The 53042-nt window shown below is 30.5% G+C and carries 47 protein-coding genes and 1 pseudogene; 28 read left to right on the forward strand and 20 right to left on the reverse strand.

Annotation, left to right across the window (positions count from 1 at the left end):
* Both H527_RS24210 and H527_RS0114900 read left to right on the forward strand, forming a co-directional pair.
* Window positions 1-269: pseudogene (locus H527_RS24210) on the forward strand (IS4 family transposase); the annotation flags it as partial.
* 154 nt (window positions 270-423) lie between these two features.
* On the forward strand, window positions 424-1611 hold the full coding sequence (locus tag H527_RS0114900) for an LETM1-related biofilm-associated protein (RefSeq protein WP_027413442.1): 1188 nt from the start codon (window positions 424-426) through the stop codon (window positions 1609-1611).
* Window positions 1612-1620: 9 nt separating this feature from the next.
* Here H527_RS0114900 and H527_RS0114905 read toward each other — a convergent pair whose 3' ends face one another.
* Together H527_RS0114905 and H527_RS0114910 are read right to left on the reverse strand one after the other, a co-directional pair.
* A complete protein-coding gene (locus H527_RS0114905; protein WP_027413443.1) occupies window positions 1621-2244 on the reverse strand; it encodes a hypothetical protein in 624 nt (207 codons plus the stop codon).
* Between the two features lie 4 nt (window positions 2245-2248).
* Window positions 2249-2743 carry an RNA polymerase sigma factor gene (locus H527_RS0114910; protein WP_027413444.1) on the reverse strand — a complete coding sequence of 165 codons (495 nt, stop codon included), beginning with the start codon at window positions 2741-2743 and terminating at the stop codon, window positions 2249-2251.
* 143 nt (window positions 2744-2886) lie between these two features.
* On the opposite strand from H527_RS0114910, the gene H527_RS0114915 reads away from it, so the two are divergent.
* The 9 genes from H527_RS0114915 to H527_RS0114955 all read left to right on the forward strand — a co-directional run bounded on the left by H527_RS0114915 (window position 2887) and on the right by H527_RS0114955 (window position 12441).
* Window positions 2887-4182, forward strand: a complete 1296-nt coding sequence (locus tag H527_RS0114915) for an NAD(P)/FAD-dependent oxidoreductase (protein WP_027413445.1) — start codon at window positions 2887-2889, stop codon at window positions 4180-4182.
* 248 nt (window positions 4183-4430) lie between these two features.
* Entirely contained in the window at window positions 4431-6587 is a 2157-nt protein-coding gene (locus H527_RS0114920; protein ID WP_027413446.1) for a TonB-dependent receptor, read from the forward strand.
* Window positions 6588-6616: 29 nt separating this feature from the next.
* Window positions 6617-7042 carry a DUF2141 domain-containing protein gene (locus tag H527_RS0114925; RefSeq protein WP_027413447.1) on the forward strand — a complete coding sequence of 142 codons (426 nt, stop codon included), beginning with the start codon at window positions 6617-6619 and terminating at the stop codon, window positions 7040-7042.
* 144 nt (window positions 7043-7186) lie between these two features.
* The gene (locus H527_RS0114930) at window positions 7187-7810 is read left to right on the forward strand and encodes a hypothetical protein (protein ID WP_027413448.1); all 624 of its coding nucleotides are present in this window, start codon (window positions 7187-7189) and stop codon (window positions 7808-7810) included.
* 166 nt (window positions 7811-7976) lie between these two features.
* Complete coding sequence (locus H527_RS0114935; protein ID WP_027413449.1) at window positions 7977-9317, forward strand: 2TM domain-containing protein; 1341 nt, start codon at window positions 7977-7979, stop codon at window positions 9315-9317.
* Between the two features lie 2 nt (window positions 9318-9319).
* Window positions 9320-9676 carry a 2TM domain-containing protein gene (locus H527_RS0114940; RefSeq protein ID WP_035088300.1) on the forward strand — a complete coding sequence of 119 codons (357 nt, stop codon included), beginning with the start codon at window positions 9320-9322 and terminating at the stop codon, window positions 9674-9676.
* Between the two features lie 26 nt (window positions 9677-9702).
* Window positions 9703-10011, forward strand: a complete 309-nt coding sequence (locus tag H527_RS0114945) for a 2TM domain-containing protein (RefSeq protein ID WP_027413451.1) — start codon at window positions 9703-9705, stop codon at window positions 10009-10011.
* A 94-nt stretch (window positions 10012-10105) separates the two neighbouring features.
* Window positions 10106-10861 (forward strand): LytR/AlgR family response regulator transcription factor, encoded by a 756-nt coding sequence (locus tag H527_RS0114950; protein WP_027413452.1) that lies wholly within the window; start codon window positions 10106-10108, stop codon window positions 10859-10861.
* 347 nt (window positions 10862-11208) lie between these two features.
* A complete protein-coding gene (locus H527_RS0114955; protein ID WP_035088302.1) occupies window positions 11209-12441 on the forward strand; it encodes a porin family protein in 1233 nt (410 codons plus the stop codon).
* A 207-nt stretch (window positions 12442-12648) separates the two neighbouring features.
* Here H527_RS0114955 and H527_RS0114960 read toward each other — a convergent pair whose 3' ends face one another.
* Window positions 12649-13452: a lysophospholipid acyltransferase family protein gene (locus H527_RS0114960; RefSeq protein ID WP_027413454.1), complete on the reverse strand. Its 804-nt coding sequence runs from the start codon at window positions 13450-13452 to the stop codon at window positions 12649-12651.
* A 43-nt stretch (window positions 13453-13495) separates the two neighbouring features.
* A complete protein-coding gene (locus H527_RS0114965; RefSeq protein ID WP_027413455.1) occupies window positions 13496-14140 on the reverse strand; it encodes an NUDIX hydrolase in 645 nt (214 codons plus the stop codon).
* Between H527_RS0114965 and H527_RS0114970 the strand changes: the two genes are divergently transcribed.
* Window positions 14134-14868 carry a peptidylprolyl isomerase gene (locus H527_RS0114970; RefSeq protein ID WP_035088304.1) on the forward strand — a complete coding sequence of 245 codons (735 nt, stop codon included), beginning with the start codon at window positions 14134-14136 and terminating at the stop codon, window positions 14866-14868. The two genes, H527_RS0114965 and H527_RS0114970, sit on opposite strands and share 7 nt — an antisense overlap.
* A 130-nt stretch (window positions 14869-14998) precedes the next feature.
* On the opposite strand, the gene H527_RS0114975 is transcribed toward H527_RS0114970, so the two are convergent.
* A complete protein-coding gene (locus tag H527_RS0114975; protein ID WP_027413457.1) occupies window positions 14999-15724 on the reverse strand; it encodes an RDD family protein in 726 nt (241 codons plus the stop codon).
* A 39-nt stretch (window positions 15725-15763) separates the two neighbouring features.
* Between H527_RS0114975 and H527_RS0114980 the strand changes: the two genes are divergently transcribed.
* The 6 genes from H527_RS0114980 to H527_RS0115005 all read left to right on the forward strand — a co-directional run bounded on the left by H527_RS0114980 (window position 15764) and on the right by H527_RS0115005 (window position 21885).
* The gene (locus tag H527_RS0114980; RefSeq protein WP_027413458.1) at window positions 15764-16732 is read left to right on the forward strand and encodes a stage II sporulation protein M; all 969 of its coding nucleotides are present in this window, start codon (window positions 15764-15766) and stop codon (window positions 16730-16732) included.
* The gene (locus H527_RS0114985; RefSeq protein WP_027413459.1) at window positions 16713-17636 is read left to right on the forward strand and encodes a hypothetical protein; all 924 of its coding nucleotides are present in this window, start codon (window positions 16713-16715) and stop codon (window positions 17634-17636) included. Before H527_RS0114980 ends, H527_RS0114985 begins: the two co-directional genes overlap by 20 nt.
* A gap of 52 nt (window positions 17637-17688) precedes the next feature.
* Window positions 17689-18369: a DUF4129 domain-containing protein gene (locus tag H527_RS23205; RefSeq protein WP_051316793.1), complete on the forward strand. Its 681-nt coding sequence runs from the start codon at window positions 17689-17691 to the stop codon at window positions 18367-18369.
* On the forward strand, window positions 18362-19549 hold the full coding sequence (locus H527_RS0114995) for a DUF4350 domain-containing protein (RefSeq protein ID WP_035088306.1): 1188 nt from the start codon (window positions 18362-18364) through the stop codon (window positions 19547-19549). The genes H527_RS23205 and H527_RS0114995 overlap by 8 nt, the downstream gene beginning before the upstream one ends.
* Before the next feature lie 9 nt (window positions 19550-19558).
* Window positions 19559-20551 carry an AAA family ATPase gene (locus H527_RS0115000; protein WP_027413461.1) on the forward strand — a complete coding sequence of 331 codons (993 nt, stop codon included), beginning with the start codon at window positions 19559-19561 and terminating at the stop codon, window positions 20549-20551.
* 128 nt (window positions 20552-20679) lie between these two features.
* Entirely contained in the window at window positions 20680-21885 is a 1206-nt protein-coding gene (locus H527_RS0115005; RefSeq protein WP_229809298.1) for a DUF58 domain-containing protein, read from the forward strand.
* A gap of 29 nt (window positions 21886-21914) precedes the next feature.
* Here the strand turns inward: H527_RS0115005 and epsC are convergent, their stop codons facing one another.
* Together epsC and H527_RS0115020 are read right to left on the reverse strand one after the other, a co-directional pair.
* On the reverse strand, window positions 21915-22655 hold the full coding sequence (gene epsC / locus H527_RS22285) for a serine O-acetyltransferase EpsC (RefSeq protein ID WP_051316794.1): 741 nt from the start codon (window positions 22653-22655) through the stop codon (window positions 21915-21917).
* 152 nt (window positions 22656-22807) lie between these two features.
* The gene (locus tag H527_RS0115020) at window positions 22808-23356 is read right to left on the reverse strand and encodes an HD domain-containing protein (protein ID WP_035088309.1); all 549 of its coding nucleotides are present in this window, start codon (window positions 23354-23356) and stop codon (window positions 22808-22810) included.
* A 456-nt stretch (window positions 23357-23812) separates the two neighbouring features.
* Between H527_RS0115020 and H527_RS0115025 the strand changes: the two genes are divergently transcribed.
* Complete coding sequence (locus H527_RS0115025; protein ID WP_027413464.1) at window positions 23813-24763, forward strand: LysR family transcriptional regulator; 951 nt, start codon at window positions 23813-23815, stop codon at window positions 24761-24763.
* A 15-nt stretch (window positions 24764-24778) separates the two neighbouring features.
* Here H527_RS0115025 and H527_RS0115030 read toward each other — a convergent pair whose 3' ends face one another.
* The 3 genes from H527_RS0115030 to H527_RS0115040 all read right to left on the reverse strand — a co-directional run bounded on the left by H527_RS0115030 (window position 24779) and on the right by H527_RS0115040 (window position 26584).
* Window positions 24779-24976: a hypothetical protein gene (locus tag H527_RS0115030; protein WP_027413465.1), complete on the reverse strand. Its 198-nt coding sequence runs from the start codon at window positions 24974-24976 to the stop codon at window positions 24779-24781.
* Between the two features lie 133 nt (window positions 24977-25109).
* Complete coding sequence (locus H527_RS0115035; protein ID WP_027413466.1) at window positions 25110-25901, reverse strand: TIGR00266 family protein; 792 nt, start codon at window positions 25899-25901, stop codon at window positions 25110-25112.
* Window positions 25902-26122: 221 nt separating this feature from the next.
* Entirely contained in the window at window positions 26123-26584 is a 462-nt protein-coding gene (locus H527_RS0115040) for a DUF4442 domain-containing protein (protein WP_027413467.1), read from the reverse strand.
* Window positions 26585-26738: 154 nt separating this feature from the next.
* On the opposite strand from H527_RS0115040, the gene H527_RS0115045 reads away from it, so the two are divergent.
* The 7 genes from H527_RS0115045 (at window position 26739) to H527_RS0115075 (ending at window position 34072) form a co-directional block, all read left to right on the forward strand.
* On the forward strand, window positions 26739-27191 hold the full coding sequence (locus tag H527_RS0115045; protein ID WP_027413468.1) for a DUF4870 domain-containing protein: 453 nt from the start codon (window positions 26739-26741) through the stop codon (window positions 27189-27191).
* 162 nt (window positions 27192-27353) lie between these two features.
* Window positions 27354-27689: a PadR family transcriptional regulator gene (locus H527_RS0115050; RefSeq protein WP_027413469.1), complete on the forward strand. Its 336-nt coding sequence runs from the start codon at window positions 27354-27356 to the stop codon at window positions 27687-27689.
* Window position 27690: 1 nt separating this feature from the next.
* Window positions 27691-29445 (forward strand): PspC domain-containing protein, encoded by a 1755-nt coding sequence (locus tag H527_RS0115055; protein ID WP_027413470.1) that lies wholly within the window; start codon window positions 27691-27693, stop codon window positions 29443-29445.
* Between the two features lie 87 nt (window positions 29446-29532).
* A complete protein-coding gene (locus H527_RS0115060) occupies window positions 29533-30252 on the forward strand; it encodes a head GIN domain-containing protein (protein WP_027413471.1) in 720 nt (239 codons plus the stop codon).
* A 103-nt stretch (window positions 30253-30355) separates the two neighbouring features.
* The gene (locus tag H527_RS0115065; protein WP_027413472.1) at window positions 30356-31183 is read left to right on the forward strand and encodes a helix-turn-helix domain-containing protein; all 828 of its coding nucleotides are present in this window, start codon (window positions 30356-30358) and stop codon (window positions 31181-31183) included.
* Between the two features lie 39 nt (window positions 31184-31222).
* Window positions 31223-32854 carry a serine hydrolase domain-containing protein gene (locus tag H527_RS0115070; RefSeq protein ID WP_027413473.1) on the forward strand — a complete coding sequence of 544 codons (1632 nt, stop codon included), beginning with the start codon at window positions 31223-31225 and terminating at the stop codon, window positions 32852-32854.
* A 357-nt stretch (window positions 32855-33211) separates the two neighbouring features.
* Window positions 33212-34072 (forward strand): GIN domain-containing protein, encoded by an 861-nt coding sequence (locus tag H527_RS0115075; RefSeq protein WP_027413474.1) that lies wholly within the window; start codon window positions 33212-33214, stop codon window positions 34070-34072.
* A gap of 52 nt (window positions 34073-34124) precedes the next feature.
* Here the strand turns inward: H527_RS0115075 and trxB are convergent, their stop codons facing one another.
* The 8 genes from trxB to H527_RS0115120 all read right to left on the reverse strand — a co-directional run bounded on the left by trxB (window position 34125) and on the right by H527_RS0115120 (window position 43204).
* Window positions 34125-35093, reverse strand: a complete 969-nt coding sequence (gene trxB, locus H527_RS0115080) for a thioredoxin-disulfide reductase (protein WP_027413475.1) — start codon at window positions 35091-35093, stop codon at window positions 34125-34127.
* 366 nt (window positions 35094-35459) lie between these two features.
* Window positions 35460-35993 carry a hypothetical protein gene (locus tag H527_RS0115085; protein WP_027413476.1) on the reverse strand — a complete coding sequence of 178 codons (534 nt, stop codon included), beginning with the start codon at window positions 35991-35993 and terminating at the stop codon, window positions 35460-35462.
* Between the two features lie 329 nt (window positions 35994-36322).
* A complete protein-coding gene (locus tag H527_RS0115090; RefSeq protein WP_027413477.1) occupies window positions 36323-37147 on the reverse strand; it encodes an OmpA family protein in 825 nt (274 codons plus the stop codon).
* A 69-nt stretch (window positions 37148-37216) separates the two neighbouring features.
* Window positions 37217-37645 carry a hypothetical protein gene (locus tag H527_RS0115095; RefSeq protein WP_035088312.1) on the reverse strand — a complete coding sequence of 143 codons (429 nt, stop codon included), beginning with the start codon at window positions 37643-37645 and terminating at the stop codon, window positions 37217-37219.
* Window positions 37646-37841: 196 nt separating this feature from the next.
* Window positions 37842-39089, reverse strand: a complete 1248-nt coding sequence (locus H527_RS0115105) for a PepSY-associated TM helix domain-containing protein (protein ID WP_027413479.1) — start codon at window positions 39087-39089, stop codon at window positions 37842-37844.
* A 57-nt stretch (window positions 39090-39146) separates the two neighbouring features.
* A complete protein-coding gene (locus tag H527_RS0115110; RefSeq protein ID WP_027413480.1) occupies window positions 39147-41480 on the reverse strand; it encodes a TonB-dependent receptor in 2334 nt (777 codons plus the stop codon).
* A gap of 326 nt (window positions 41481-41806) precedes the next feature.
* Window positions 41807-42193: a hypothetical protein gene (locus tag H527_RS23210; RefSeq protein ID WP_051316795.1), complete on the reverse strand. Its 387-nt coding sequence runs from the start codon at window positions 42191-42193 to the stop codon at window positions 41807-41809.
* A 75-nt stretch (window positions 42194-42268) separates the two neighbouring features.
* Complete coding sequence (locus H527_RS0115120; protein WP_027413481.1) at window positions 42269-43204, reverse strand: TolB family protein; 936 nt, start codon at window positions 43202-43204, stop codon at window positions 42269-42271.
* 552 nt (window positions 43205-43756) lie between these two features.
* Between H527_RS0115120 and H527_RS0115125 the strand changes: the two genes are divergently transcribed.
* Complete coding sequence (locus H527_RS0115125; protein WP_027413482.1) at window positions 43757-48166, forward strand: collagenase; 4410 nt, start codon at window positions 43757-43759, stop codon at window positions 48164-48166.
* Window positions 48167-48236: 70 nt separating this feature from the next.
* Here the strand turns inward: H527_RS0115125 and H527_RS0115130 are convergent, their stop codons facing one another.
* A complete protein-coding gene (locus H527_RS0115130; protein WP_051316796.1) occupies window positions 48237-48848 on the reverse strand; it encodes a trimeric intracellular cation channel family protein in 612 nt (203 codons plus the stop codon).
* Between the two features lie 498 nt (window positions 48849-49346).
* On the reverse strand, window positions 49347-52487 hold the full coding sequence (locus tag H527_RS22295) for a glycosyl hydrolase family 18 protein (protein WP_081414620.1): 3141 nt from the start codon (window positions 52485-52487) through the stop codon (window positions 49347-49349).
* Between the two features lie 303 nt (window positions 52488-52790).
* Here H527_RS22295 and H527_RS23580 point away from each other — a divergent pair.
* Window positions 52791-53042, forward strand: a 252-nt coding sequence (locus H527_RS23580; RefSeq protein WP_027413692.1) for a DUF4372 domain-containing protein, incomplete at its 3' end; no start/stop codon positions are given.

Raw genomic sequence — 53042 nt, forward strand, 5'->3', positions numbered from 1 at the left:
TTAGAGATATAAAGCAACAACTACATATTAAATCTTTTATCGGAACTACCCAAAATGCCGTGATGATACAAATTTGGACTGCTCTGATCACAATTCTTATCTTAAAAGCGTTAAAAACACAAGCAAAACATCCTTGGTACTTGTCTAATTTAGTAGCCTTCATAAGACTTAACCTTTTTGTAAAGGTTAACCTCCATAAATGGCTCGACAATCCGTTTCAGAAAAAGCAACCTCCGCCAAATCAATATATACAAGGGGTTCTTTTTTGAATATTTACTTAAATATAGCGATAGGTATGTAAAATGGCTAAAATTTTTATGATACAAATTTATTTAGGACAGGATTGGTAAGTAATCTATTTAATAACTTTCTAAAATAGAATTTTAGCAAAATAAAATTAACTTTGCATCAAACTTTAACCAAATGAATCCTTCAACTTCTGGTTGGATAGAAAAATTTTTACGAGAGCTAGATAGCCACACTCAAATGGCTAAATGGTCGCTCGATGAGTTATATCTAAATCTTAGGAGAGTTGGTTTTATTTATGGCACTTCTGTAGATATCATATTAGATAAAAGCTCAGATATTATCTATTCTGAAGAAGAAAAAACTAAAATCAACTTATTTGCTGCATTGGTTGTTACCTATTATGATACGATAGAAAACACCAATCAAAAGGACTGCATGGAAGCAATGCTTCAGTTTTATAACTTTTTAGATACCAAAAAATCTTTTTTTTCTTTTAGTAATATTCTTCCTACTCAAATTAATGAGAAATTAGAAAAAATAATACATACCCGCATACAAACAAACGAAACAATTCTAAAGAAAAACTTTAGTCATTTATTGACTAATGCTTTGCTTTTTATTGATGTATTAGCTTTTGAATATTTTTTAATACATGACAAAAATCCTTTTGATTATGCCGCAAAATTGGAAGAAACTTTAACTAATACTGTTTTTCTTGCTCTAAATTCTAAAAAAAAGAAAGATAAATACGATGAACTTTTAGTTAAACTATTCTCTTCCTCTGTTAGATATACCAGTATTTCGACTGAAGAAAATGCTAGTTTTGATTATATAGAATTGGATTCTTATACTGATGAAATCGAAAAAAAATATATACTAGATCTTACTAGTTTAGCTGTTTGGAATGATAAAGAGTTAGATAAAGGTGAATTAAGTTTCATGTCTGCCTTAGGGGCAGAATTACAGTTATCTAATACTACTGTTGAAGAGTCTATTGACTTGGTTAAAAAATTTATAGATAATCATAAAAATAAGATCTCATTCTTTAACTATTCACATCCAGCATTACACTTTTATCAACAAACCTCAAAAACTGTTAGTTTTTTGGTTTTAAGAAACAAAAAACGTTTAATTAAAGAAATATCTGAGAGTAAGGATTTAATGATTTTGCTTGGACAATCTACCGTACGTGATTTATCTATAGAAGAAAAACAACAAGTAAAAAAACAATTATTAGATATTTGTAAAACTATCCCTTCTTTGGCTATATTTATTCTTCCAGGAGGAAGTCTTTTACTTCCTTTATTAGTTAAGTTTATCCCTCAGTTATTACCCTCTGCTTTTAATGAAAACAAAGGATAGCCTATATAACTATATCTCTAATCTTTCGAGTTCTTTATAATTCTTTTTAAGCCTACGGGTTAAAATACCATATATCAACCTATAAAACAGCGCTATACCTGCTACAAAAACAGCGATTAAAATTAATGTTCCAACCAAAACAATCCAAATAGGAGGGTGATTTCCTACTGGTTGGTTTTTAAATTCTTCCGTAAAAAACAGAATATACCCCATGGTTACAATCATTGCTATGGTAAAAAAACCAATATTTACCCATATATATTGTTTTACAGTTCTTCTTGTCTTAATAATATTTTCCATTAGTACTTTTGCAGAATCTGTAGCTTCAATTTTTTTATAATTTAAATAAAAACGGGTAATAAAATATATCAAAATACTATAAGATATAACAGATGCTATTAAGGAAAATGTATCCATCCCTGGTTGTTCTACTTTTGCATACATTCCATTTAGCCTAACTAGGATATCTAAAGATGCCCATAATAGAAATTCAATAATACTGATGATAAAAATCCATCGTACAATCGATGATGATTTTTTTAATATCATCGAATAAATTTCTTTATAGGATAGTTTAGGAAATCCACCTTCTTGCTTCTTCCAGTCCTTTTTTAACAATTCTAATTCATCCATATAGTTACGGATTTAATATTTTTTGCAATTTTGTTTTTATTCTATTCATTTTTACTCGGGCGTTTACTTCACTAATCCCCATAGTATCTGCTATTTCTTTATAAGACTTATCTTCTAGGTACAAAAAAATTAATGCTTTTTCTATATCATTAAGTTGTTTTACTGCAGCATACATTAATTTTAATTGTTGCTCTATTTCATCGTCATATTCTTCTACCTTTAACCTAAAATTTATAGTATCCAGATCAGTAGTCTTAATACTCCTTTTAGATTTTCTGTACAAAGTAATTGCTGTATTTAAAGCAACTCTATACATCCAGGTACTAAACTTTGCATCTCCTCTAAACTTAGGATATGCTTTCCAAAGTTGTATCGTTATTTCTTGAAACAAATCATTATGTGAATCTTGATCATTGGTATATATCCTACATACCTTATGCACAATATTCTGATTCTGCTCGAGATTGGTTACAAAACTATGTTCTAATTCTTTATCCACTTTGGTGTGTTACATCTTATATGTAGCTAAGAAAACATTTATGTTACATAAAAATATAAATCTATATTAATTAAACATATAAACCTGCTATTATTAGGGTATTTACTCCTATCATTTTATCTTTGTAAAACAATATATAGTATATGAATATTCCTTCTACTAGTTTACCTAGATTAGTTATTATTGGCGGTGGTTTTGCTGGAGTTGCACTAGCTAGACAAATGATTAAAGAAGACGTGCAACTAGTATTATTAGACAGGCATAATTACCATACTTTTCAACCTTTACTTTATCAAGTATCCACTTCCTCTTTAGAACCAGACTCTATTGCATATCCACTTCGAAAAATTATAAAGAGGGGCAAAAATTCTTATTTTAGAATGGCAGAGGTTGATTCTATAGATCCTAAAAAACAAATTATAGATACCAATATTGGTAGTATATCTTATGACTATCTTGTTATTGCGACAGGAGCTAAAACTAATTTTTTTGGCAACACCACGATAGAGAGCAATGCTATGCGAATGAAAAATCTACCACAGGCTTTAAATTTGCGTAGTTTATTATTAGAAAACCTAGAGCAAGCAGTAATTACTACAGATCCCGAAGAAAGAAAAGAACTCTTGCGCTTTGTACTTGCAGGGGCTGGTCCTACTGGAGTTGAATTAGCAGGAGGAATTGCAGAATTAAAACTAAATGTCCTGCCTAAGGATTATCCAGATATGGATTTTGATGTTATGGAAATCCACTTAATAGAAGGAGCTTCTCGAGTGTTACCCCCTATGAGTGAATTTGCTTCTAAAAAAGCTACAAAGTTTTTAAAAAAAATGGGAGTGCATATACATACCAGTACCCAAGTAACTAATTATGAAAACAATCTGGTAAGTACTAACACCAATTTATCTCTTAAAACGGCTACTTTTATTTGGTCTGCGGGAGTTACAGGAGCACCCGTATCAGGTATAAATGCAGAATCTTTAATCCCAAGAGCTAATCGATATAAAGTAAATGAGTACAACCAAATCGAAGGTTATGATACTATTTTTGCTATTGGAGATATTTCTGTTATGGAAACGGCGAACTATCCAAAAGGGCATCCTATGGTAGCACAACCTGCAATACAGCAAGGATCTCATTTAGCTAAAAACTTAAAACGCCTTTTAAAAGGTAAAAAGATGACTCCTTTTATATATTTTGATAAAGGTTCCATGGCTACTATTGGCCGTAATAAGGCTGTAGTTGATATAGGTAAATTTCAATTTGGCGGTTTTTTTGCATGGTTTATTTGGATGTTTATTCACTTATGGTTTTTGGTTGGATTCAGAAATCGATTCGTCACTTTTTTTAACTGGTCCTATAACTATATAAATTATGACAAAGCTGCCCGTTTAATTGTAAGACCTTTTAAAAATAAAGAAGACATTATAGATCGAGTATAAATACTAATCGTATTTTTTCACATTCAAGCTTGAGTAAAAAAACTCAAGCTTGAATGTTTTTTAATATAACATTCTCTTTATTTTCTTCTTAATCGTGTATTCTTATATTCATACCAATTATCACTCGAATTTATAGTAAAAGGTAATCCTATTTCAATTTATCTTCGTTTTTCTACAGTTCGGTAAGATTCAATTCTATTTCATGTGTATATGTCAGACTTTTGATCTGTAAACAAAAAAATGTACACATGAAACTACTATTATATCTTATTTTATTAGTATTCCTATTTTGCACTTCGAATGCGCAAACCACTATCTCCGGAAAAGTAACAGATCCTGCGGGAACTGCAATCCAAGGAGCTAATGTGTACTTAGATGGCACATACGATGGCGGATCTACTAATGATAATGGTATTTTTTCTTTTACTACAACTGAGAAAAGTATACAGACCTTACTAGTTTCTTTTTTATCCTTTGAAACCTTTTCTATAACTACTACTATTTTAGAAATGAAAGATTTAAAAATTAGATTAAAAGAAGACGTAAATTCATTAGATAGTGTACTACTAAATGCAGGAACATTTTCTGCGGGAGACAACAGTAAAGCATCTGTACTTACTCCTATGGATATAGTCACTACAGCAGGGGCAGCGGGTGATTTTATCGGTGCATTACAAACCTTGCCAGGCACCTCTAACGTGTCTGAAGATGGCAGACTTTTTGTTCGCGGAGGAGACGCTAAAGAAACTAATATATATATAGATGGACTTCGGGTTTTTCAACCATTTAATCCTACTGCCAATAATATCCCTACCAGAGGTCGATTCTCTTCTTTTCTTTTTAATGGTACTAATTTTTCTACAGGAGGATACTCTGCAGAATTTGGAGATGCATTATCCAGTGTTTTATTATTAAATACTATAGATGAACCCGATCAAAAAAAAACAGAGCTTCAGTTAATAAATGTAGGGTTAGGTGCAGAAAATACACAAAAATGGAATAAAAATTCTTTAAGTATTAATTCTTTTTATTTGAATTTGAAACCATATCAGGAAATCATATCTCAACGTATAGATTGGATAAAACCTTATGAGTCTTTATCTGGTGAAACGGTATACCGACATGTTTTTGACAAAGGACTTTTAAAAATTTATGGAGGATTAAGTTATAGTAATTTTGATCTTATACAAGAAGATATTAATAGGATTAATGGAATTAACTTTGCCCTTAAAAACCGAAATACCTATATCAACACCTCTTATAATGGAGATTTAGCCCCCGATTGGAAAATTAGTGCCGGAACAAGTTTTGCAAATGATCACAACGACATTAAAATCGACAATACTACTGTGGATAACGAAGATAATAGTTTTCACTTTAAAGTAAAACTTAGAAAAAGGTTTAGTAATCGATTTAAACTTAATTTTGGAGCAGAACAATTTATAAGTTCCTTTTCTGAAAAAGCAACAACTACTGATTTTGGAACTTTTAGATCTGCTTTTAACAACAATAGTACTGCTGCCTTTGCCGAAGGAAACATATTTTTTAGTAAAAAGCTAGCTATGCAAATAGGAGTTAGAGGAGTACATAATACTTTAATAGATGTTACCAAAATTTCTCCCAGAGCGTCTTTAGCATACAAAACCTCTTCTAAATCACAAATATCCTTAGCGTACGGTGATTTTTATCAAACAGCACAACAAGAAATCTTAAAATATACTGCAGACCTAGAACCTGAAAAATCATCCCACTATATATTTAATTATCTATACCAAAACAACAATAGAACTTTTAGAGCTGAAGGATATTATAAATCGTATGATGTCCTAATTAAATACAATACCAATACTCCAGAGTTTAATAGCATGTATACCAATAATGGTAGTGGTTACGCTAGTGGTGTTGATGTTTTTTGGAGAGACAATAAATCTATCAAAAATTTAGAATACTGGCTAAGCTATTCTTATTTAGACACCAAACGAGATTATAAAAATTTCCCAACCAAAGCAACACCCAATTTTGCTGCAAAGCACAATGTCTCGTTAGTTACTAAATACTGGGTCCAAGATTGGAAATCTTTACTAAGTACTACCTATAATTTTGCCTCTGGCAGACCATACAATAACCCTAATCAATCTGTTTTTCAAAATAGTAAAACCAAAACTTTTAACTCTGTAGATGTAAGTTGGGCATATTTAATAAGTCAACAAAAAATATTGTATGTATCTGTATCTAATGTTTTAGGATTTGATAATGTTTTTAACTATCAATATGCAAATACTCCTAATACAAACGGAAATTTTTCTAGACGAACCATACGTCCTAATGCAGATCGGTTTTTTATTGTCGGTTTTTTCTGGACCATAAGTGATAACAAAACCGATAATCAATTAGATAACTTATAAAAGTTACTTAAACTAAAACACAAACTATTATGAGAACTTTAAAATTCACTACTCTCCTATTACTCCTGTTATTTGCAAAAACAACTATTCTTGCTCAAGAACAAGAACATTCTCTAACCGTTACTATATCTAATATAGAATCAAACGAAGGAACCATACAGGTTGGTCTGTACAATAGTAAAAGTAGTTTTTTAAACATCCCCTATACATCTACCAGCATACAGGCTAAAAAAGGAAGTCTGCAAATTGCTTTTAAAAATGTTCCAAAGGGAACATATGCTATTTCATTATATCATGATAAAGATAATAACAAGAAGCTTAACACTTTTTTTAAAATCCCTACAGAGCCTTATGGGGTAAGCAATAATGCTAAAGGTAAGTTTGGTCCACCAAATTGGGAAGAAGCTAAGTTCTCTATTTTGGATAAGAACACCTCGCAATCTATCCAATTATAGATGTATTTACATTTCATCCATTAAAAAATACACTTTGGTCATAAATTTTTTAAAAAGATCTGCATCCTAATGATCTTTACAGTAATAAAATCAATAACCTCGGAGCAAGCCCAAGAGGTATGCTTCAAAAAAAATTACACCATCATGAAAACAATTTTAATACTACTCACTTTTTTAACCTTAACTGCCATTAATGCACAATCTTCTTATGAAAAAGGGATGAATAAAGCTTTTGAACTTTGGAAAAACAATACTCCAGAAGAAGCAATTAATATGTTTGAGCGCATTGCCAAAGCAGAAAAAGAAAACTGGCTACCATATTATTATGCTGCCCAAATACATATTACTTCAACTTTTGGTAGTAAAGATGCCGAAGCTATAGAATCCAGATTAAAAAAAGCACAAGAATATCTAAATGAGTCTAAAACTATTGCTAAAGAAAATGCCGAAATATATATTATGGAAGCCCTTTTAAACACCGCATACGTAGCTTATAACCCTTCTGTATATGGCATGACGCATTCTGCCAAAGTAGAACAGTTATATCAAAAAGCAAAAGCATTAGAACCAAAAAACCCAAGAGCTGTATTATACCATGCCGAATGGAAAATGGGAAGTGCTAAATTTTTTGGAAGTGACCCAAAAGCCTTTTGTCCTGAGGTAGAAAAAGCTATATTGTATTTTGAAAACGAAACACAGGATATTCCATTTTACCCAAAATGGGGTAAAAATGAAGTGAAACGTGTTCAGAAAAACTGTAAAGGATAATTTTGCAAATCAATAACCTCGGAGCAAGCTCACGAGGTATGCTTCCGAAAATATATTTTGTTTTCGAGACAAGCCTCGAGAGAATTAAACTCCACAATGTGGATTAAAACCAGCTTTTGATTAAAATCAAACCTTTAATGGGACTCTAAAATAAAAAGAAATATAAATGAATGATTTAAAAAAAATAGCTCTTGTTTCTCTTATTATTTCTGTAGTAGTGGCATTAGTTACTTTATCTGTAAACGGGTTTAATCTTGAGCAAATTCTTACTATAAAGTGGTGGGCCATTGCATATTTATATTGTTTCTTTTTAACATATCTTAATTCTCTTTATTTTAATATTATCAATCATAAATTCGAATGGAAAAATAAAGGATTACAAAGAGTTTTAATTGGTGCAGGAGGTTCTATAATTATAACAATGGTCGGGTATACAATATGCCAATTTATTGTTGCTGTAATTATACTTAAAACCCAAAAAAGTTCAGAATTCATTACTAATCAATCTTTTAAAGACTATATTTTTCCTTTACTTTTAACTATCATAGCTTCTCTATTTTTTCACTTAATATACTTTTACAGAGCTTTACAAGAAAAGAAAGTTACCGAACAAAAAATAATTGCAAGTACTGCTTCAGCTAAATTTACAGCTTTAAAAAATCAATTAGACCCTCATTTTTTGTTTAACAGCCTTAATGTATTAACCTCTTTAATTGAAGAGAACCCTAAATTAGCCCAAAAATTCACTACCTCTTTATCTAAAGTGTATCGATATGTTTTAGAACAAAAAGATAAAGAACTGGTTACTGTAGACGAAGAGCTAAACTTTGCAAGAACTTATATGACTTTAATAAAATTACGTTTTGAGGATAGTATTCTATTTGAGATTCCACAAAAAGCATCTAACCCAACTGCCCGAGTAGTTCCCTTGTCCTTACAAATATTATTAGAGAATACGGTTAAACATAATATAGTCATGCCCCAAAAACCTTTACATATCAAAATCTATGAAAAAGATAATTTTTTGATTGTAGAAAATAATTTGCAACCAAAAAAAATTATAAAGCACAGCAGTGGTGTAGGGCTAGTTAATGTACAACAACGGTATGCTTTACTAACAAAAAGGAAATTTTCGGTATATAAAACAAATCATTCATTTATTGCAGAATTACCAATGTTAACAAAAAAAATACAAATAGAGGACTCTACAATCCCGCTAAATATTGAGGAAATTAAAAACTTAAAATATCAAAGAGCAAAAGAAAGAGTTAAAAAAATAAAAGAATTTTATGGTAGTTTAACCGCATATTGCATTGTAATACCTTTTCTGATATTTATAAATTATAAAACAAATGGGTTTAACTTTCCTTGGTTTTTCTTTCCGTTAGCTGGCTGGGGAATTGGACTTATTTTTCATGCCTCAGATGCTTTTGGTTTTCACATCTTAGGCAAAGATTGGGAAAAAAAGAAACTACAAAAATATATGGAAGAATCTAAACCTAAGTAATTATGAATACTTCAGAAAAAGAACAAAACCGATATAAAAGAGCAAAAAAACGGGTAGAAGATGAAAAAGGATTCTACAATCATCTTGTTGTTTATATTGTAATAAATATTATAATTATATGTATAAATCGGTTTATTTACACAGACAACAATAATGCATTTACTGATAAAGGCTTTATAGAATGGCTAAACTGGAATTTACTCGCTACTCCCATTTTATGGGGAATTGGCTTATTAATTCATGGTCTCCGCGTATTTAAAAAAAATAATTTCTTAAGTAAAATATTTAAAAGATTTGTTTTTGGATCTGAATGGGAAAAACGAAAGATCAAAGAATTAATGGACAAAGAAGATTTTTAAGTTTATAACCCTTAAAAAAAATAGAAATGAAGGATTTTAACGAACAAAAAAGATATGAACGTGCTAAAAATCGCGTAGAAGATCTAAAAAAATTTTATAATAATCTTATCTCCTACACAGTAATCATAAGCTTTTTGGCTGGTATAAATTATTACCAAAACGAGTGGCGATCCGCTTGGTTTTTATGGGCTGCATTTGGTTGGGGGATTGGTATTATTTTTCATGCTATCAAAGCATATAGAGTTAATCCTATGTTCAATAAAGACTGGGAAGAACAAAAAATTAGAAAATACATGGAAGAAGAACAAGACAATAACAAACAACTATGGGAGTGATTCAGTTAGTACGAGAATCTTTGAGTAAGTTAATATATGAACTTAAAAGTACAAATACTTAAAAACTAAATCACTCAAAAACTAAAGAACCAAAATGAATATTATAATCATCGAAGACGAAAAACCAGCAGCAAGGCGTCTTGGCAGAATGCTTAATGAGTTAAACATAGAAGCACATACCATGTTACACTCTGTGCAAGAGTCTATCGATTGGTTTCGTAACAATAAACATCCCGATCTAATATTTTTGGATATCCAGTTAAGTGATGGATTATCTTTTGAAATATTTGATGTAGTTACTATAAAAAGCTCTATTATATTTACCACTGCTTATGATGAATATGCTCTTAAAGCTTTTAAGTTAAATAGCATTGATTATCTTCTTAAACCTATAGATGATGAGGAATTGAGGGCTGCAGTAGCCAAATACAAAGAACAAATACCAAGCAAAAAACATCTACAAATAGATTTTGAAGATATTAAAAAACTATTAATAAATCCAATAGACAGAACTTATAAAAAAAGATTTACAGCTAAAGTTGGTCAACATTTAAAAATATTTTCTGTAGAAGAAATCGAATGCTTCTATTCTGAAAACAAAGGTACCTATTTACATACTACAGATAATAGAAATTATCTAATAGATACCACATTAGAGTCTTTGGAAGAAGAGTTAAATCCTCAACAATTTTTTAGAACCAGCAGAAAATTTTACATTAATATAAATGCCATAAGTGATATTATCTCTTATACCAACTCCCGATTACAAGTAAAACTTAATCATTTTAATGAGCAAGAAATTATTGTAGCAAGAGAACGAGTAAAAGATTTTAAAATGTGGTTAGAGTAATTATTTTTTTCATCCTTAATTTCGATATAATAGATTGATTAAAAAAGCTACCCTAATAAATATTTTTTTCATAGCAAACTCTCTCTCTCTCTCTCTCTCCGTTAGGATCGAAGAACTATTTCCTGTAGAAATCATTGAATGTAAATTTTCTTACATCAAATACTAGCGTGCATTATAAAAGGGGGATTATACCCTATTTACTATATTGCCTAAATTTAATTTTAATAGTAGTTTAGCTTAAAATAAATATTAAAAATGAAAGTGGCAAAAAATGAAACTTTTGTTTCTTAATATTGTGCTAATAAAAAAATCACAAAATAAAATTCAATAATTTATAACTCAAAAAAATGAAATACCAATTATTATTTATATTATTATCATTAATCATTATAAATTCAAAAGCTTTTTCACAAACTAAATACGAAAAAGGATATTTTATTGATAATGCTGGAGTAAAAACAGAATGTTTTATTAAAAATAAAGACTGGTTATACAACCCCTCAGAAATTAATTATAAAATATCTAAAGACTCTACGAATAAAACGTTATTAATTAGTCAAATTAAAGAATTTTCTATTGCTGAGAATAGTAAATACCGAAGATTCGAAGTAAATGTTAATCAATATAAAAAAAACATCAAAAAGTTAGACTATAATAAAGAGCCTAAATTCTTAAAAAAAACTGTGTTACTTAAATACCTAATAGATGGTAAAGCTTCTTTATATATGTATCAGGAAAATAATCAAAAGCAATATTTTTATTCTATCGATAATGATAGTATAATGCCTTTGGTTTATAAGGAATATAAAATGAGTAACACACAAATTGCAAAAAACAAAAAGTATCACCAACAATTATGGAATGATGTAAAACATAATAATAGTAAAATAAGTGATGTTCAAAAAAACGAATACACAAAAAAAGATTTAGCAAAGCACTTTAATATCTATAACTCTGAGAATAAAGAAGAAAGTTTTATAGATTACACAAAAAAATCAAATAAAAACTTGTTCAATCTAAGTATAAGACCTGGAATAGAAATCACATCATTTTCAGTTACAAATATTTCTACAGGAAAACAAACCGATTTTGATAATAATTTAGGAGTACGATTAGGCCTAGAAGCAGAATTTATTTTACCTTTTAATAATAATAAGTGGTCTTTTTTTATAGAACCAACATATCATCACTCTAAAACAGAAGCAAAAGATATCCAATATTTTCAAATACTAGCTCTTGGAATAACCAAAGTTACTAATGCAAAATTTAGTTATCAATCCTTACAAATACCTATCGGATTACGATATGGCTTTTTCATAAAAAATAATTCTAAAATTTTTATCAATGCTGCCTATAGTCGAAATATAAATTTCAACTCTAAAATTGAATCTAGTGATGAAAATAGTCTAGATATAAAAGGAAAAAGCTCTGATACTTTTGTTTTAGGAGTTGGGTATAAATACAAAGATAAATATAGTATTGAAGCACGACTACCTAGTAAATCAAATTTTTTTGAGAGCTCGTCCTGGAATAGTAATTACCAATCTCCTTCTATAATATTTGGATATAGAATATTTTAAAAAAAATATTTACTAAAAAACCATCCTCTGCACTCGCTAGTACAGAGGATGGTTTTTTTTTAGAGAATTAAACTCCACAATGTGGATTAAAATAAAAATTTTTCGTCTTTTCTAATAGCAACATTGTAGATTATCCATTCTATTAGATTATACCATAAGTGATATTATCACATACCTATATTCATAAAAACTGTAAAGAGAAAATCTTTAATACTCCCACTTTCTTTTTTTGTTTAATTCTTCTTCGGCATCTAATTCTTCTTGAGGTATAACTTTTAAGAAAGAAGGATGTTGTTCTATAGCGAACTCTAATTTACTCACAATATCATCAATAGAGTCATTGTCATAATCAATATCCAAGGGTTCTTTAATCACCATGGATTGTAATATTCCTCGTTTTTTTATTCGAATACCTTTTTTATCAAAAGATCTTCTAAAACCATCTATTACGATAGGTATAACGATCGGTTTATATTTTCGTATAATATGAGCAGTTCCTTTTCTAATAGGATTAAATGGTTTTGTTGTTCCTTGTGGAAATGTAATTACCCATCCATCTTCTAAAGCTCTGGATATGTTTGTTATATCACTCATTTTTACTTGGCGATTAATATTTTTACCTTTATCTCTCCAAGTACGTTCTACTGTTATTGCACCAGCATAAGCCAAAATTCTTGCTAATAATCCGGCTCTCATTGTTTCTTTTGCCGCTACATAATATAAATTAAGCTTCGGTTGCCACAAATACCCTACATTTTTTATAGAGTCTGTACGTCCACTTAAACTAGCATTAAATACATGGAACATGGCAACAACATCGGCAAAATAAGTTTGATGATTGGATACAAACAACACTCCATTATCTGGAAGATTTTTAAAGATTTCGCTTCCTTCTATTTGTAATTCATTAAACCCCCTATAGCGACTATGTGTTAAGCCTCCCATAATACGGATAAGCCATTTTTTTAAAAATAATATATGTCCAAATGGATTTCTTTTAAATAATCCCATATGTGAAAAAACAGTTGTATTTAGTAACGCCAAATATACAAAATCATAACTCTATAGAGGTCTTTAAAAGCATTTTAAGCTCACTAAGCATCATTGCTGTAGCACCCCAAACAATATAACCATTTAATTCAAAGGAAGGTACCTCTATATTTTTAGCATAAGAAGTAGTCATTTTTTTAGTAATCACATTATCTTCATTAAGTAATTCAAACAAAGGAACCTCGATTACTTTAGCAACCTCTTCTTCTTGAAGAATAAAATTAGGTCTTTGCTCTGCAAATCCTAAAAATGGATGCACCCAGAAATTAGAAGGAGGTATATATACTTTGGTTAGCGATTTAAGAACCGTAACGGTATCTGTAGGAACCCCTACCTCTTCTTGGGTTTCGCGCAATGCGGTCTCCATGTAATTTAAATCAAATGTCTCTACTTTTCCTCCTGGTAGTGCAACTTGTCCAGAATGCACTCCTTCATATTCTGGACGTAAAATTAATGCAAAGTGAGAAATTGTCTTTTTGGGATAAAAGAGCATCATTACTGCTGCATTACGAGGATTTTTTTCCTCTATCTTTAAACGATTTAATTCCTTTAAACGAATCTCTGGAGCCATAATAAAATGAGAGGACTCTCCTGGTACTGACATTTTTTCTATTTTTGGTATTAAATCTTTAAACGTTTCAAATGTCATTGACCAAATCTATTTTATGTTTTTGTATAGCTATTATCCTATTCTCTAATTGTGAAGATACGCATTCTAAAAAAAATAAACAGAATGTAAAAGCAAATATAGACTCTGTTTCTGTAAATAAAAAAGAAACAAAAAAAGGTAATACCACTACAAAAGATAAAATTTTGGAAGAAGAGCCTTTTAAATTAACCAATGATAATTTAAGAGAATTTATGACACAATACGGAAAAGATAATCCAGAGACTTTGGTTAAAATAAATACCCGCTATGGGGATATCCATATTCAACTATACACAGAAACACCTATACACAGAGCTAATTTTATTTATTTGGTAAAACAAAAATATTTTGATGAAACGTTTTTTTACCGCGTTGCAAAAGGATTTGTTATACAAGGTGGCAACAGTGATCGCCAACAAATGGCAAATAAACGTTTTGAAATAGGAGATTATACCATACCCCAAGAACCCGTTGATGGGCTGAAACATGTAAGAGGTGCTGTTGCTTTATCCAAACAATGGGTGGATAATCCATCTAATCGTTCTACCCCATTTGAGTTTTTTATTGTAATTTCCAAAAACGGAGCTGCTCATCTGGATGGAGAACATACTATTTTTGGAAAAGTTGTAAAAGGAATGGATATAGCAGATAAAATCTCTAATGTGCCTGTAGATACAAGCGAATGGCCTAAAGAAAATATTTTTATAAAAGCCGAAGTAGTAGAATAATCTGTAAGCCCTTGATTTTGTAAACCTAGAATATATACCCCTTAAGATTAAAATCTTAACTATGGGGCTGAAGTTATTGAAACTCTATCTACATTAAACAATTTTATACCTACATACCCAAAACCTATTTTTACAATTTCTGCGTATAATAATTATAATCCTTTAAAATAATGTCCAAAAACTGCCTATCATACAAATCAGACTTAATTTCTAAAACCTCCTCTACCCGATTACGCAACTCTTTCATTGTTTTAAAATCGTTAGATCTTAAGGCAATATGGTATGTTTCTTTAATTAATCGAACATCTTTATCCGACAGTTTGGTAACGTTCAAAAATTTAGGCTGATAGGCTTCTTCTACTTCTTCTAGAATCGTATGCGAGATTTTTACTTTCTGTTTTGTAGTAATAACCACTGTACCAGCAGCAGCATCCCCTATTCGTTGGTGTTTACTAGAAAACAAAATACTTAAAATACCTATAGAACCTAAAAACATCCATATATCTACTAATCGCAATAACCAACGTATCATATAATTACTCCAATTAGCAGGTAATCCATCTACTCGTACTACTTTAGTTTTTAAAACCATTTTACCTACAGTTCTTCCATTAAAAACAATATGCATGAATAAAGAATAAAAAGATATTGGCAAAAACAAAAGGGATTGTATACCAAAAACAGTCCAATTATCTACAAAGGCAGTTCCTATTAAAGCTGTGATAAAATTTACTATAAATAAATATAGCCATAATATAAAAGCATCTATTAAAAAAGCTAGTATTCGTTCTCCAATGCCTACAGTCTTATACGCTAGATTTACGTTTTGTGTGGTATTAATTGTTAAATTTGCCATTTATAAGTAAGTAATTATCTTTATCTCAAAAATTGATAGATGCGGGAAGCAGCTTTTGTGAAGCAAAATAAGGAAAAATGGATAGCTTTTGAAAAAGCTATCACAGAAAATTTTAAGATCAGTCCAGATCAGCTTGCAGATTATTACATCCAATTAACCAATGATCTGTCTTATGCTCAAACGTATTATCCTGACAGTAAAACACTTTTGTATCTAAACTCACTTGCCTCTCAGGCACATCAAAAAATATACAGAAATAAAAAAGAAAGTAAAAACAGAATTATATCTTTCTGGAAAACAGAGTTTCCCTTATTTTTTTATGCTCATCAAAAAACTTTATTATATACGTTTATCTTATTTGGTGTGGCTTGCTGTATCGGGATATTGTCTGCACTTAATGATGCCTCTTTTTTACGATTAATACTTGGGGATGCCTATGTAAATGAAACCTTAAACAACATCGAAAAAGGAGAACCGACTGCTATTTACAAAAGTGGTAGCATGGTAGGCTCTTTTTTAGGGATTACCATAAATAATATTAGAGTAGCCTTTATCGCTTATGCTTTTGGTGTGATTACTTCGGTAGGAACAGCATATATTTTATTTAGCAATGGGGTTATGTTAGGAGCCTTTATGACATTTTTTTATACCGAAGGATTATTATTTGAAGCTTCTAAATCTGTTTGGCTGCACGGTACTATAGAAATCTCTGTAATTGTTATTGCCGGGTGCGCAGGATTAGTGATGGGGAATAGTATTTTATTTCCCAAAACATTTTCAAGACGAGTATCTTTTATGAAAGGTGCAAAAAATGGATTAAAAATTGTGATCAGTACTATTCCTTTCTTTATCATTGCTGGTTTTATTGAAGGTTTTATTACCAGATATTCTAATATGCCCGTATGGTTGGCAATGACTATAATTTTTAGCTCTTTGGCTCTAATTGTATTTTATTATATAGTATATCCTATTATTTTAAATAAAAACTATGAACGAAAATTACATTGAACTCAAACAACGTAGAGATGTAGGAGAAATAGTTTCTACTTATTTTGATTTTTTAAAACAAAATATAAAAAGTTTTACCAACGTTTTTATATCCTACAATGGTATTTTTATATTCTTATTACTAGGAGCAAGTTATTTGTTAGTTACTGGTTTTATAGGGATGTTTAATGTAGAATCTGGTCTTGGCAACTCTAGCAAGGTTGAATCTACTATGTATATTGGGTTTGGAGTAATTCTATTTTTAGTTGTTTTTATGGTTATCGCTGCGTTAAACTACAGCTTGGCATCCGCATATATAATACAATATGATAAAAAACAACAGATTATAGAAAACAGAACAGATGTATGGTCTATAGTAAAATACAATTCTAGTAATATAATAGTATTTATCCTTTTATTAGTGGTTATATATATAGTATATAGTATTATAAATTTTATAGTTAGCATTATACCTATACTAGGGTTCTTTGCCAGTCTAATAATGAGTTTTGGTATTTCATCATGGCTTGGAGTTTCGTTTATGGCTATGTTTTATGAAAATAAAAGCCCTACAGAGGCATTAGGCGAAGGCTGGGATTTAGTAAAAAATAATTTCTGGAAATGTGTAGGCACTAATTTTATTTTAGGAATGCTTATTGGCATACTACTATTACTTCTTTTAATGATCCCAGGCGTTATCGTTGGGTTTTATACATTTCATGTAGTGGATAGTGGTTTTAATGTTGGAGACTCTATCGTAGCAAAAATTGTTTATACGTTTGGGCTTTGTATCTTGCTAATAGTTTCTGCCTATTCACAATCCTTATCTCAGTTTGTTAATGGTATTTTATATTTCTCTCTTCATGAAGAAAAATATAACATTCATACCCGCGAAAAAATAAATCAAATTGGAGAAAGTGAATAAAAATATTTTCTACATATTTTGCTATTTGTTTGTTACTTTTTTAAGTCTGCCTATGGCTGCACAAAAAGACTCGTTAAACATAACTATCCAAATAGACAGTAGTAAGGTTATATTGCAAGATTTTTCAGAAAACCTTAGCCAAAAATATAATGGTAAAGAATTTGAATACAATACCCTTGAGGGAGAAACTCAAAATCTTTTAGCTCGCGCAATTGATTGGCTTTTCAATGGTTTAAAAGATATTTTTGGGATTGACATATCTCCAGAATTTGCAAAACTAATAGAAAATATTATATATATATTATTAATAATTGTTGCTATTTATTTTGTAATTCGTGTGCTTACAGGCAAAGATGCTGTGTCTTTTTTTAAGAATAAAAATAATCTGGTAGCTCCTATACATATTACAGAAGAACATATAGAGAATATAGATCTAAACGAACTAATTACCAATGCGCTTAGTGAAAAAAATTACCGCCTCGCCATACGATATATGTATTTAAAAGCGCTACAAGATTTATCTATAAAAAATATTATTCAGTATCATTTTGAAAAAACAAATACCGATTATTATAAAGAAATAACAGACTCTTCGCTAAAAACTAATTTTAACAGAATATCCTACTTATATGATTATATATGGTATGGCGAATTTGATTTAGACGAAGAAGGGTATCAAAATGCAAAAAAATCATTTGATCAGTTACATACAAAAATGAATAGCCTTGGATAAAAAATCTAGAAACATACTCATTCTGTTTGGAGCTGCATTACTTGCTATTATTGTAATTGAGGTAACCAGACCAAAACCTATTAATTGGAAACCTAGTTATACCTCTGTAGATAAAATCCCGTTTGGGAGTTACATTCTTTATAAAGAGCTTACCGAAACTTATAAAGACAAAAATGTAAATTTAGTTTCTAAAAATCCATATGAATTCTTAAGCGATTCTACGTACAATACCAATTCTGCATACCTTTTTATCAATACAAATCTGGATTTTGATAAACGTTCCTACGAAAAATTAATAGCATTTGTAAGACAAGGAAACTCTGTGTTCCTGGCAGGAAGATATTTTGGAGAAATACTAAAAGACTCATTACGTATCGAAACCGATATTGATTATCAAATAACCGAAGAAGAAATTACACCTACATTTTTTTCGTCCTATCTACAACAAGATTCCTTGCCTAAGTTTAAAAAAGGGGTTTATAAATCTGTTTTTAAGAGTTTTGATACTACAAAAACTAAAGTGCTTGGGTATCTAAAAAATGAAGAAGAAAAACTAAGTCAGATAAATTTTATAAAAATTACCGAAGGCAAAGGAGAGATATATTTAAACACCATACCCGAAGCTTTTTCTAATTATTATATGCTAAAAGATAACGGTGTATATGCTGCTAACACTCTATCCTTTTTACAAAAAAATCCTACTTTGTATTGGGATGATTATCTAAAATCTGGTCGTAAAATTATAAATTCGCCTATGCGATTTGTATTAAACCAAATCCCCTTGCGATGGGCATATTACCTTTTAATTATCGGGATATTGATTTTTATTATTTTTAAAGGAAAAAGACAGCAACGAATTATTCCTGTTGTAGAACCATTACAAAACACCTCTATCGAGTTTGCTAAAACCATAGGTGACCTTTACTTTCAGCATAAAGATTATAGCGATATTATTTCTAAAAAGATCACATACTTTCTAGAAAAACTAAGAAGCCAATACTATCTAAACACCAACGAATTAGATACAACGTTCATCAATAAATTAGCGGTAAAAAGCGGTCATTCTCTTACTGATACTAAAGAATTGGTAGATCATATTCATGCCCTAAAAGGAAGAATTGCGCATACCGAAGCTGATCTAATTGCACTAAACAAAAAAATAGAAAAATTTACACTATAGATATAGATTATGGAAGAAAAAAATGAAAACCCTATAGAATTTAATACCAGAATAGATCTAAAAAATTTACAAGAAGCAGTACAGCAAATTAAAAATGAGTTAGGTAAAATTATTGTTGGGCAGCAGGATATGATCGAGTTATTAATCTTATCGATACTAGCCGATGGCCATTCGCTTATTGAAGGTGTTCCAGGAGTAGCTAAGACAGTAACCGCAAAGCTACTTGCCAAAACAATGAATGTAGGTTTTAATAGAATCCAGTTTACTCCAGATTTAATGCCCAGTGATATTTTAGGAACCTCTATATTTAATATAAAAACCTCAGAATTTGAATTTAAAAAAGGTCCTATTTTTTCTAATATCATATTAATTGATGAAATTAACCGTGCGCCTGCAAAAACACAAGCCGCAATGTTTGAGGTTATGGCAGAACGCCAAATTACAATCGACGGTATTGAAAATAAAATGCAAGCACCATTTTTGGTATTTGCCACACAAAATCCAATCGAGCAAGAAGGTACGTATGCCTTACCAGAAGCGCAATTAGACCGTTTTTTGTTTAAAATAAATGTTGGATACCCATCTCTGGAAGAAGAAGTTAAAATTCTTGAAGGGCATCACCAAAGAAAAAATGCAGTTGCTACCGATGCAATTCAACCTGTTCTGGATGCAGCCCAAATCGCAGAATATCAAGAAACTATTAAAAATATTATTATCGAAGATAATCTGTTAAAATATATAGCATCAATTGTAAATAATACACGTAATAATGGTAATTTATACCTTGGTGCTTCTCCCAGAGCCTCTATAGCAATAATGAATGCTTCTAAAGCACTTGCTGCAATTAACGGGCGGGATTTTGTTACACCAGACGATATTAAAAAAGTAACTCCTGCTGTACTTAGACATCGTATTATATTAACTCCAGAACGAGAAATGGAAGGTTTTACTACAGAAAAAGCAGTATTACAAATTATAGAAACTATAGAAATCCCTAGATAGTGAGAACTTTTTTAAAAAGTATATATCTTAAAAAATTATTCTTTATCACATTCTTTAGCATTGTGATACTGTTTATTATTTCTTACTTTTTCGAGAATATATTTAGTATTGCCCGATTATTCTTTTTTATGCTTATTATAGCATTAGTATTTGATATATTACTTCTATATAAAAATAAATTAGGAACGCAAGCCAACAGGATTTTACCCGAAAAATTATCTAACGGAGATCCAAACGATATTGAAATTACCATAACCAATCGATATCAGTTTAAAAGTAACATTACTATTATTGATGAGTTACCCGTACAGTTTCAACATAGAAGTTTTCATATAACATCTACCTTAAAACCTTCTCAAGAAAGAAAATTTACATATACCGTTCGACCAACGCAGCGAGGAGAATATCATTTTGGAAATCTTAATATTTTCACCTCCTCTCCTATTGGTCTTATATCCAGAAAACAACAGTTTTCTACGGAAGCTATGGTACCTAACTACCCTTCGTTTCTACAGCTTAAAAAATATGAATTTGTAGCTTTTACCAATAGATTAAAATTATACGGACTTAAGAAAATAAGAAAGATAGGAAACACTCTGGAGTTTGAACAAATTAAAGAATATGTATCTGGCGATGATATTCGTAACATTAACTGGAAAGCTACAGCAAAGAGAAACCATTTAATGGTAAACCAATACCAGGACGAAAAATCACAACCTATTTACTCGGTTATCGATACGGGGCGTGTTATGAAAATGCCTTTTAATGAATTAAGTTTACTAGATTGTGCTATTAATGCTACTCTGGTGATTTCGAACATTGCAATCAAAAAACAAGATAAAGCAGGTATGTTTACTTTTTCTCGTAAAGTAGAAAATACTGTGGTAGCGCAACGACGAAAAAGCCAAATGAATTTGGTTCTGGAAACTTTATATAATATTACTACCGATTTTGCAGAATCTGACTTTGCACGACTGTATATCGATATAAAAAGGAGTATTACCCATCGTAGCTTATTATTATTATACACCAATTTTGAGACCTTAGATGCATTACACAGACAACTCCCCTATTTACAAGCAATTGCTAAAACACATTTATTAGTTGTAATTTTCTTTGAGAACACAGAATTAAAGTCTCTTTTAGATATTCCTGCAAGTACTACACAACAGATTTTTGAAAAAACAATCGCAGAAAAATTCGTGTATGAAAAGAAAATGATCGTTAATGAATTAAGCAAACATGGTATACATTCTATTCTTACCGCTCCAGAAAACCTAACAATAAATACCATAAACAAATACCTAGAGATTAAAGCCAGAGGACTTCTATAACCCTTATAAAAAAAGACTAAAAGACTTTATTATTGTAACTTTTTTGCTTTTCCAATTACTTTTGCAGGAATCCCTGCTACAGTAGTATTTGCATCTACATCTTTGGTTACTACACTACTGGCAGCAATATTAACATTGTCGTTAATTGTTATGTTGCCTAATATAGTTGCTCCCGCTCCTATAAATACATTATTCTTTATTTTTGGGTGCCTGTCTCCTCCTGCATGCCCTGTTCCTCCCAATGTTACATTATGAAAAATAAAAGCATTATCCCCTATTTCTGAAGTTTCTCCTATAACCAATCCTATACCGTGATCAATCACTATCCCTTTACCTAATTTAGCATTAGGATGAATATCCATTGCATATACCTCAAAAATTCTATTTTGAAAAAACTTAGAGGTCAGTTTTTGATCCTTCAAATAAAAACTTCTTGCTATTCGATACGCAGATACAGCTTGAAAACCCCTATAAAACAAAAGGACTTCTAAGTAGGAATTACAAGCAAAATCTCTATCATAATATCCTTGAAGATCTGTAATAATTTGTTTTTGGATCTCCTTATCCTCTTCTAGTATCTGAATAATTATTTTTTCCAATTCCTTTTTAGGTAAATACTCATTAGCTAGTTTTTTACTTAATATAGATGCAATTGAAGCCCAAAAATTCTCTTTCCCTGTTATATTATAGCGTATTACCTTTTCTATAACTGGTTCGTTATTAATAAATCTTTCGGATTCGATTTTTATTTTATCCCAGATGTTTTTCATTTAATTTAAGCTTCTATGATCCTAAAGTTTAGATCATTTTTTATTTTACTTCATCTTTTTTTACTTTGATAAAATACTTTACTTTAATTTCATTAAGCATTTTGATAATCTCAACACCTCCTTTATTCATCATAGAAAAATAGGTATTTCATCTACAATTGCAATGCTTCAATCCTTTGTTTGTATTCCGCTATTTTGGATTCTAGCCGTTTGTTTAAATATTCATTTTTATTAATAAGGGTAGATGAAATTAATTTAGATTCTTCGTAGTACTTCACTATTTTACTTTTAGACCAATGCCTTGGTGGAGTTTGCAAGTTTGTAATTCTATCTGCTATTTTAACTATTCCAACTTCTTTTTGCAGTGCATTTATACGAGTTAGGCTATCTTTCATTTTTTCTTCTTTAGACGGCAACTTTTCATCTTTGGTTAAAGCTTGTACCGCTTTGGCTATAGATTCTCCAAAAGTTTGTTTAATCTCTTCAAAATCTGTAGCTGTATCTTCTATCGTATCATGTAAAATTGCTACTTGTATCGCAAAATCTATATCAAAGGAGTTATCAAAATGATATGCAAGCAATACTTCCATAGCTACATTTGAAATATGTAAAAGATAATTAGCATTTGTTCCTGGAACTTTTTGTTCACTATGTTTTTCTCCAGCAAATTTGATTGCTTTTTGATATAGTTCTTGTGTCATATCTATTAGCTGTGTTTACCTTATATTATCTACAAATCTAATTGATTATTAGTTTGTCTCAAATTATTTATTGAAACTCTCTAACCTTTTACAATTCAACCTCAAAATAGCAACTGTTTTAAAAAATCGATTTTAAACAACAACTTGTTAGTTTTTATTCATGTACAAGATAACCTTATCTAAAGAAAAAAAACTGATTAACAATATCATCTATATAAATCTACCTTGTTTATTTGATCCCCCTATCGAGAGCTATTCATTTCGTTAAGTAAGTTTCGGCTACACTAAAAATGATATTTTTTAATACATCTATAAAAAGAAATTAGATAACTATCTAGATATTTCTGTTTTTAAGTATTCTCTACATAAAAAACAATAGATAAAATAAATTTTTAATAATTTATTAATAAATAATATCAATAGCTTTTATACTTTTGTTTTCCAAAATCATAAACTATGACCATTACACAGTTAAAATATGTTTTAGCAGTAGCAGAACATCAAAATTTTACTAAAGCTGCAGAAAAAACTTTTGTTACACAACCTACCCTAAGCATGCAAATTCAAAAACTAGAGGAAGAGTTGGATATTCTTATTTTTGATCGTAGTAAAAAACCAATTGAATTAACAGAAGTTGGCAACAAACTTGTGGAACAAGCAAGAAATATTGTAAATGAAAGTGAGCGTATACAAGATATTGTAGACCAACAAAAAGGGTTTATAGGTGGCGAGTTTAAATTAGGAGTAATTCCTACAATAATGCCAACATTATTACCTATGTTTTTGAATAACTTCATAAAAAAATATCCTAAAGTAAAATTAAAAATTGAAGAGTTACATACAGAAGCAATTATAGAACGCTTAAAGGATGGTCATTTAGATGCCGCAATTGCAGCCACTCCGTTAGAAAATGAATCTATAAAAGAAAGAGTTTTATATTATGAGCCATTTGTTGGATACATCCCTTCAAGCCATAGACTTAATCAAAAGAAAAAAATTGATATTATAGATCTAGATATTGATGATATGTTATTACTTGAAGATGGGCATTGTTTTAAGGACGGAATAATCAATTTATGCAAAACTAAAAAAAGTTATGAAGAAGATCACTTTCAATTAGAAAGTGGCAGTTTTGAAACACTTATAAAATTAGCAAATGAAGGATTAGGAATGACTCTCTTACCATATTTGCACACCTTGGATATAAAAGAAAGTGAAAAAAATAACTTACATTATTTTAATGATCCTTCTCCCGCGAGAGAAGTTAGCTTAATCTTTAATAAAAGTGAATTAAAAATGCAAATTATAGAAGCTTTACATTCTACTATAGCTGGTGTAGTAAAAGGAGCTATTACTTTTCAAAACGTACAAATTATAAGCCCTTTAACAAAAATAAAAAGCGACTAAATAGTCGCTTTTATTTTATGTTTTTAAATAGATTAAACAAGATTCTAATTCTGGTTGTTTTACTGTTAGAGATTGAATCCAAATTTTCAATTCTTCAATTTCGTGTGGAAGTAGCCTGTTTAGTGCTTTGAGAACTTCCTTTGTAAAAAGATTAACATCAAAACTTACTTTATTTAGTACAGTTTTAGTATAATCAAACATTGCTCTAGCCATAAATTAATAGGGGTTTATAAACATTATGTTTAAACAAAAAAATGTAGGAATAATCTTATAATTTTTAAAATTGCTATAGCTAATATATGCAAATAAAGCTATAAGATCGTATTTTAGCGATTATTTAACATTGTTAAAAATTGTTATCACCATCTAAAAGTCCTCCTAGAATACTCCCCTCTCCTTTGCTTTTACCTCCTGATCGTGGAGCTAAAGCTAAAACTCTATTTGCTAACCTGCTAAAAGGTAAGGATTGAATATATACTACTCCTGGGCCTGTTAAGGTTGCAAAGAACAAACCTTCTCCTCCAAAAATAGTGTTTTTTATACCTCCTACAAACTCAATATCATAATTTACATCTTTAGAAAAACCTATTATACAACCTGTATCTACTTTTAGTTTTTCACCTGGTCGTAGTTCTTTTCTACACGTAGTACCACCAGCATGAACAAAAGCCATACCATCGCCTTCTAGCTTTTGCATAATAAAGCCTTCTCCTCCAAATAATCCTCTACCGAGTTTTCTAGAAAACTCTATTCCTATAGATACTCCTTTTGCAGCACATAAAAATGCGTCTTTTTGACAAATAAATTTTTCACCATAATTAGTTAAATCTATCGGAATAATTTTACCTGGATAAGGAGACGCAAAACTTACTTTCTTTTTACCACTTACTTGATTATAAAAAGCCGTCATAAACAAACTTTCTCCAGTTAATAATCGTTTACCTGCTCCAAAGATTTTGCCCATGACCCCTTTATTTTTTTCAGAGCCATCTCCAAAAATTGTGTCCATTTTTATACCATCCTCCATCATCATAAAACTACCCGCCTCTGCAATCACTCCTTCTTGCGGATCCAGTTCTATTTCTACATATTGCATTTCTTCTCCTATTATCTCATAGTCTATTTCGTGTGCTGTCATTTTTTAATTTTTTAAATTATTGTTCTATAATCTATTAATATAGAGTAATGAATAGTCCATCTATAAGTAAGCACTTTTAAGAAAATGTTACATTCTATTCATTCCATTAAATCAATAATTTCGGAGCAAACTTACGAGGTATGCTTCCGAAAATATATTTTGTTCGAGGCTAGCCTCGAGGAATTCTATAGATTAAACTCCACAATGTGGATTAAAATCATTTATTTCTTTTTCTTTATTTTAACTGTCCATTCAAAATTAAAAGTAGAAACCTCAACACCTTCTTTATTAGTTCCTATGGCCTTCATCCATAATGTTTGCCCTTCTCCCGTTTCAATTGTTTTTTTAATTGCATCTTCTACCAAACCCCCATCATTACACACAAAAGTGATTCTACCAGTAGCTTTTTTGGTAAAAGTTGCATTATTATTAGCAACCAACATAGAAATATTTTTACCACTATTTTTAATATAACTAGTCACTAATGCACCTGTAGTTAATTCAGCCGCCATTCCTTGTACTGCCCAAAACATAGAATTAAAAGGGTTTTGATTTATCCATCGGTGTTTTACACTAACAATACACCTAGTGTTATCAATGTTTTTTACGCGTACCCCACATAACCACGCAGAAGGTAATTTAACTAGTAAAAATATATTCAGTTTTCTTGGAGTAATATTCATCAGTTTGATTTTTAGTTCTCACAATATAAGTAAAAGAAACCCCCTATAAAACAATTCGAAATCTTAAATATATGTTAAATTATGGTACTATGTTTTGCATAATACCTTTTTTTAACCATATATTTGCATAAGAAACTATTATATACTTTTAAAAATGTCAATCAAAAATCACAAAAACATCGCAACTTTTATGCACTTAGGTGCTTTTTCTAAATACTTTATTCCTTTTGGAAATTATATTGTTCCTGTACTACTATGGTCTTCTAATAAAGATAAATCCAACTTTATAGACGATCATGGTAAAGAAGCTATTAATTTTCAATTAAGTATTTTATTATACACCGTTATTTTAGGGATTTTCTCATTTCCGTTTTTTATTTTCAATGTATTTGGAGATGCTAGCGTTTCAGATTTATTTCATTTTAATGATATTTCTATTAATTTTTCTAATGCAGGAGGGTTTAGAACACTAATAGGGGCTTCATTTATTGGAGTTATAGCACTAATCGGTTTTTTTCTGGAAATAGTTTTTGTGATTTCGGCAGCTTTAAAAGCTAACAAAGGAGAAAATTATAAATACCCATTAACTATACGATTTATAAAGTAGCGTAACAATCAAAAAAAGAGGATAGTAAACTTAAAATATAACCTCATCAATTATATTTATTTTAAACATATAATCTGTACACATCCTCTAATGCCATTTTTTTTAAATAATCATCAAACATCAATCAAAAAATGAACAGTTTAACAATTAAAAATTAGTTTTATGAAGATAGAAAACACAAAAGCGCAAATGCGCAAAGGTGTTCTAGAATATTGCATACTTTCTATCCTAAAGGACGATGATGCTTATGTAGCTGAAATTTTGGAAACCCTTAAAGATGCAAAAATGCTTGTGGTAGAAGGTACTATATATCCTTTATTAACCAGATTAAAGAATGCTGGATTACTTAGTTATCGCTGGGAGGAATCTACATCTGGACCACCACGTAAATATTATGGACTTACAGAAACAGGAAAGCTGTTTCTTAAAGAATTAAACACCACTTGGGACGAATTACAGAATGCTGTAAACCTTGTAACCAAACAAAAAAAGAAGTAAAATGAACAAAACAGTTAATATAAATTTAGCAGGCATATTTTTTCACATTGACGAAAACGCTTATCTAAAACTGCAACGTTATCTTAGCGCTATAAAACGCTCCTTTACCGATTCACAAGGTAGAGATGAAATAATTGCGGATATCGAAGCACGTATTGCAGAGTTGTTTAGTGAAAAAATAAGAGACGAACGACAGGTTATCGGGACTAAAGAGGTAGATGAAATAATTGATGTAATGGGGCAGCCCGAAGATTACAGATTAGATGAAGAAATCTTTGAGGATCAACCTAAAGCTTCATATCATACTCCAAAAACATCTAGACAGTTATTTAGAGACACTACAAATTCTTATGTTGGTGGAGTAAGTTCTGGACTAGGACACTATTTAGGTATAGAAGTAATTTGGGTTAGATTAGCTTGGGTATTATTTACAATTTTTTCTAGTGGTGCTTTTATACTTATTTATATTGCTTTTTGGATTTTTGTTCAAGAGGCAAAAACGACAGCAGATTTTTTAGCAATGAAAGGCGAAGCTGTTAATATAAGTAATATAGAAAAAAAAATTAAAGAAGGTTTTGATGGCGTAGCAGATACTGTAAAAAATGTAGATTATCAAAAATATAGTAATAAAGTAAAAAGTAGTTCTACAACTTTTTTTGAAGCTCTGGGAGACGTGTTACTATTTTTATTAAAGATTTTTGTGAAATTTACAGGAGTACTTCTTATTATAATAGCGGGAGTTACTTTAATTAGTCTGTTTATTGGTTTGTTTACCTTGGGTACATTTGGTTTTATGGATATGCCATGGGTAGAATATTTTGAAGTAAGTAGTCACCCCGAAGTACCTTTATGGTTAATCTCGTTGCTATCCTTTTTTGCCGTTGGAATACCGTTTTTCTTTTTATTCATTGTAGGATTGAAAATTTTAATAAAGAATTTAAGATCCATAGGAACCCCTGCTAAATTAGGTTTATTAGGAGTTTGGATACTTTCAATAATAGGATTAGCAATTGTTGGTTTTAGACAAGCAACTCTAGAAGCTTATGATGCTGAAGTAATTACCGAGAAAAAAATGCTTTTAATTTCTGAAAAAGATACTCTAACTATAAAAATGGTAGGGAATAATAGGTATGTTAGACATATGCAGCACAAAAATGATTATAAAATTAAAAGAGATGCACAAGGAAATAAAATACTAGTATTTCAGGATATCGAAATATTCTTGAAATCCTCTAAAAGAGATTCATTAGTAGGAATTAGTATAGAAAAGAAAGCCGAAGGAAGATCGTATGAAGAAGCATCTAAAAGAGCCGAAAATCTTAAATACAGCTATGAAGTAGATAAAAATACTCTCTTATTAGATAGTTATGCAATAACTGATTTTGCTAATAAATATAGAGGTCAAGAAGTTAAAATCATATTAACATTACCTGAAGGCATAACTATATTTGCAGATAATAACACCTCTCGGTTTAATAACTCCTGGAAGTATGATGATTATATTACCATTGATGGTAAAGAAGGAGAATACACAAAATTAATACAAGGAAAATTAGAATGTGATACATGTCTTGATAATGAAAATGAATGGGAATATCACGAATCTGAGGATAATGAAGATGGAGTAAATATTAATATAAATTCTGATGGGGAAGATTTTAAGTTAAAAATTGATGAAAATGGTGTAGAACTAAATAACGAACCCGTAAAATTAAAAATAGACGAAAACGGAATAGAAATCAAAACCGAAAACTAAATCAATCAAAAACTCTTCTCTTTTTTTATCTCTTACTAATAAAAAAAGAGAAGAAAACAATAGTTTACAATTATAAAACAATCAATCATGACCACACTAGCCAAAATTATAGTAACTTTTTTTTTAACCTTATTATGTTGTTCTTGTAATCTTGCCTTTAATGGTATTAAAGGCAAGGGAGAAGTAGTCAAAAAAGAAAGAACAATTAGTCAAAAATTTGATGCTGTAAAAGCCAGCAAAGGCTTAGATGTTGTTCTTGTAAATAGCTCTGATAAAAAGATAATTGTAAATGCTAACAAAAATCTACACGATCACATACAAGTATATGTAGAAGGAGCAACCTTATACGTTACATCTGATGATAATATATTTTCTGCAGACGAAAAAAGTGTATTTGTATCCTATGACAAACTTCAAAAAATATCTGTAAACAGTGGTGCAAGTATATCTTCTAATGAAGTCATGGTACAAAAAGATCTAGATTTTAGTGCTACCAGTGGTGCTGATATTAAATTAAATATAAAAGCTGAAACAGTAACAACTTCTGTTACTAGTGGAGCAATGATAAAAATCACAGGAAAAGTAAATAAACATAATGCAAGTGCAACTAGTGGTGCCGATATTCGTGCAGAAGAATTGTTGAGTCTTGTTTCTGAAGCAAAAGCTACTAGTGGTGCCTCGATACGTATTTATGCAAAAAACGAGTTTGCAGGAACAGCTACCAGTGGTGCAGATATAGTATATTATGGCGATCCAAAAAAAGTATCTGAAGCTGATAACTCTGGCGGAAATGTTAAAAAGCATTAAAATTAAAAATTTCATCAATCAAGAATAGCTGCCTGATAAACAAAACTAACCTTTTGTTTTCAGGCAGTTTTTATTTAAAAGAAACCATATATCTCCTATACCTATGAAAAAATTAAACGATGGTGAATATTTTGGCAGTCATAAACAAAAAACACAATACAATGATTTTATAATCACAGATACAGAATATACTCATAAAAAAGTAGATTGGCATTACCACGAAAACTCATATTTCACTTACCTGCTAGAAGGTAAGTTGTATGAAGAAAATAAAAAAGAAAGTCAGTATTTATCTCCGGGTAGTTTATTATTTCATAACTGGCAAGATGCACATTATAATATTAAACCCCCAGAATATACGAGAGGATTTCATATAGAATTAAATAAAAAATGGTTTGATAAATACGATATAAGCCCTATACATTTTGAAGGAAGCATCAACTTACAAAGCCCGCTTATCAAAGAAATCATGAATAAAATTTTCTTCGAAACAAAAATAAATGACCCCGACAGTCAATTAAGTATGGATATGTTACTCCTAGATATTTTTAATAAAATTAACCAGTTAGAAAACACAAAACAATCCAAGAACCCAACATGGGTAAAAAAACTAACCGAGATTCTAAAAAAAGAACCAGAGCTATGCTCTTCTCTACCCAACATAAGTAAAATTCTGGATATTCATCCTGTGCATTTATCAAGAGAGTTTCCTAAATACTTTCATACCACTTTGGGAGATTATATAAGAAAAGTAAAAGTTAATACCGCTATTTTATTAATGACAGATAAAAATCTATCGATGACACAGATTGGTTACGCCAGTGGTTTTTATGATCAAAGTCATTTTATAGCCAGCTTTAAAAGAATGTATAATTGCACTCCTTCAAAATTTAAAAAACAAATCTCTAATGTTAATTTTATACAATTTTAAGAAAAAAAGAGAGTGCATCTTTACCTTAAAATAATATATATGAAACTACAAAAAACATACATCCTTCTATTATCTATTTGTTTTATTAATTCGTGTATAGCAGCGCACAAAAGTATACTTCAAGAAATTGAAAACCATACAATTGGCGAAATTACTTTTGTAAAAGATGTTATCCCACCAAAAGATTATTCAAAAAAAGATATTTTGTCCTCTTTTGATTTAAAAGATTGCAAAGACCTTAATATTCGTTTTTTTTTAGATAAACCTTTAGTACATTATCTTCAAAAACTAGACACTAATTTACCCGCAGAAGAGCTTTTAGCAAAAGGTAATTTTCAGTTTTCTTTTTATGTAGACAATACTCTTATCTATAAAGAAAATTTAAACCAAGGAGCAGGAACTATTGCCGAAAAAAGTACCGCTACTGTATTTAGAAAACCTTTTATAAGTTCTACTAACGAAGACTCATGGGGTAGATTTTTATGGATGCGATTTATGAAAAGAGGTGGTGGTGAAGAATCTTTAACCGAAGGTAGTCATTCCCTAAAAATTGAAATCCGTCCATATCTCGAAACACCAGGTATTATAACAGGAAATATAATCGCAAAAGGAGAAATAACGGTAAATGTGATAAAACCAAAAGTAATCGAAGAACAAATAAAAGTACAACCCATAGCCGCCAATAGTGGGTGGATTATTTCTGAAAACAAATACGATACACAAAAAATAAAAGAGCTGAATAAAAAAATATTGCAGGAAGATTTTAAAGATATTACCAGTATTGTCGTAATCAAAAATCAAAAATTATTGTTGGAAGAATATTTTAACGGAGCAGATAGAACAACGCTACATGATACCAGATCTGTTGGTAAATCTTTTGCTTCGACACTACTTGGGATCGCCATAGAAGACAAATATATTAAAGACGAAAATCAAACATTACATACCTTCTATACTCTTAAAAACTTCAAAAATTATAGCCCAGAAAAGGAAACCATAACTATAAAAAATTTGTTGATGATGCGTTCGGGAATAGATGGTGACGATAGTAATCCTGATTCTCCTGGGAATGAAGAAAATATGTACCCTACTCCCAATTGGTTACAATTTGCATTAGACCAGCCTATGAGCAAGGAAAGTACAAATGATAAAAAATGGTCCTATTATACCGCCGGCACAATAATCTTAGGAGATATTTTAAACAAAAAAGTTCCTGATGGACTCGAAAAATATGCGCATAAAAAATTGTTTGCACCTTTAGGGATTCAAAATTATCAATGGGAATACACTCCTCAAAAAATAGCTAATACTGCAGGTGGTTTACGAATGTCTTCCTTAGACTATGCTAAATATGGGCAGCTATATAAAAATAACGGGGTATGGAATAAAAATCAAATACTCCCTAAAAAATGGGTGCAAACCAGTCTTGCCCCACAAATAGGATTACCGCATACAAAAGATGAGTTTTACGGGTATTTATTTTGGAATAAAAAATATACCATAAATGATATCTCTTATGAGGTTTCGTATTGTAGCGGGAACGGCGGAAACAAAATTTTTATTTTCAAAGACCTTCCTTTAGTTATCGTTATTACTGCAGTAGCTTATAATAAACCAAATGAGGTAGATAAAATAATGAAAGAATATCTTTTGCCTGCTATCATTGATTAGATTAGACTAAGTTCTAAAAAGGATAAAGGATATATTTTTAAAGCTTCAAGGTTTTGAAAAACCTTGAAGCTTTATGTTGTTTTTTGAAACGGCTCATTATGCATGAAGGATTGAAGTGGAAATCCCACAGCCTGAGTTTTTTTTTTTACGAAGCGCGAGGAATTGCAAGGTAAATCCTGACCCTTGTGGTCACGCCCAAATAACCCTGAAAAAAGGAGATTTGTTGTACCCCAATTTAATATCTATCCTTGTCACGTAAACTTTATATATAAGTCTGTTTATATTTGCAGTAAGTTTTAACAAAACTATACTTAAACATAAAAAATTCTGTTTTATAATAATAAATGTTGAGCAAATATGAGAACATCACTAGGATTACTTTTTACACTTCTGATTTTAGGAAATGTATATGGGCAAAAAGAAAAGATTAAAGGCAATAAAATAGTAAGTACAGAACGTATAGACTTAGAAAGTTTTCATACTATCGAAATTCATGAAGGTTTTGAAGTTACATTAGATGAGAGTAATGACAATCAAGTTAAGATTGAAGCAGATAGCAATCTACAAGAGGTTATACAGTTGGAAGTTATCGATAGCGTGTTGACTATTACATCCGACAAAGATATACGACGAGCAAAAGCCCTAAATATTGAAATTTATTATACCCCAAAATTAAAGAAAATCTCATTATATGATAAAGTAAATATAAGGTCATTATCTCCAGTAAACACTTCAGAACTTATAGTAAATGCAAATGATAATACCGAAGTCTTTTTAACTGTAGATACAGATAAAATTAACTGTATTGCTAATGGTAAATCTGTTATAGGGTTACATGTAACAGCAAATGAGGCTATTTATCAAATTAATGAAAATGCGGAGCTAAAAGGAATAATTACTGCAGATACACTTAAAGTAGACTTATATCAAAAGGCCTCTGCAAAATTAGAAGGTGAAGTAAAAACAATGGTAGTAAGAGCAGATAGTGATACCGATTTTTATGGCGAAAAATTAAATACTACTACTACATCTTTACTAGCAGAAGGAGATAGTGATTGTTATATCCTTACCAATCAAGAAATTAATATAGAGGCAAAAGATAAAGCCGAAATATATTTACTTGGTGAACCTCAAATACATATAAAAAGCTTTACTAATGAAGCCATTTTATATAAAAAAGATATAGATTACTCTCCTAGTCGATTTAAATTAAACTAAAAAAAAATCCTGCTAAAAAGCAGGATTTTTTTAATCTGTATACTATTATGTTTTAAGCTGAAACTTCTTCTCCTGTTTCGATAGTTGCCAGATACCGTTCTGCATCCAGAGCAGCCATACACCCTGTTCCTGCAGCAGTAACTGCTTGTCTATATTCTTTATCCTGTACATCTCCTGAAGCAAACACTCCTGGCAAATTGGTTCTTGTTGATTTACCTTCGGTTATCAGGTATCCGGTTTCATCCATATCTAATTGCCCTTTAAAGATATCGGTATTAGGTTTGTGACCAATAGCAATAAATAATCCTGTAATTTCTATTTCGGTTTTATCGCCTGTTTGGTTATTTACCATTCGCAATCCTTCTACTACCTGATCTCCTAAAACCTCATCTACCTCTGTATTATATAACACTTTAAGATTTGAGGTGTTATTTACTCTATGTTGCATAGCCTTAGATGCTCTCATATGGTCTTTACGTACCAGCATAGTAACATTAGAACATATATTAGAAAGATATGTAGCTTCTTCTGCAGCGGTATCCCCTGCTCCAACAATTGCTACATCTTGATTTTTATAGAAAAAACCATCACAAACTGCACATGCAGAAACACCACCACCTCTTAGTTTTTGTTCACTAGGTAATCCTAAATATTTTGCAGTAGCTCCTGTAGAGATAATCACGGTTTCTGCTTCAATTTGGGTTGTATTATCCACAGTAACTTTATGAATTCCTCCAACTATTTTACTAAATTCAACTGCGGTGACCATCCCGATACGTACTTCTGTACCAAAACGTTCTGCTTGTTGTTGTAATTGTACCATCATTGTTGGTCCATCTATTCCTTCTGGATATCCAGGAAAATTATCCACTTCTGTTGTAGTTGTTAATTGTCCTCCTGGTTCCATTCCTGTATACATAACTGGCTTAAGATCTGCTCTTGCTGCATATATTGCTGCTGTATACCCTGCTGGTCCAGAACCTATAATAAGACATTTTATTCTTTCTATTGTGTCAGACATGATTGTTTCATTTTATGTAGTGTAAAAGTAGCAATTTGGTCATAAACCTTACAGTAAAATTATTAAGAATTGTTATTATCCTATAAAAATTATAGATAGAGCATCGTTTGTTTAAAACATAAAATGATATATTGTTAGTTCTTCTTTTAAATCAGCTATCTCGCAGCAAGTTTATAAGGTCTGTTTTTGAAAACACCTTGTGTTTTAGAAATAAAAATCTAGTAATCAAACTCTATATTAGGGATTAAAAAAAAACGCCAGAATAAAATATTTGACGTTTTTTAAAGGCTTTAGTTTTGCTCTATTATTGTATTTATTTAAAACATGTTGTTTTCTTAATGTTCTTAAAAACTATAAATTTATAACTTAAAGCCCAAATATTTTTGCGTCAATAAAAAATACTGTATTTACATCAATCTTATGATCTGAGGTTAAAATTTTATTAGTAACAGTATTTAACCTTAATTTAAACTTATCTTTTTTTATATATTCTTTCAAATCTTTATCGGTAACATCTAACTTTAAACTTTTGCCTACATCATCCGGAATATTCTCTTTCCATGCTATTTTAGTTTCGGAAAGCCCTTCTGCAGAAATAAAAATATCAATAGACTCTAAAAAACTTAAATCCGAATCAGAGGGTGAAGTGAGAATTAAATCTAATTTTTTTAAATTAATTTTTTCTATTAAATCTTTTCGGGTTTTATTTACTGCAAATGTGGATTCAGAATTTGTTTCTAGATCTGGTGTAGATATATCTAAAGGTAAATTAACTCCCGTTGAAGATGGAATTACTATTTTTTCTTGAAACTCCATTTCAAACTGTGTAAGTTTATCTATTTCTTCGCATCCTATAAAAGCTGTTACGATACAAATAAGTATTAAAAATCTATTCTTCATATTTTTTTATTAAGTAAGGTTTCAAATAAAATATAGTCCTAATTTATTTTATTCACATTGAATTGGTTATTATAAATATCCGAAATTTTATAATAATAACAAAGAAGCTCTCTGAAAAGTAATTTTTGATAAAATTTGGTTGAATTAATAATAATTTCTAAAAAACTCTTTGTTTCTTTCTGTAAAGCCTTCTTTTAGAGCTAGTTTTTAGAAAATTTAAAAAGAGGATGTCTGAAAAAGTCAAACATCCTCTTTATTACATTTTAATTGTTTATAATAATTATTCAGGTTTCGTATGTATACAAAAAATCAATAATTACAAAAACATTTTATCCTTTAGAACTGTTTTTCATGTTTTCTTTTACCAGTCCGTAGAACTCATCAAATTTAGGATCTATTATAATCCTTGTAGAGGTTTCTATGCTTTCTGAACCATATTCACTTTTACCAAGAACGTCCATTCTTTTTGGGTCTACCTTATAATCATTTTGTAATATTCTTACTACTGCTGATGCTTGTCGAGTACTTAGATCCCAATTATCTTTAATAGACTTGTCTTTAAAATTAAGCGCATTACTATTTCCTTCAACAATAATTTTTAAATCAGACTTAGAGTTTAATACATTTGCTAGTTTTTCTAAAAATCCTTTTGCTTTATCTTCAACAGTAACGCTTTTGTCATTGTTTCCAAACAATAAAGTATTAGCTACAGTAATAATTACTGCTCCATTTTTTACAGCAATCTTACCTTCGCTACCAACAACATTTTTAAAAACAGTTAAAGTTGCCAGTTTAATAGAATCACTTTTACTTATAGCATCGTTGATGGTATTAATCTGTTTATCTTTTTCCTGAAGACTTGTTAAAGAAGTTTCTAGGTTTTTAGCTTTTTGAGTAGACAATTCTGTAAAGCTACTCATGTTAGTTAAAAGAGACGCGTTGGTTTCTTTTAAATCTTTTACTTGCATTTGTATAGATTCAACTTGAGATAGCGTAGCTTTTTCTTTCTTCCTAGAATCGTTAAGCTCTCCTTTAACTGTTTTTAATTCTAGACGTAACTTATCTATCTCTTCAAGAAGATCTTTTTTTTTCTGAGCATGTATAGATGCAGTTGAAATAAATAGGGCAAATACTAATAATATTATTTTTCTCATCGATTTTCAATATGATTTGTTGCAATTGCTAAAGTAAAACAATTTTATAAATAACAAAGCAACTGTATATTACGACTTTTGTAATAAATCTTTTGCTTTTTTGATACTAGAATTAATTTTATCTCTTAAAGTATTAACTTTGATCTCCTCTTCTTTAAGCAGTTTCACTTGTTTAGCCATCTCATCTGAAGCTATCGTAACGTCTTTATCTGTAGGAGGAAAAGTATCACTAAAATTACTCATCCAAGTCATCATATAATCATACGCATCTTTAATATCTTGTTGTGCTTTTGCATAAGATTGTCCTTGACTGGTCGTGTCTATTTTAGCCTCTAATTCTTTAATAAGACTACTCATCTCGCCCATTTTAGGCATAACTTCATCGTGCACATCGATAACATTTTGCATTAACAAATCAAATTCTTGTTCTTCTTTGGATAGTTGATTACAAGAAATAAATAGTAATAATAAGCTAGTATATAAAAAAGATAATTTCATTATTTTAATTTTTAAAAGTTTTGTTTTATTTATTTTTAAAATGAATTCTATTTCAAAGATATTGGTTTTTCTTTTTCTTGTTGCAATTTAGTTTCTTTGTAATATTCTCCTATTTTATGCATTTTGCGCATTTCTATTAGAATGTAAAAAAGACAAAATGAAATTGCTGTAATTAAAATATAGGTTAACATAAGGATTATATTTTTCGTGGTTTATTTTTATTTAATAAATATTCTATTCCTATAATAAAGAGAAGGCTTACCCCAAATAAAGGGAATACTAGTGTAAGAATTACTAATACAATAATAATTCCATATCCTACCGTAAAAGATGTAGGGACTTTAGGTGTTCCCCAATTTCCTTTGCGTTTTCTCATTGTATAGGAGAGTAGAGCAGAAATAGACATTATAGTTAATGTAATTGTAGTGCAAAGCATTAACCACCAATTCCAAACTCCAAATTCCCCTTGATGAAATGCCATTACCCACATTCGCCCTCGCATTAATACTCCTACATCATCCCAATTATTAGATAGTATTTGTTTGCCAGTATACGCATCAAAATGAATCTTTTTTTGTGTATTTAAGTTTGATGGATTGGTATTATATACACTAAACACACCTTTTTGATCTTTTGGAAAGTCAATGGTTACTACTCCAGGAAGTTGAAGGTTTTCTGCCTTAGCTACCATTTGATCTAGTGTTAAAGCGTCTCCTGCTATTTGTGATTTTAAATGATGTCCTTGCCAGGTATCTGGATAACCAGTATTAGTGATTTTTTGAATTTGCTTAAAACTCTCTCCAAAAGCATCTGTCCAAGGCAGACCACCTGCAAGGATAAGTATCAAAAGTCCAGAAAACCAAAAACCACTAATAGCGTGCAAATCTCTAAAAAATGTTCTTTTTCCTTCTTTTATTCTAGGTATAAAAAGACCTTTTATTTTCCAGCCTCTTGTTGGCCACCAAACATATAATCCAGTAAGAATAAGTACTACCATCCAACTAGCTATAAGCTCTATTATTTTTGTTCCAAATTTACCAGTTAATAGCTCCCCATGTAGTTTTCGAACTTTAAACATATTGGTGTCTTTTGTAATAATCTCTCCAGAAACTTTACCCGAATATGGATTTACGAACAAACTACTCTTATTTCCGAATCTACCAGAGACAAACTCAGTTGCTTGATTTTTGGAAGTAGATACTACCATAGAATTAGGTTTTTTTATAGCATTTGCATTAGCTATTTCCCACTGTTTTTGAAACGATACTTTGGTATCCTGTATCGTTATTTCTTTAATATGTTTTTGCTTGTTTTTTTCATAATCTCCTTTAAAAAGATATATAGCTCCTGTTATAGAAAGTATAAGTATAAAAGGAAGAGAAATAAGCCCTGCTATAAAATGCCATTTCCATAACCATTTATTTAATTTTTCATTTTTTTTCATGAGTTTAATAAAAGTAGATCTTATAAGTTTTTAAAAAAAACTTATAAGATCTGATTACTAGAAATTATACTTTACTCCAAGATGAAAAGTTCTTGGGTTACCGATAGTGAAACTGTTTTCTCCTCTAAAAGAATTGAAAGAAGCCCTTGCTGCATATAACGTGTCAAAAACATTAAGTGCATGTCCCCATATTTCAAAACCTTTATAAGTAATGGTTGATCTCAAATTAAAAACAGAGTGCCCTTTATAGGTCGCTGTATCAAAGGTATTATCTTCATTATTTATTTGTTTTTCAAAACTAGTATTATATTTCCCTACCAATTCATGTTCTGCTGTGATACTAAAACCAAAACTGTTTTTAAAGTTCTTTTTATACGTAATTAAAGAAGTCCCAATTAAATTGGGAGCAGTTTCTCTTTCGGTATTAGAATAATCTACCCCTTTATCGAAAAAATTGATATAACGATGTAGTGCATAACTACCGTTATGCGCTAAAGACAATTCTTTTATAACATACCAAGTTATCCCGTATTCTACACCATAAGATCTGGTTTTACCAGCATTAGAGTTAAAGAAATTATCGTCTTTATCTCTCATAGTGATTAACGTATTTTGCCCTTCTAAAAGGTAAATGGCAGCATCTACTTTTAATTTTGAAGGTGTCGTAAAATACCCTCCAATCTCATAATTATGATATCTACTTGGCTTAATACCTTGTAATTGATTTCGATTTCGGTATAAGGTAGATACTTGTGGAGGTGTAAATCCCTGAGAGTAGTTTGCATACACTCCTTTTCTAGTATCAAAATTATAATTCAGTCCTAATTTTGGAGTTAAGTTATTAAAATTATCTACAGAATCGTCTACTCCAATAATACCATCACTTTGATTATCATAATTATATTCGAAACCATCGTAACGTAATGCTACAGTGATTTTTAAGGGATCTATTGGGGATATCTCATATTGAAAGAAACCTGCATAGTTAAATATATCCGCTTTATAATTGAGAATAAAATCTCCATTGTTTATTTTAAAATATTGGTTTCTGCCTGTTTCTGGATTCACAAAAACATCTATCGTTTCTGCAATATAATCTTGCGGTGAATAGTCTGCGGTAGCGCCAAAAATCAAAGAAGAACTGGCAAAATTAAAATCTAACTTATGCTGTAACAATCCTACAAAACTTTTAAATTGGTTAGAGTTAATCTCTCCAGATCCAAAACCAGTTAATTGTCCTTGTTTTCTAAATTGTTTTATTCTATAGGAAGGGATTTGATCCATTCGATTATTTCTGAATAATATATTGAATGAAGTTTTGTTTTGATCATTCCAGTATTTATCTAATGTAGTTCTAACTCTAAAATTAATAGCTTCTCTCTCTGTAAAAGTTTGGTCACTTTCATAATTACCGCTGTTAAAATCACTATTGCTTAAAGATCCAGACATATCAGATCTATAATCTATAAGGTTAAATACTGTAGTCCATTTAGAGGTAGGATTAATATCATAAACAGTTTTAAAAGTGATTGCTAATTTTTCATAATCACTATGCTCTATAGGTCCATTAGAACGCTCTGTGTAGTTACTACCTAGATAAAAACCGAAATTTTCACTGGTTTGGTCTGAAACTTCAAAATCATAACGATTTAACCCTAAATCATTAATTTGAAAACCAATACTACCTCCTAATTTTTTATATGGATTCTTAGTAATAAAATTAAAACTTCCACCAATAGCCTCACTACCATAAATACTTGAAGCTGGTCCTTTTAAAACTTCAATACGACCAAAAGCAGTGTTATTCATTTCTAATAAGGCATTATGATTAAATACCGATGTAGGACGGATTTGCATCCCATCTTCAAGATATAAGAATAAAGCTTTTGTAGATATAGGAGATCGTACTGCCATAAAATGTTGTTCATTACTGGCTGCTCTAGAGGTAGACATAAATACTCCAGGAACGAGATTTACTAATTGATCGATTCCAAAAGCTTTTGTTTCTTTAATTGTTCTTGCACTTATTGATGTTATAGAACCCGGGACTTCGGATCTTTTTTGTATTTCTCTATTAGCAGAAGTAACTATAACTTCTTCTAAAGACACATTATCCGTTGTTAACCTTATCGTATTAAAAATGGTTTTCAAGGATAAACTCTCGGTTGTATATCCCAGAAAACTAACCGTTACCTTTGTAGAGTTTTTTAAATTAATTTTAAAAAAACCGTCTTTATTACTCATAACTCCATTTGTACTATCTGTATAAGAAACAATAGTTGCTCCAGACAAGGGATTATTAGACTCATCTACTATTTTTCCTTCATAAGATCTTTGTGCAGATATAATTTGAGTTATCGTTAATAGTAGGGCATAGATATATATTTTCATTTTGTATAATGAATTGTAATGACAATAGCTTTCTTTAGACATAGCTGCCAGAAAGTTATTGCTACTTTAATATTAAAAAAGATTATTTTTTTTGTCACTACTATTAAATAGGCATAAATGCTTATTCAATAGCATATCAAACTTAGATTATCGATAATTATTTAATTAGAGGTAAAAATTAAACTTCTCTAACTACTCTGGTTCTCCACGAAAAAAACAGACACTTAAACAACTTAAAATAAACAGCGCATAAGTTGTTATGCAAACTGCTAACATCGGAGTTTAACTAACAACATGTAATCCAAATAAAATATATAGTGTAATTGTTAAGAGTTTTTAAACTTAGGAGGAGGATCTATATCTTTAGAAAGTGTTTGTAATTGAAAGTGTTTCAATTTCCAGTTTTTAGTGAATTTTATCACCAATGGATTTTTATTTTCTATATTTATATTATTTTCTTGAAAAAAAAGAGGAATAAACGCTTCTGTTATAATAATAGAGTTAGATGTCTTAGACGAAGACTCTGTCTTAGTCTTCATTTGACTCATTAAATAACATTTACCGTTACAATTAAGGCTAGGGCGTTCTTTGTTGATACAATATTTTTCTACAATAGCATCAATATTAAGTTGATAATAAAGCACTGTAGTAACTTGCATAACTGGTCTTATGGCAAAAGAAACAAATAATAATGTAGAGAATAATATTCTCATTAGTTCATACTAAATTTTGTGCAAAAGTACGAATAAGAATTATTGTTCTTTAACAAATTTATATGATATTTGATGTTATAACCGTAATAAAACGCTATAAACCCTACTTAAACCATTTTCATAAGAATTCATAGTTTCTAAAAGTTGTTTTAAATCCCGAGAGGATTCTGTGGTTTCTTTTATAGTATTTCTTTTACTAGTAAAATAAAGTTTTTGATTTTTAAAGTCATAAAATGGACAATAATCCATTTTATCAGAATTTATTTTATTTCCTAAATTTTTAGACATAGACCAATTCCCTTGATTATCCTTATGTGATATATAGAGATCGCCACTACCTAGTCCATCTTTTCGCTTATACGCTCCAAAAATTAAAAAAGATTCATCTGGTGCTATGTAAGAATTATATTCATATCCATCAGAATTAATAGCTGTACTTAAAGATTTAGGATCGGTATATTGGTTTTGTTTTAATTCGCTTACGAAAATATCATCTTTGCCTTTGGTTTTAGTAGTTATAGTACTTGTAAAATATAGATTACCGTTTTTCGCTACCGATGGATAAAATTCATCTTCATTGGTGTTTATCGGGCTTCCTATATTTTTTGGAGAAGACCAGTCTGCAGAAATTCCAGATCTTTCAATATACCATATATCATAATCTTTTATCACTATATCTGTATTTTTAAGAGGTCTGTTAGAAACAAAATATAATTTTAATCCATCTGGTGAAAACATAGCTTCCATATCTTTAAATTGTCCTGAAAAAGGAGCAATCTCTGGAGTAGACCAGATACCCTTTTTTTTTATCACCTTTATTATAGTAGAAAGTTCTCCCGAGTACCCTTGTGCAGTAAAGTATGCTTCATCTTGTGTAGGTGATATGGTAAAGTCTCTAGCTGTCGGAAATTGTTTAATAATATCCTGTAATACGGATTCTATTTTAATTTTTTCTTGACTATAACTTAATAGCGTTGTAAGTAAAAACAAGAAAGGAGTAATTTTTTTCATAACTAGTACAATTTATGATAACCGAAATGTAGATATTATTACTTAAATAAAATATTAATGTTTTGATAAAAAATAGTCGAATATAATGACTTATTAAATTTGAAAACATAAAAAAAACAAATTATGGTTAACATTTGATTAATTCTAGGTAAAATACTATTGGTTTACCTTTTCTAAATCCAGTATTTTTATAGTAACTATAACACACAAACTATACTTATTATGAAAAACAGAAAACTGCTCGCAATTATCTATGCGTATAGGCAAAAAAACATTCCTTATTCACAAAACCCTTTAAAATGTTTATCGTTTGTATAGATAGTATAACCATACTATTTAGATACGTTATTTTAACTCTAATTGTTATAAAAAAACTGTAGTAGAGTATACAATGTATCCCTTGCAAACTCGAATTAAAAACTTAACAATTATATCTCTGGGTCATTATATATGCTAATGAATCCTAGATATGTTTTATACACAAATCTTATGAAACCTTTACTGTATTCTCCATGCGAGAAAAAAATCATATGGCTATTTTTTAGCCTGGTCATGATAATTCAATTATCATTTGCTCAAGTTCATAAACCAATATCAGCTACTTCCAGTCATTCATCCGATCATTGTTCGAGAGTTTCTAATCTTGATAACGGTTATATTCCTAGTGCAAAAGAAGAAAGTAACATTTTCAACCTATCAAAAAAAGCAGCTTGTAACTACGACACTAATCAGGGGTGGGCGAGTTTGTCTACATCTGCATTAATTAGTGCTATGCGTCAAAATTCTGATTATGATTGCTATAGAGCTATGTTTGAATTTGACTCACGATACTCTACCAATCTTTTTTCTAATGAAAAAGTAAAAGCAGTGGCTAATGAGGTAAGAGGACTGGCCTCTAGTTATAATGGAACCAGTAGTACTGGGATGTTTGGATTAACCATCTACTTACATGTTGCTATTTATTTAGATTTTAATCAATCCAGTATTAATTTAACAGACGATACCTACGCAACAATTAGACAAGCTTGTAGTCAATTAGCATCTAATTCTAATCTTCTTCAAGTAAATGAATATGCTTTAGAAGTTTTAAGAGAATATCTTATTGTTTCTGCAGATATGAAAATGCGTTTTGACCCTAATGTAATTAATGCTTTTGAACGGGTAATAACAGATTTTACAGTTCATAAAACATGGAAATCTATAACAGACCCTAAACTGCTAAAGACCTATTCAGGCTCTATGAATATGGTATACAATTCTATTTTTAATACAGTAGACACGCCTTTTGAAACAGCATTAATCAACGATAGTCAATTAATTAGTTTAATGGGAAAAGCAGCAATAGATAGTGAATTAATAGCAGCAGGAGGAGATTTACAATATCTATGGCAAAATGCAGTTGGAGGCTTAGCTATATTAGCAAAATCAAATAAACTTATAGGTAACATACAAGGGCATTTGGCTGCAATAACAAATAAGTTCCCAAAATTATCTGCAAGTTGGGCAAAAGCAAAAATGGCTTTAAATCAATATGGTGATTGTAGTGCTTATAATCTTTGTCAAAACCCATTGTCTATACGACAGGAAATAGAAGAGTATTTATTTCCTAAGACAGTTAGTTATGATGATGATAAAATGCTCATTCGTACCCCGCTTAGTGATGAAAAAATACAAAACCTATACCATGCTGCGAAGCAAGTTCAAAGTCAGTTTTTTAGATTATTACAAACAGATCAGCCAGTTGCAGGCGATACTAATAGCACAATTAATATGATTGTTTTTGGATCCAAACAACAATATGATGATTATGCTCCTTTATTATTTGGTATTCGAACAGATAATGGAGGTATGTATTTAGAAGGCATTGCAACTTTTTATACTTGGGATAGAACCGTTGGAGTAGAAAGTTCGCTATCCTTAGAATCCCTGTTTAGACATGAATATTGCCACTATTTACAAGGAAGATATTTAGTCCCTGGTAATTGGGGATCATCAGATATTTATAAAAATAGCAGACTAGTATGGTATGAAGAAGGAATGGCAGATTTTTTTGCAGGATCTACAGATACAAATGGTGTACAAATGTTAGCACAAAATACAAGAGCTATAATAAATCAAGGGTCTGGATGGCCTTCACTTAATACTGTTTTTAACTCTAGTTATACGAGTGGAAATTTTTATCATTATACTTATGGCAATGCAGCTTGGTACAATTGGTATCTTAATAATTTTGATTACCTAAAACGGTTTTTTGACTATACAAGGAATAATGATATTACTGGATTCGATAATTTTGTAAATACTCTAAGAAATAATGGAGAGACGTCTTATAATAATTTTTTACTTAAAGTAAAAAACAAAGAAATTATAGGTTGGCAACCAACAACCAATTGGTCAGATGATAACCAAATTAGTATTGGTGACCCATTAGGAATTCAAGATGAAATAGGAAATTTACCTAATATCAGTAATATTTCAGTGTCGATAGATGCCGAAAAATCGTATAGACGTTTTAAAATAGCAGGTAAAATAACGGGTAATGGATCAGGAATAGCTCCAAAAGATATTGCTTCTCGATTAGATGAAACCATACTAAAACTTCGAGAAAATAAGCTTGTTAATAATTTTAAGTATACAGTAGGGTATTTTAAAAATTTAAATTCATCCGGAATACCTTCGGCTGATTTTATAATCACAGGCCCTCTTAAAGATGCAGGTATTAGTGATGCTCCTGTAGCAGATTTTTCAGCAATAAATAAAACAACTATTGCTGGAGGGAAAATACAATTCATAAATGAGTCCACTGGTCATATTACTGGTTTAGATTGGTCTTTTCCTTCGGGAACCCCATCTACTGTAACCAATGAGCAAACACCAGAAATAACTTTTAATACTGCTGGAGAATACAATGTATCTCTAACCGCCAAAGGGAAATTAGGAAGTAATGATACCAAAACCGTTCAGAATTATATAAAAGTATATCCATCTAATACAAATTCATATTGTACTGCTACCAATAATGGAGGGGGAAATGATATTCATATCACTCAAGTTACACTAGGAACTTTTGAAAATGTTTCTGGTTACACTACCCTTTATCAAGATTATACATCCTTAGCAGCAGTAATTAGAACAAATCAAAATACTGTATTAGATATAAAAGCACAAAATGAGCAATGGAGCTATAATGCATTAGGTATATGGATTGACTGGAACCAAGATGGAGATTTTATAGATTCTGGAGAAGAGGTTTTTCGTAAATATGGCCCAGGACCATATAATAAACAGATTATACCTCCATCTGGTGCCAAATTAGGAACAACAAGAATGCGAGTGCGATTAAGTTATGGAGCAGAAAGTTATATTGTGCCTTGTGGAGCACAAAATAGTATAGGCGAAATTGAAGATTATTCAATTATAGTAACCAATGAACAAGCTCCTATTAATACGCCTCCAGTTATAACGTTATTAAAACCATCTAATGGACAAAATTTTGTTCAAAAAGAAAACATCTCTGTAGAAACGGTTATTAAAGATGATGGCAAAATTGAAAAAGCAGAATTAAAAGTAGATGGACTATTAATAGCAACAGATTATGTAGCACCATACCAATGGAGTAATCTAAATAAGTTAAATTTTTTAGCCCCTGGACAACGTGAAGTAACAATTACAGCTTATGATGATCAGGGAGCAACTTCAAGTAAAACGGTAATGTTAACTATCGAAAAAGCGCCTATTACCTTTTGTGATGCATCTAATGGAGATGGTTTGTTACATATTACTCAAGTAATTTTTGGAACTATTAATAATAGTACCGCTCATAGCCCTTATTCAGACCACACAAATTTATCTACAGTAGTACAAAAAGGACAACAAATACCATTAACTATAAAGACTATTAATGAAAGTTGGACTTATAATGCAATTGGAGCATGGGTTGATTGGAATCAAGACGGGGATTTTATAGATACAGATGAAGAGGTTTTCTCTCTTTATGGTCCAGGCCCCTATAACGGTACAGTAACCGTACCTTCTTTTGCTCTAACAGGAACTCCATTAAGAATGAGAGTAAGAATGGGATACGGATCCAAAGATAAAATTAACCCTTGCGGAAACGATACGTATTTAGGAGAAGTAGAAGATTATATTATTTATGTAGGTAATACAACAACACCAACGTGTAATGATGGTATCCAAAATGGAGATGAAACTGGAATAGATTGCGGTGGATCTTGTAACCCTTGTGCCAATAATAATGGAGTAGTTTACGTAAATATAAATGATATTACAGTAAGCTCATCCAACACATGGGAGTTCTTTAGGATAGAAACAGGTGATGATACTGGATATGGAGCTTGGTACTCTAATAACTCTATAAGACTAGTTACTTATAATAAAGATATTGTTTGTCTGGCAAATAGTAACAACGTAACATTAATCGGAGAAGGTGTAGAAATTAATAGTTCTAATAATTTTGTAGCAGATCCTAATAGTTATAACATAAGTACCTCTAACTATACCTCTTGGAATGGTAAGTCTGGTTTTATAGGATTTACCTTTAAGATAAATGGAAATACGCATTATGGGTGGTTTCACATTTCTGTAGCTAACAATGGATTATCTTATACTATATTAGATTATGCTTATAATACAAATGCTAACCAAACAATTGTAACTAAGGTAATGCCTAATGTAAAAGGAGGTAATAATAGTCAGGATACAGAAGTGACTCTTTTTCCTAATCCATTCCTAGAAAACTTTGAGATTAATACATCAAAATTAAAAAGCGATAATTTAGAGGTGCGTGTTTATGATATTCACGGAAAATTATTGATACATGATACCTATACAAAAAATCCGAACAAAATACGTATTGGAGATCAAATCAAAACATCAGGGCATTATTTTGTTAAAATAAAAACAGAAACAAAAGTCAAGGTGTTAAAAGTACTTAAGTTTTAGCATTATTATTTAAGTTTAAAAAAATACTAAAGGCTACCTTAAAAAAAGTAACCTTTAGTATTTTTATATTTTAACTCCTGATCGTAAACAAAGGCAATGCTATTTTATACTTTACCACAAGCAATCTAATTAGTATAATTAATAATGCCGTAGATATATAAATAATATTTTCATCTATTTTAAAAGTGTAAAGAATCATAAAGCAAAATCCGCCTGCTATAGAAGCGGTAGCATAAATTTCTTTTCTGAAAATTACAGGGATCTCATTACATAAAATATCCCGAACTACTCCTCCAAAACAGCCAGTTGTAGCTCCTAAAGCAACAGAAACAATAGGGTCTAATCCTGCGTTAATTCCTGTTTCTACCCCCATAATAGTAAAAACTCCTAATCCAATAGTATCAAATAAGAAAATTGAACCTTTGAGATAATCGAGTTTATTTCTAAAAATGATAGAAAATATCGTAACTCCTCCAATCAAATAAATCGTAGTTGTATTTTGCATCCAGGAAACTGGAGTGTTTCCTATTAGAATATCTCTAATAGTACCGCCTCCAATAGAAGTTACAAATGCAATGATAAAAATACCAAAAAGATCCAATTTCCGATTCATTGCGCTTAATGAACCCGATATCACAAATGCAATGGTTCCTAAAATATCTAAAGTACTAAAAATTGTCATTTCACTTATTTTGGGTGTAAAAGTAAAATATCTACTTTAATAATTATACTGTTTATCTTCAATTTTTAAAATGCTAATCTATACTTCTAAGCTATTTAAATTAATAAAATAATTATTAAAAAAAGTATATGATTAACTATAGATAAAAACGACAAAATTAATATCTATTAAAATAGTTAAGTTTATAAAAATACTACTTAGCTAGTTATAGTATAATATTTGGATGTGCTATAGAACCCTCAAATCGCTTTTTTGTATTAACCTCTAGACTATGCTTGATTTAACGTGTAAAAAAATGTTTTTATTTTAGAATGTTCAGCAGAACTATCAAAATAGATTTTTATCCCAGTTGTATTTTGAATTTACTGTTAAAGAAAAAACGATAATTGAATTGAGTACTGAGATACTCATTTTTAAAGTTTAAAATATTACATAAAAAAAGCCGCATATAAAATATGCGACCTTTTTAAAAATCAAATTTAAAGTTTTCAATACTCTTTAATTTTTGATAAACTTACCTGTAGTTTTTCCTTTAGAAACTGAAATAGAATAAAAATACATTCCTGATTCTAAATTCCCTATGTCAAAGTTTTGGATTTTATCTCCTTGTAAAAGACTATCTGTTTGGAAATTATAAACTTCTACTCCATTAGTATTAAATATCTGAAATCTAAAATAATTAGAAGTCGACTTAGAAGTTGTATTAGCTAAAGCAACACTAATTACATTTCCAGAAAGAGGGTTAGGAAATACTTTTGCTACACTATTTCCAATCATGCTTCCTGCTTTAGACGTTACTCCATTTGTTGTAATTACAGACACTCCACAATCTCCAGTTTTTGACCAAGCATTTTCCCAGTATGTTCCTGTTCCTGGTGCATAAGCCCAAGCTGCACTAGAAGAACACCATCCAGGGACATTACATTTAAATTTCGCTCCTGCATTTTGCACTTCATCATTTTGATTGTAAGAAGTACCCGCAGCATATTGTACTAATCCATTGCAGTTTCCTCCTCCATCTTTTTTAGTGATTTTCACCAAAATCGCTGTAGAAACTTTAGTAGCTCCCTTATCATCTGTAGCTTTAGCTGTAATTGTATAGTTTCCTACAGTAGTATTTACCCATGAATATTCGTATGGAGCAGTAGTATCTTGTCCTAACAATGTAGCACCGTTATAAAATTCAACCTTAGTAACAGTTCCATCAGAATCTGATGCATTTGCAGTTACAGAAACAGATGTTCCTTCAACAAATGATGCATTATTAGTAGGGGATGTAACATTTACTATTGGAGCAATATTATCTCCTCCTGTTCCACCATCACAAGATCCTATCTTTTTCCATACTCCACCAGGATTAGAATTTGTTTCTGGATTTTGACCTTCCGTCCACCATTTAGCTTTATAATGTATATTATTGTATTTTACATCTGTACCACTTGTGTATACTTCTGAAGCAGACCATGTAGGGAAAGTATCACAATTACCTCCACCAGTACCACCGTTTACTGTTACAGAAACAGCAGAAGATGTTGTTACTGCATTACCATTATCAGTTGCTTTTGCCGTTAATGTATAACTTCCTTTAGCTACATTTGCCCAAGAATATTGATAAGGAGCAGTAGTATCCTCTCCTAATAAAGTTGTCCCATTATAAAATTCTACTTTTGCAACAGTCCCATCAGAATCTGATGCATCCGCAGTTATAACTATTGTAGATCCTGCAGTAAAAGTAGCATTATTTGCTGGTGCAGTGATGCTAACTACTGGAGGCACATTAGTTGTATCTCCTGTAACAGATATAGAGACTGCTGCAGAAGTTGTTGTTCCGTTTTCATTATCTGTAGCTCTTACAGTTAACGTATAATTTCCTGCTGTAACATTTGCCCAAGAATATTCATATGGAGCAGTAGTATCTTCTCCTAACAGTGTAGTACCGTTATAAAATGACACTTTAGCAACAGTACCATCCGCATCTGATGCATTTGCAGTAATAGCAACTGTAGCTCCTTCTACAAAAGTAGCATTGTTTGCAGGTGCCGTAATATTAGCTACTGGTAATACATTTCCTCCAGTTCCTCCATTAGCAAATACTTCATTCATTTTATTAACTAAAGGAGACTTTACATTGGACCATCTTTTTAATTTACGTCCGAATGAAGTTGGAGAACCTCCAATTTCTAAATCTCCATATACAGTCCATACAATAATACCAGCAAGTTCATTATCATTAATAAATTGTGCTTTAATTCCTATAGACTCTTCATCGTCATAACTTAAAAAATAATTTCCTTTTACTAAATAAGGAACCTTAGCCTCATCATCCCATTTTCTTGTCCATCCACTATTTGGAGATAATGCTTTTTGTTTAATAAAGAAATAATTAGGTGTACCATCATATACTTCTTTTGGCCAATTTGTATAATCTGCTGCAGTTTGTATAGGTCCATCTGGTTGTATTGTTTCTGATCTTTTTACTGTTTTTATATTAAGATCCGCTGTTCCTTCTGTTATAACTCCTCTTCCATAAAAAGGAGCTCCAAAACAAATTTTATTTTTAGGAACTCCAACTTCTACTAATTTTTGTAAAGTAGACTGCCAGTTAAAGAAAGGTACTTCTGCTCCTGTATATGGATATACTGGTGCATTATGTCCTGCTTTTCCAGACCAACCACCATTATAGTCGTAGGTCATCATGTTAAAGTAATCCATATTAGCTACTACTCCAGCCCAATTAAATCCATCTAGTTTTCTTGGATCTGCAGCCATCGCAGATGTAATCAATTTTGTTGGACCGATTGCATTACGTATATCTTGTAATAAAGATTCAAAATTTGCAAAGTCTGCTTGACTACCTGTAAAATTCATTCCTGAAAATGGTCCTGGATACTCCCAATCTAAATCAATTCCGTCAAAACCAATATTAATTAATCTTTTACAATCTTCGATAAATTTTGCTTTTTTTACTGGATCAGCAGCCATTTCAGGAAAATGTTTACACATACTCCAACCACCAATAGAAGCCATAACTTTTACTCCTTTTTGATGTGCAAGATCCAATAATCCTGGTGCTCCATTTTCTTTTTTAAGAGGTAATGGTAATCCTCCGCTTAATCCCCAAACAGGATGTGTCCAAGTACTGGCACCAACTTCTACTTGAAAACCTTGCGCTTCTGCACGTGCTTTTATATCTGCATTTATATAATTTGCATACTCTAACTCACCAAATAAAAGATGTAAATCCCAGCTACTGTATAAATCTGTATAAAATAAATCAGCAGGTTCCTGACTAACCCCTTGTTCATGAATTTTCTTATTTCTATGGTCACCACTATGCAATGAACCGTCACGAGCTACTCCAAAAAAGGAATAATTAAGAATAGTATATTTAGAGTAATCAATATTTAAATGTGTTAAAGCTCCTGCCGCAGGTACTCCTGCCTTACTATCTTTCCATGCGTCCCAATTCGTTATATATCCAATAACCTGTTTTTGATGACTGGCTGTTGTTGCACTTCCTCCTGTGTTTACTTGCGCAAAAGAGACACTTGAGATGCACATTAAAGTTAAAAGTAATAATGTTTTCAAATGAGGTTTTTGAAAACACCTGACTTTAAAAGTTCGATTAATTTTTTTCATAATTTTTTACCTTAAGTTAAATGGTTTGTGTTTTTTTATACGAAAACGATATAGTTTTCAATGTGAAAATAGATATAAAGAAGGTTTCTATGAAACTAATTAGCTGAATGACTTAAAACTATAGATTTTCGGGCTGAAAATAGTAACAAAATGCATTTATCTATTATTTCGATAGAGATAAAAGACTATTCTACAAATGCTTCAATAAAAAAGACCAATAGCGTCCTAAACGTAAAAAAGAGAAAGGGAAATTTGTTCCTCAAAGTTACCTTTGTGGTGCAACACAAAAAACACCTTTCTCCGATGCTAAATATAACTTTGTTTTCTCAAATAATCAGTAAACTAGATAAATCAAGATTCAAAAAACTAGTTAATTCTCACCAAAGCGACAAACATCAAAAAGGTTTTACTAGCTGGTCTCACTTGGTTTCAATGTTATTTTGTCAATTTGCTAATAGCCAATCTGTACGTGATATAAGTAATGGTCTTCGTTCTGCAACGGGTAATCTGAATCATTTAGGGATGCTCAAAGCTCCATCAAAATCCACGTTGAGC

The organism is Aquimarina muelleri DSM 19832, assembly GCF_000430665.1.
Taxonomy (GTDB): domain Bacteria; phylum Bacteroidota; class Bacteroidia; order Flavobacteriales; family Flavobacteriaceae; genus Aquimarina; species Aquimarina muelleri.

Coding starts and splice junctions, on each gene's coding strand:
- epsC (WP_051316794.1), bottom strand. CDS start 22,655: ATGAAAAACATCTGGGATAAAATAAAAATCGAATCCGAAAGATTTATT.
- H527_RS0114980 (WP_027413458.1), top strand. CDS start 15,764: ATGCGGGAAGCAGCTTTTGTGAAGCAAAATAAGGAAAAATGGATAGCT.
- H527_RS0114935 (WP_027413449.1), top strand. CDS start 7,977: ATGAATGATTTAAAAAAAATAGCTCTTGTTTCTCTTATTATTTCTGTA.
- H527_RS0115025 (WP_027413464.1), top strand. CDS start 23,813: ATGACCATTACACAGTTAAAATATGTTTTAGCAGTAGCAGAACATCAA.
- H527_RS0115000 (WP_027413461.1), top strand. CDS start 19,559: ATGGAAGAAAAAAATGAAAACCCTATAGAATTTAATACCAGAATAGAT.
- H527_RS0115125 (WP_027413482.1), top strand. CDS start 43,757: ATGATAATTCAATTATCATTTGCTCAAGTTCATAAACCAATATCAGCT.
- H527_RS0115035 (WP_027413466.1), bottom strand. CDS start 25,901: ATGACAGCACACGAAATAGACTATGAGATAATAGGAGAAGAAATGCAA.
- H527_RS0115030 (WP_027413465.1), bottom strand. CDS start 24,976: ATGGCTAGAGCAATGTTTGATTATACTAAAACTGTACTAAATAAAGTA.
- H527_RS0115005 (WP_229809298.1), top strand. CDS start 20,680: ATGCTTATTATAGCATTAGTATTTGATATATTACTTCTATATAAAAAT.
- H527_RS23210 (WP_051316795.1), bottom strand. CDS start 42,193: ATGAGAATATTATTCTCTACATTATTATTTGTTTCTTTTGCCATAAGA.
- H527_RS0114925 (WP_027413447.1), top strand. CDS start 6,617: ATGAGAACTTTAAAATTCACTACTCTCCTATTACTCCTGTTATTTGCA.
- H527_RS22295 (WP_081414620.1), bottom strand. CDS start 52,487: ATGAAAAAAATTAATCGAACTTTTAAAGTCAGGTGTTTTCAAAAACCT.
- H527_RS0114970 (WP_035088304.1), top strand. CDS start 14,134: ATGTCATTGACCAAATCTATTTTATGTTTTTGTATAGCTATTATCCTA.
- H527_RS0114955 (WP_035088302.1), top strand. CDS start 11,209: ATGAAATACCAATTATTATTTATATTATTATCATTAATCATTATAAAT.
- H527_RS0115075 (WP_027413474.1), top strand. CDS start 33,212: ATGAGAACATCACTAGGATTACTTTTTACACTTCTGATTTTAGGAAAT.
- H527_RS0115020 (WP_035088309.1), bottom strand. CDS start 23,356: ATGACACAAGAACTATATCAAAAAGCAATCAAATTTGCTGGAGAAAAA.
- H527_RS23205 (WP_051316793.1), top strand. CDS start 17,689: ATGGCTGCACAAAAAGACTCGTTAAACATAACTATCCAAATAGACAGT.
- H527_RS0115095 (WP_035088312.1), bottom strand. CDS start 37,645: ATGAAATTATCTTTTTTATATACTAGCTTATTATTACTATTTATTTCT.
- H527_RS0114945 (WP_027413451.1), top strand. CDS start 9,703: ATGAAGGATTTTAACGAACAAAAAAGATATGAACGTGCTAAAAATCGC.
- H527_RS0115055 (WP_027413470.1), top strand. CDS start 27,691: ATGAACAAAACAGTTAATATAAATTTAGCAGGCATATTTTTTCACATT.
- H527_RS0115070 (WP_027413473.1), top strand. CDS start 31,223: ATGAAACTACAAAAAACATACATCCTTCTATTATCTATTTGTTTTATT.
- H527_RS0114940 (WP_035088300.1), top strand. CDS start 9,320: ATGAATACTTCAGAAAAAGAACAAAACCGATATAAAAGAGCAAAAAAA.
- H527_RS0115090 (WP_027413477.1), bottom strand. CDS start 37,147: ATGAGAAAAATAATATTATTAGTATTTGCCCTATTTATTTCAACTGCA.
- trxB (WP_027413475.1), bottom strand. CDS start 35,093: ATGTCTGACACAATAGAAAGAATAAAATGTCTTATTATAGGTTCTGGA.
- H527_RS0115130 (WP_051316796.1), bottom strand. CDS start 48,848: ATGACAATTTTTAGTACTTTAGATATTTTAGGAACCATTGCATTTGTG.
- H527_RS0114905 (WP_027413443.1), bottom strand. CDS start 2,244: ATGGATGAATTAGAATTGTTAAAAAAGGACTGGAAGAAGCAAGAAGGT.
- H527_RS0115105 (WP_027413479.1), bottom strand. CDS start 39,089: ATGAAAAAAAATGAAAAATTAAATAAATGGTTATGGAAATGGCATTTT.
- H527_RS0115065 (WP_027413472.1), top strand. CDS start 30,356: ATGAAAAAATTAAACGATGGTGAATATTTTGGCAGTCATAAACAAAAA.
- H527_RS0115085 (WP_027413476.1), bottom strand. CDS start 35,993: ATGAAGAATAGATTTTTAATACTTATTTGTATCGTAACAGCTTTTATA.
- H527_RS0114975 (WP_027413457.1), bottom strand. CDS start 15,724: ATGGCAAATTTAACAATTAATACCACACAAAACGTAAATCTAGCGTAT.
- H527_RS0114920 (WP_027413446.1), top strand. CDS start 4,431: ATGAAACTACTATTATATCTTATTTTATTAGTATTCCTATTTTGCACT.
- H527_RS0114915 (WP_027413445.1), top strand. CDS start 2,887: ATGAATATTCCTTCTACTAGTTTACCTAGATTAGTTATTATTGGCGGT.
- H527_RS0115110 (WP_027413480.1), bottom strand. CDS start 41,480: ATGAAAATATATATCTATGCCCTACTATTAACGATAACTCAAATTATA.
- H527_RS0115040 (WP_027413467.1), bottom strand. CDS start 26,584: ATGAATATTACTCCAAGAAAACTGAATATATTTTTACTAGTTAAATTA.
- H527_RS0114950 (WP_027413452.1), top strand. CDS start 10,106: ATGAATATTATAATCATCGAAGACGAAAAACCAGCAGCAAGGCGTCTT.
- H527_RS0114930 (WP_027413448.1), top strand. CDS start 7,187: ATGAAAACAATTTTAATACTACTCACTTTTTTAACCTTAACTGCCATT.
- H527_RS0114960 (WP_027413454.1), bottom strand. CDS start 13,452: ATGGGATTATTTAAAAGAAATCCATTTGGACATATATTATTTTTAAAA.
- H527_RS0115050 (WP_027413469.1), top strand. CDS start 27,354: ATGAAGATAGAAAACACAAAAGCGCAAATGCGCAAAGGTGTTCTAGAA.
- H527_RS0114965 (WP_027413455.1), bottom strand. CDS start 14,140: ATGACATTTGAAACGTTTAAAGATTTAATACCAAAAATAGAAAAAATG.
- H527_RS0114985 (WP_027413459.1), top strand. CDS start 16,713: ATGAACGAAAATTACATTGAACTCAAACAACGTAGAGATGTAGGAGAA.
- H527_RS0115120 (WP_027413481.1), bottom strand. CDS start 43,204: ATGAAAAAAATTACTCCTTTCTTGTTTTTACTTACAACGCTATTAAGT.
- H527_RS0115045 (WP_027413468.1), top strand. CDS start 26,739: ATGTCAATCAAAAATCACAAAAACATCGCAACTTTTATGCACTTAGGT.
- H527_RS0114900 (WP_027413442.1), top strand. CDS start 424: ATGAATCCTTCAACTTCTGGTTGGATAGAAAAATTTTTACGAGAGCTA.
- H527_RS0115060 (WP_027413471.1), top strand. CDS start 29,533: ATGACCACACTAGCCAAAATTATAGTAACTTTTTTTTTAACCTTATTA.